38 protein-coding genes and 1 pseudogene (1 of these 39 only partly in view) are annotated in these 41,213 nt (G+C 64.1%); 14 read left to right on the top strand and 25 right to left on the bottom strand.

What is annotated here, in order from left to right:
* The coding region (locus GOX53_RS29575) for a hypothetical protein (RefSeq protein ID WP_217351829.1) at nt 1-305 on the top strand (305 nt) is incomplete at its 5' end.
* A gap of 346 nt (nt 306-651) precedes the next feature.
* Here GOX53_RS29575 and GOX53_RS18130 read toward each other — a convergent pair.
* Nucleotides 652-924: a hypothetical protein gene (locus tag GOX53_RS18130; protein ID WP_171178771.1), complete on the bottom strand. Its 273-nt coding sequence runs from the start codon at nt 922-924 to the stop codon at nt 652-654.
* 210 nt (nt 925-1,134) lie between these two features.
* On the opposite strand from GOX53_RS18130, the gene GOX53_RS18125 reads away from it, so the two are divergent.
* From GOX53_RS18125 to GOX53_RS18115, 3 genes are all read left to right on the top strand, one after another.
* The gene (locus GOX53_RS18125; RefSeq protein WP_171178770.1) at nt 1,135-1,734 is read left to right on the top strand and encodes a 2-hydroxychromene-2-carboxylate isomerase; all 600 of its coding nucleotides are present in this window, start codon (nt 1,135-1,137) and stop codon (nt 1,732-1,734) included.
* 57 nt (nt 1,735-1,791) lie between these two features.
* On the top strand, nt 1,792-2,268 hold the full coding sequence (locus GOX53_RS18120; RefSeq protein WP_171178768.1) for a DUF2244 domain-containing protein: 477 nt from the start codon (nt 1,792-1,794) through the stop codon (nt 2,266-2,268).
* Between the two features lie 181 nt (nt 2,269-2,449).
* Nucleotides 2,450-3,571 carry a hypothetical protein gene (locus GOX53_RS18115; protein WP_171178766.1) on the top strand — a complete coding sequence of 374 codons (1,122 nt, stop codon included), beginning with the start codon at nt 2,450-2,452 and terminating at the stop codon, nt 3,569-3,571.
* 173 nt (nt 3,572-3,744) lie between these two features.
* Here GOX53_RS18115 and GOX53_RS18110 read toward each other — a convergent pair whose 3' ends face one another.
* The 3 genes from GOX53_RS18110 to GOX53_RS18100 all read right to left on the bottom strand — a co-directional run bounded on the left by GOX53_RS18110 (nt 3,745) and on the right by GOX53_RS18100 (nt 6,512).
* The gene (locus GOX53_RS18110) at nt 3,745-4,194 is read right to left on the bottom strand and encodes a hypothetical protein (protein WP_171178765.1); all 450 of its coding nucleotides are present in this window, start codon (nt 4,192-4,194) and stop codon (nt 3,745-3,747) included.
* A gap of 906 nt (nt 4,195-5,100) precedes the next feature.
* Entirely contained in the window at nt 5,101-5,742 is a 642-nt protein-coding gene (locus GOX53_RS18105) for a hypothetical protein (protein ID WP_171178764.1), read from the bottom strand.
* 284 nt (nt 5,743-6,026) lie between these two features.
* Nucleotides 6,027-6,512 (bottom strand): GatB/YqeY domain-containing protein, encoded by a 486-nt coding sequence (locus GOX53_RS18100; RefSeq protein WP_171178763.1) that lies wholly within the window; start codon nt 6,510-6,512, stop codon nt 6,027-6,029.
* A 184-nt stretch (nt 6,513-6,696) separates the two neighbouring features.
* Here GOX53_RS18100 and carA point away from each other — a divergent pair, with 184 nt between their 5' ends.
* Both carA and GOX53_RS18090 read left to right on the top strand, forming a co-directional pair.
* Nucleotides 6,697-7,863 (top strand): glutamine-hydrolyzing carbamoyl-phosphate synthase small subunit, encoded by a 1,167-nt coding sequence (gene carA, locus GOX53_RS18095; protein ID WP_171178762.1) that lies wholly within the window; start codon nt 6,697-6,699, stop codon nt 7,861-7,863.
* Nucleotides 7,864-7,935: 72 nt separating this feature from the next.
* Nucleotides 7,936-9,819: a glycosyltransferase family 2 protein gene (locus GOX53_RS18090; RefSeq protein ID WP_171178761.1), complete on the top strand. Its 1,884-nt coding sequence runs from the start codon at nt 7,936-7,938 to the stop codon at nt 9,817-9,819.
* 3 nt (nt 9,820-9,822) lie between these two features.
* On the opposite strand, the gene GOX53_RS18085 is transcribed toward GOX53_RS18090, so the two are convergent.
* Entirely contained in the window at nt 9,823-10,473 is a 651-nt protein-coding gene (locus tag GOX53_RS18085) for a GntR family transcriptional regulator (protein WP_171178760.1), read from the bottom strand.
* Nucleotides 10,474-10,573: 100 nt separating this feature from the next.
* On the opposite strand from GOX53_RS18085, the gene GOX53_RS18080 reads away from it, so the two are divergent.
* The 3 genes and pseudogenes from GOX53_RS18080 to GOX53_RS18070 all read left to right on the top strand — a co-directional run bounded on the left by GOX53_RS18080 (nt 10,574) and on the right by GOX53_RS18070 (nt 12,863).
* The gene (locus GOX53_RS18080; protein ID WP_171178788.1) at nt 10,574-11,218 is read left to right on the top strand and encodes a pyrimidine 5'-nucleotidase; all 645 of its coding nucleotides are present in this window, start codon (nt 10,574-10,576) and stop codon (nt 11,216-11,218) included.
* Between the two features lie 125 nt (nt 11,219-11,343).
* Nucleotides 11,344-11,592, top strand: a pseudogene (locus tag GOX53_RS18075) (hypothetical protein).
* Between the two features lie 74 nt (nt 11,593-11,666).
* Nucleotides 11,667-12,863 carry a UbiH/UbiF family hydroxylase gene (locus GOX53_RS18070; RefSeq protein WP_171178759.1) on the top strand — a complete coding sequence of 399 codons (1,197 nt, stop codon included), beginning with the start codon at nt 11,667-11,669 and terminating at the stop codon, nt 12,861-12,863.
* 129 nt (nt 12,864-12,992) lie between these two features.
* Here the strand turns inward: GOX53_RS18070 and GOX53_RS18065 are convergent, their stop codons facing one another.
* Nucleotides 12,993-14,120, bottom strand: coding sequence for an aminotransferase class V-fold PLP-dependent enzyme (locus tag GOX53_RS18065; RefSeq protein WP_171178757.1), 1,128 nt, complete (start codon nt 14,118-14,120; stop codon nt 12,993-12,995).
* Nucleotides 14,121-14,420: 300 nt separating this feature from the next.
* On the opposite strand from GOX53_RS18065, the gene GOX53_RS18060 reads away from it, so the two are divergent.
* The gene (locus GOX53_RS18060; protein ID WP_171178756.1) at nt 14,421-15,122 is read left to right on the top strand and encodes a GntR family transcriptional regulator; all 702 of its coding nucleotides are present in this window, start codon (nt 14,421-14,423) and stop codon (nt 15,120-15,122) included.
* A gap of 3 nt (nt 15,123-15,125) precedes the next feature.
* Here GOX53_RS18060 and GOX53_RS18055 read toward each other — a convergent pair whose 3' ends face one another.
* Entirely contained in the window at nt 15,126-15,584 is a 459-nt protein-coding gene (locus tag GOX53_RS18055) for an Lrp/AsnC family transcriptional regulator (protein ID WP_171178755.1), read from the bottom strand.
* Entirely contained in the window at nt 15,581-16,036 is a 456-nt protein-coding gene (locus tag GOX53_RS18050) for an Lrp/AsnC family transcriptional regulator (protein WP_171178754.1), read from the bottom strand. The genes GOX53_RS18055 and GOX53_RS18050 overlap by 4 nt, the downstream gene beginning before the upstream one ends.
* Before the next feature lie 131 nt (nt 16,037-16,167).
* Here GOX53_RS18050 and ilvC point away from each other — a divergent pair, with 131 nt between their 5' ends.
* The gene (ilvC, locus tag GOX53_RS18045) at nt 16,168-17,190 is read left to right on the top strand and encodes a ketol-acid reductoisomerase (RefSeq protein WP_171178753.1); all 1,023 of its coding nucleotides are present in this window, start codon (nt 16,168-16,170) and stop codon (nt 17,188-17,190) included.
* A gap of 54 nt (nt 17,191-17,244) precedes the next feature.
* Here ilvC and GOX53_RS18040 read toward each other — a convergent pair whose 3' ends face one another.
* Nucleotides 17,245-17,697, bottom strand: a complete 453-nt coding sequence (locus GOX53_RS18040; RefSeq protein WP_171178752.1) for an SRPBCC domain-containing protein — start codon at nt 17,695-17,697, stop codon at nt 17,245-17,247.
* The gene (locus GOX53_RS18035; RefSeq protein ID WP_171178751.1) at nt 17,690-18,007 is read right to left on the bottom strand and encodes a helix-turn-helix transcriptional regulator; all 318 of its coding nucleotides are present in this window, start codon (nt 18,005-18,007) and stop codon (nt 17,690-17,692) included. The genes GOX53_RS18040 and GOX53_RS18035 overlap by 8 nt, the downstream gene beginning before the upstream one ends.
* 140 nt (nt 18,008-18,147) lie before the next feature.
* Here GOX53_RS18035 and GOX53_RS18030 point away from each other — a divergent pair, with 140 nt between their 5' ends.
* Nucleotides 18,148-19,068, top strand: a complete 921-nt coding sequence (locus tag GOX53_RS18030) for a DMT family transporter (protein ID WP_371810349.1) — start codon at nt 18,148-18,150, stop codon at nt 19,066-19,068.
* Nucleotides 19,069-19,070: 2 nt separating this feature from the next.
* Here GOX53_RS18030 and glmM read toward each other — a convergent pair whose 3' ends face one another.
* From glmM to GOX53_RS17990, 9 genes are all read right to left on the bottom strand, one after another.
* Nucleotides 19,071-20,417, bottom strand: a complete 1,347-nt coding sequence (glmM, locus tag GOX53_RS18025; RefSeq protein WP_171178750.1) for a phosphoglucosamine mutase — start codon at nt 20,415-20,417, stop codon at nt 19,071-19,073.
* 36 nt (nt 20,418-20,453) lie between these two features.
* Nucleotides 20,454-21,452: a dihydropteroate synthase gene (folP, locus tag GOX53_RS18020; protein WP_371810348.1), complete on the bottom strand. Its 999-nt coding sequence runs from the start codon at nt 21,450-21,452 to the stop codon at nt 20,454-20,456.
* The gene (locus GOX53_RS29570) at nt 21,449-22,369 is read right to left on the bottom strand and encodes a dihydroneopterin aldolase (protein WP_217351832.1); all 921 of its coding nucleotides are present in this window, start codon (nt 22,367-22,369) and stop codon (nt 21,449-21,451) included. The genes folP and GOX53_RS29570 overlap by 4 nt, the downstream gene beginning before the upstream one ends.
* 167 nt (nt 22,370-22,536) lie before the next feature.
* A complete protein-coding gene (locus GOX53_RS18015) occupies nt 22,537-23,178 on the bottom strand; it encodes a cell wall hydrolase (RefSeq protein WP_171178747.1) in 642 nt (213 codons plus the stop codon).
* Between the two features lie 186 nt (nt 23,179-23,364).
* Complete coding sequence (locus tag GOX53_RS18010) at nt 23,365-25,905, bottom strand: pyruvate, phosphate dikinase (RefSeq protein WP_171178746.1); 2,541 nt, start codon at nt 25,903-25,905, stop codon at nt 23,365-23,367.
* Nucleotides 25,906-26,142: 237 nt separating this feature from the next.
* The gene (glyS, locus tag GOX53_RS18005; protein WP_171178745.1) at nt 26,143-28,362 is read right to left on the bottom strand and encodes a glycine--tRNA ligase subunit beta; all 2,220 of its coding nucleotides are present in this window, start codon (nt 28,360-28,362) and stop codon (nt 26,143-26,145) included.
* A 9-nt stretch (nt 28,363-28,371) separates the two neighbouring features.
* The gene (gene gltS / locus GOX53_RS18000) at nt 28,372-29,583 is read right to left on the bottom strand and encodes a sodium/glutamate symporter (protein ID WP_171178744.1); all 1,212 of its coding nucleotides are present in this window, start codon (nt 29,581-29,583) and stop codon (nt 28,372-28,374) included.
* Nucleotides 29,584-29,593: 10 nt separating this feature from the next.
* Entirely contained in the window at nt 29,594-30,118 is a 525-nt protein-coding gene (locus GOX53_RS17995) for a DUF6446 family protein (protein ID WP_171178743.1), read from the bottom strand.
* Nucleotides 30,115-31,053, bottom strand: a complete 939-nt coding sequence (locus tag GOX53_RS17990; protein ID WP_171178742.1) for a glycine--tRNA ligase subunit alpha — start codon at nt 31,051-31,053, stop codon at nt 30,115-30,117. Before GOX53_RS17990 ends, GOX53_RS17995 begins: the two co-directional genes overlap by 4 nt.
* Before the next feature lie 207 nt (nt 31,054-31,260).
* Between GOX53_RS17990 and GOX53_RS17985 the strand changes: the two genes are divergently transcribed.
* Nucleotides 31,261-33,000 (top strand): serine protease, encoded by a 1,740-nt coding sequence (locus tag GOX53_RS17985; protein ID WP_171178741.1) that lies wholly within the window; start codon nt 31,261-31,263, stop codon nt 32,998-33,000.
* 481 nt (nt 33,001-33,481) lie between these two features.
* On the opposite strand, the gene GOX53_RS17980 is transcribed toward GOX53_RS17985, so the two are convergent.
* The 6 genes from GOX53_RS17980 to GOX53_RS17955 all read right to left on the bottom strand — a co-directional run bounded on the left by GOX53_RS17980 (nt 33,482) and on the right by GOX53_RS17955 (nt 40,584).
* Nucleotides 33,482-34,222, bottom strand: coding sequence for a sulfite exporter TauE/SafE family protein (locus GOX53_RS17980; protein ID WP_254446606.1), 741 nt, complete (start codon nt 34,220-34,222; stop codon nt 33,482-33,484).
* 73 nt (nt 34,223-34,295) lie between these two features.
* Nucleotides 34,296-35,870 (bottom strand): thiamine pyrophosphate-binding protein, encoded by a 1,575-nt coding sequence (locus GOX53_RS17975; protein WP_171178739.1) that lies wholly within the window; start codon nt 35,868-35,870, stop codon nt 34,296-34,298.
* Nucleotides 35,870-37,318 (bottom strand): TrkH family potassium uptake protein, encoded by a 1,449-nt coding sequence (locus GOX53_RS17970; protein WP_171178738.1) that lies wholly within the window; start codon nt 37,316-37,318, stop codon nt 35,870-35,872. Before GOX53_RS17970 ends, GOX53_RS17975 begins: the two co-directional genes overlap by 1 nt.
* A gap of 52 nt (nt 37,319-37,370) precedes the next feature.
* Nucleotides 37,371-38,141, bottom strand: a complete 771-nt coding sequence (locus tag GOX53_RS29565; RefSeq protein WP_217351828.1) for a hypothetical protein — start codon at nt 38,139-38,141, stop codon at nt 37,371-37,373.
* A 320-nt stretch (nt 38,142-38,461) separates the two neighbouring features.
* On the bottom strand, nt 38,462-39,565 hold the full coding sequence (gene folE2 / locus GOX53_RS17960; RefSeq protein ID WP_171178736.1) for a GTP cyclohydrolase FolE2: 1,104 nt from the start codon (nt 39,563-39,565) through the stop codon (nt 38,462-38,464).
* Nucleotides 39,566-39,711: 146 nt separating this feature from the next.
* The gene (locus GOX53_RS17955; protein ID WP_171178734.1) at nt 39,712-40,584 is read right to left on the bottom strand and encodes a LysR substrate-binding domain-containing protein; all 873 of its coding nucleotides are present in this window, start codon (nt 40,582-40,584) and stop codon (nt 39,712-39,714) included.
* Nucleotides 40,585-40,683: 99 nt separating this feature from the next.
* Here GOX53_RS17955 and GOX53_RS17950 point away from each other — a divergent pair, with 99 nt between their 5' ends.
* A protein-coding gene (locus GOX53_RS17950) for a 2OG-Fe(II) oxygenase (protein ID WP_171178732.1) crosses the window boundary here: on the top strand, nt 40,684-41,213 show its 5' portion. 256 nt of this gene lie beyond the right edge of the window; only the first 530 of its 786 coding nucleotides appear in the window; it begins with the start codon at nt 40,684-40,686; its stop codon lies beyond the right edge, outside the window.

Raw genomic sequence — 41,213 nt, 5'->3', positions numbered from 1 at the left:
ATTCAAAGGTGGAAAATTCCAGTTCGCAATGGCCCGAAAATCGGGGGGAAGGTCAAATTCCCATCAAAGCAATCATACCAAGTGTCCAAGTATCAAATGCGAGCATCGGCCATCTATTGAATGCGCTAATCGTCAGCGGATTCAACAGCCATGGTAAGGGCCCAAGTGTTCGTACTCGCACGGATTTTGAATTCGCAATCCACACCAAACAGACACAACGCCGAAGAGGAAAAATAAGGGCGAGAACACTGTGGACGCTAGCATTATTACAATCAGTGCAAAGACAAACGGTAAAACGGGTTTGATCTGATCTTCTATCGGCCCCCGATATTTCTCGTACAGTGGCGGAAACCCCTGGCTGACCTGTAAGGCAACAATCAGATAGATGAACCCTGCAAAAGAGAAAGCTAGAATGATGGCCATGAGTGGAAATATGCTTCATCCACTTAACAGATTTCAAGTGGATGTATCGTTGTAATAGCAGCTCGGAATTGCCAAACATGGCGGCCATTGGCGCAGCTGCAACAACGTCAGCTTAGTCCCGCTCCGCCGACCTCGGGTGCGCGCCAGCGTAGGGAAGGTCTGAGCGAAATCGTCAGATGACCGCTCTGAGCCCAAACTGTCCAAACTCACTCTGTCCATGTGTCGGCACTATTGCCTACTCAGCTTTTCATGAATTTGCCGAAGGCACTGATCGCCCTGAAGACTGGACGAGACCAGGCATGGGTCTTGCCACTCATTTTGAAACACGAAAGTGGCGCCACCAAACTTCACTTCTCTCGCCATAACAAATTGCTTTTGTTCGGCTTTGCCGAACTCAGTTCTAATTGCCTCCACAACGTCTGAAACATCCTCTTCTTCGAATTCCAAAGAAAAGTGACCGCTGCTGAGTTTGAGTAGACCAATTGCCATGGCGCCAAACATGGCATCGAAGGCTCAATGTGGTCAACTTCCAAGCAAGTAGATGATCGGCAGCAATGGACCGCATTGCCGACATTTCCTGTGCGGCGCAGGGAAGAAGTGGGACAGCCCCACCGCCCCACCTCAAATACAACCGAGCGCGCACACATCGCCAGACTCACTAAAATCCGCTACTATGGGTAAGTCACATATTGATTTTTCGGAGTCCTCCAGATGCCCGAGATTGATTTTTGGTATTCCATCGGCAGCACCTACAGCTTTCTCACCATCCTGCGCCTGCCGGACTGGTGCAAGGAACATGATGCAACCGTGTGCTGGCACCCTTTCAACGTCCGCACGGTGATGAACGCGCAGCAGAACATCCCCTTTGCGGGCAAACCGGAAAAAAGCGCCTATATGTGGCGCGACATCGAGCGGCGCGCGGCCAAGTACGGGCTGCATGCCAGCCTGCCCGCGCCTTATCCGATCTCGGATCTGGCACTGGCCAATCAGGTCGCGCTCATGGGGATGGGCGAAGGCTGGGGCCAGCGCTTTACCGAGGCGCTCTACCGCATCTGGTTCGAAGACGGGGTCGAGGCCGGCAGCGAGGCAGCCCTGACCGAGGCGCTGCACCGCTGCGAACAGGACCCGCTGCCGATCCTGGCCCGCGCGCGCGAGCCCGAGGCGGTGGAGGCGCTGGCGACCGAAACCGAAAAGGCGGTATCGCACGGCATCTTCGGCACGCCCAGCTTTGTCGTGCGCGGCGAGGTGTTCTGGGGGGACGACCGGCTTGAGGACGCGTTTTCCTGGGTCCGGGTCGGTCACGTCGTGTAACCGGATTTGAGGCGGCGGCTCCCTCGACCCGCAGGCCGGACATGATAGATTAACGATATGCCCTATGACTGGAAACGCACGTCCAAGGCGGAACGGGAACTGCATCTCTGGCCGCACAACTCGCTGCCCCCGCGCGGTGCGGCGGCGGTGGTGCTGACGGTCTTTCTGTTCGCCTCCATCCCGCTGCTGGCGCTGCTGGGATCCGTGCTGCTCTGGGGGCTTCTGCCCTTTGTCCTGACGGCGGTAGCGGGGATCTGGCTGGCGCTCGATCTGAACTATCGCCAGCGCCGCGTGCTCGAAGTGCTGACCCTGTCCGACGATCATGCCCATCTGGTGCGCCACAACCCGCGCGGGCCGGACCAGGAATGGGACTGCAATCGCTACTGGGCGCATCCGAAGATGCATGAACAGGGCGGGCCGGTGCCCCATTACGTCACGCTGACCGGTGCCGGACGCGAGGTCGAGATCGGCGCCTTTCTGTCCGAGGACGAGCGCATCGCGCTATATGACGAGCTGACTCAAGCCTTTCGCTAAAGCGTTTCGAGAAATCTCTGAGACGCGTGTATCGCCAATGTCTCGAAAGCACCGCGGGTGCGGCAGGGCATTGACGATTCGACTTTTTCTCGAAACGCTAAAACCTTGTTTTTCTTTGCCTGAAACCGCCTCCCCTGGTTACAGTTCCCCTTGAAGACCCATATGAACGGACCCGCTGCCGATGCGATCTCTGATCCTGTCCTGCGCCATTTTGCTGGCCGCGCTTGCCGCCAAGGCCGAAGAGCAGGTTGCCTGCACCATCGCCGGCTGCGAGACCGTCAATATCGAGCTGCCGCGCTTTGCCGACGCCGACAGCTTTTCGGTGCAGGAGGTCTGGTCGGTGGTGAACGAGATCCTCGCCGTCTCGGGACTGGCGCCGAATTTTCAGGTGATCGAGACCACCGAGGTCGGCAATGCCGCCGCCGTTGTGATCGAAAAGGAGCGCTATCTGGCCTTCAACCCGGTCTGGATCGAACGCTACAAGGACGATCCGCAGGCGACCTGGCAGCTCTATGGCATCATCGCCCATGAGGTCGGTCACCACCTGCAGGGGCACACGCTGACCGGCCGTGGCTCGCGCCCGCCGACCGAGCTGGAGGCGGATGAATATGCCGGTTTCACCCTCGCCGCGCTGGGGGCCAGCCTGCAGCAGGCGCAGTCGCTCTGGTCCACGCTCAGCGTCGAAGGATCAGTCACGCATCCGCCGCGCCATCAGCGGCTGGCGGCGGTCGAGCGCGGCTGGGAGCGCTACACGCGCCGCAACCCGGGTGCGGCGAACCCCTCGCCCCGGACCGCACCACAGACCGCCCCTCAGACCGCCCCTCAGGCCAGCCTCACCCGCCCGGTCCGCGCCGGAGAGATCTGTAGCCAGCTGCAACTGGCGCTCGGTCCTGCCTCGGTCTGCGCGTCCACCACGCTGGCGCCGCAGGGGGCGTCCAGCTATGGCACCGCGCATCTGTTCGACCGCAACGGCAACACCGCCTGGGTCGAGGGCGGTCCCGGCAATGGCGAGGGCGAATATGTCGCCATCACCTTCGACACCCCGGCCCAACCCGCGCGCCTGCTGCTGCGCAACGGCTATACCAAATCCGACAAGGCCTATCTGGACAATGCCCGCATCCGCGGCCTGAGCCTGATCGCCTCGGATGGCAGTTCGCGGCAGGTGACGCTGGCGGATACGCCGGACTGGCAGGAGATCGCGCTGGACGGCGGCCCGCTGCACTGGGTGATGCTGCGTATCGACAGCACCTACCCCGGGCGCCGCTGGACCGATACTGCCCTGTCGGAACTGGTCTTCGAATGAAAAACACACCGAGGGAGCCAGCCCTTTGCAGCAAATGGCGTAAGAAAGGGCCAGGATGACTAAGATAAAAGGTAGTGGGTCTTGGGCGACGGACAGATCCCAAAGAAATGCTCATGAGTGAGGAACCCGAAATGGCAACGGTGCGGACAAAGCGGACTTAGAAGGGCTTCAACTCAACGGCTGACACGATATCCTGTATAAGCCCAAATGCACAGAAGTGCGACTGCGGCGAATACTGGATCGATGAACCCCAAGCTCATCTCTCCCGGCATCTTTTCCTCCAACCAATTTGATACAAAGTTGTCGCCGCGCAGAACGATCCCAATGATAGCCAATCCACCTAAAAACAGTGTTGCGGCACCTGCCTCACCAATTGCTTTGTGTTGGTCCTGAGTTAGCGATTTAGGCAGTAAGCTACTAAAGGCGTTCAGTATTTTTTCAACTACCCAAATAAATAGCCAAATAGAAACGAAAAACAAAAGGAAACCAAACCCAACATACAGGTTCTTGAACGCTATCAGGCCGGAAATCACTAACGGGATGACAAACCACAGCTTGTACTTCTCGGCGAATCCATCAATCCTTTCATTCAATTGATCAGATTTCCTGTCCGACAATGCCATTTCCCCTCGAATTGAACTGACTGGAACTTGAGACATAGAAATCGATTAGTCAAACCGCCACCTTGGGCTCACACTGGTCATCTGACGGATTTGGTCGGGCTTCATGGCGGGTCATGCGGCGTCAACGACGGCAGTGCGGACAAAAGCGACCGTTCGCGGTAACAAGGCAAGTGACCGCTTTTAATCGCATAGTGAAAAACAGTCGTTGCTGCTCCAGTCAGAAATATCAGGCGCAAAGACCATCTGTTCAGGGCTACGCTGAAAAGAGGCAGGTCGATTCACCTTCCGCATCTAGAAACGGCCTTTGCGTGACATATTGTGCCCTCCAAAAACCTGAAAAACGAAATCGCAAAACGCTCAGCCGAGGCCAGCCCTGTAGCCCTCAAATCGGCTATACTTACTGCCTCAAACTACTCGAGAACCAAAGGTGCTGGAGTCCCCCGCATAAATGCGTCACAAGTTTCCTTATGTATCACCAGATATTCCCTTGTAACCGAGGTGATCCTAAACGCACCTCCACGATTCAACAAATCCCGAAACTCATATATTCGCCTCCCATCTCGTCCAAATACTGATCCATCTCGAAACTCAAAATCATCAAGAAAATAGTACGAAACACCAACATCTCGAATTTCTAAGTCAAGTATGTGAGCGGCCTTTGGCAAGTTTCTACCGCGGTATCGCCTTTCGACTTGAGGGCAAAACGTTTCAAACGGAAAGTATCCAAAGCCACCTATATCGCCTCTCACATCATTTATTTCGCACCTGCCGTTTACAGATATCTCCTCCACCTGAGATATTTGTATTTCTCGAGTGATTCCGCTGCAATCGAAATCGAAAATTATACTGTCCACTTTGAATTCGACAACTTTTCCAAAGTAGTAAGTGTTACCCAATATCAAAGTATCAGCGCGGACAGTGCCTATCATTGGGATCATCATAGCCAGTGACAAAAATACTTGATTTCGAAGTCCTAACATAGTCTTCACGATCTATCCTCATGTAGAGTAGTTCAACGCCAGGCGTGCCAAGTTCGACCGGTGGAGCCAAAAATGCTACAATTCTATCTTGATTCATCCTTAAAATTAGCAATGGACGATTTCTGGAAGTTGCATCTAGAAGGGTTGTCTTCAGTGCTTTGTTTTCTCCTTCCGTGCAGAGTAACGCGTCTAGCGTTGTAGTTGATTGGAATACATCACGTACATACAAGTTTCTGCCGATTTCCGACACACGACCGTTCATGAGTGCGAGTGAACCAAATGTTGTGACAAGAAAAACGGGGGTCAGTGGGAACGTTTTCCCCGCGAATTTAATCATAACTCTAGATTCATAACCCAAAACGCATAGCACAATTACCAGACCAAACAGTGCAACCTCTAGGTCTAGGAGTAGATGATCAATACCGCGTAGAAGCAAATGTGTTTCTGTGAAACTAACAAAAGAGGAAGGTAACCCGAAGAGCGCAAAATACTCCAAGTTGAGTCTGTAACTAAAGAACACCAAAACCGGTGCCGAAAGCGCTCCGTATGTTGCCAGCTTCTGAAGCAATATGGTGTCTCGTATTATCGCTCTGGTTCACTCTAGGTCCTTTTTGTCATGAGTGAGCACAAGTGCCAAGTACTCGCAGTTCTGCACTCAGCTGATGGAAGCTATATCCCTACCGGGCCTCAAGACCGATTTTGGACACCGGACGTTCGTGCACTGCGCAACATCTGTCGCTATGGGCTCGGAGCCGCCGTTGCACCTGCGCCCAGAGATCGTTCAACTGCACCATTTAGTGCAAAGGGCTGTCCCCGGGGCGCCTGTTCCGACATCCGACGGGAAACTGGCCCTTAGCAGTCGCCGCCCGAGGCCGCGCAGAGCTGGTCCTTGACCATCGGGCCCACCTTCCCGAAATCCATCTGCCCGGTGTAGCGCGACTTCAGTTCACCCATCACCTTGCCCATATCGCGGATCGAGCCCGCGCCGGTGGCGGTGATGGCGGTGTTGATGGCCTCGGTCACCTCGTCGTCATCCAGCTGCTTGGGCAGGAACTCCTCGATCACCGCGATTTCCTGCAGCTCTCTCTCGGCCAGATCCAGCCGCCCGCCCTCCTCATAAGCGCGCGCGCTTTCCTTGCGCTGCTTGGTCATTTTGCCAAGGATTTCCAGCACTTCGGCATCACCGCAGCCCTTGGCCTCTTCGCTGCTCGAGCCGCGTGTGGCGATATCCTTGTCCTTGATCGCGGCGTTGATCAGCCGCAGTGTCGACAAACGCGCAGGCGCCTTGTCTTTCATTGCTTGCTTAAGGGCCGTGTTGACCCTCGATCGCATATCCATCTGCTCTGTCCATCCCCATGGAACCGGAAACCTGACCATACCGAAACAAAAAGGCCGACACAACAGGGGGGGCATGCGGTTAACCCATTGAAATCAAACGATAGCCAAAAAAATTGAACAGGGTTGACCAAGGGGCCTAACCCCCTTACGAATGCGCCGATTTACCCAGCAGGAGAGTCGCGCCATGGCCCCGCACGCCCCGTCCAAGCCCACCGCATGTCTGGCACTGGCCGATGGGACGCTGTTTTACGGGCACGGCTTCGGCGCCACCGGCCAGACGGTCGCCGAGCTGTGCTTCAACACCGCCATGACCGGCTATCAGGAGATCATGACCGACCCGTCCTACGCGAGCCAGATCGTGACCTTTACCTTTCCCCATATCGGCAATGTCGGCGTGAACCCCGACGATGACGAAACCGGCGATCCGGTGGCCGAGGGGATGGTGGTCAAATGGGACCCGACCGAGGCGTCGAACTGGCGCGCGGGCGAAGAGCTGAAGGACTGGCTGGCCAAGCGTGGCCGCATCGCCATCGGCGGCGTCGACACCCGCCGCCTGACCCGCGCGATCCGCCAGCAGGGCGCGCCGCATGTGGCGCTGGCCCATGATCCGGACGGCAATTTCGACATCGCGGCGCTGATCGCCGCCGCGCGTGGCTTTGCCGGGCTCGAAGGCATGGATCTGGCCAAGGAGGTCACCTGCGCACAGAGCTACCGCTGGGACGAGATGCGTTGGGCCTGGCCCGACGGCTATGCCCGGCAGGAGGCCCCGCAGCACAAGGTGGTGGCGATCGACTATGGCGCCAAGCGCAACATCCTGCGCTGCCTCGCCTCGGCTGGCTGCGACGTGACGGTCCTGCCCGCCACCGCCACGGCGGCGGAGGTGCTGGCGCATGATCCCGACGGCGTGTTCCTGTCGAACGGCCCCGGCGATCCGGCGGCGACCGGCGAATATGCCGTGCCGATGATCAAGGAAATCCTCGACGACACCGACCTGCCGGTTTTCGGCATCTGCCTCGGCCACCAGATGCTGGCGCTGGCCCTTGGCGGTCAGACGGTCAAGATGAACCACGGCCATCACGGCGCCAACCATCCGGTCAAGGATCTGGAAACCGGCAAGGTCGAGATCACCTCGATGAACCACGGTTTCGCGGTCGATGCCCAGACTCTGCCCGCAGGGGTGATGGAGACCCACCGCTCGCTGTTTGACGGGTCGAACTGCGGCATCCGCATGACCGACCGCCCCGTCTATTCGGTGCAGTACCACCCCGAGGCCTCGCCCGGCCCGCAGGACAGCTTCTACCTGTTCGAACGTTTCGCCTCGGCCATGTCGGCGCGGAAAAACGCGGCCTGATCGCGCCCGTTAACTGCACGTTAACTCCGATTGCACCACCCTGACGCGGTTTCACGTGTCGGGGTCCGGTGAATGAGTGACCAAAATCTCCAACTGCTTGCACCGGCCTGGCCGATCCCGTCGGTGCGACCGCAACTGCCGCTCGGGCGGCATCTGGTGGCCAACGGGATCATCACACAGGCACAGCTGATCCAAGCGCTGCAGATGCAGCTGCGCCTGAACGCCCCCATCGGCGAGATCCTGGTGGCCGAGGGCTGGGCCGAGCCGGGCGACGTGCTGGCGGCGCTGGCGATGCAGAACGGCATTCAGGTCGCCGATCTGGCGGAGCACCCGCCCGGCGGCGATCTCTGCGATCTGATGCCGGTGGAATTCTGGCTTGGCCATGGGGTCATCCCATGGATGCGTCTGGGCCCGCTCGTGCTGATCGCCACAGCCCGGCCTGACCGGTTCGAAGAGGTGCGCGCGGCGATGTCTGAGACCGGGCTGACGCTGATGCCGGCGCTGGCCAGCGCCGATCAGATCGACCGCGCCATCGCCCGCCACTTTGCGGACCCGCTGGCCCGCGCCGCCGAAACCCGCGTGGAGGCGTCCCAGAGCTGCCGTGACTGGCACATCGCCTCGCGCCTGCCGGGCATCGTGGCGGTCCTGCTGATGGCGACCATCGCCGCACTGGTGCCGGTCTGGGGCCTGACCGCCCTGTTCACGGCGGCGGTGGCGACGCTGTTCCTGTTCGTCGCCCTGCGCGCCGCCGGAGCGGTTGCGCATCTGCTCAGCCATTCCTCTCTGACCGCGCCGCGCGGGCAGCCCGCGCTTGAGGCCTCCCCCCGCCTGCCCAAGGTTTCGGTCCTCGTCCCGCTTTACAAGGAGCGTGAGATTGCCAGCGCCCTGATCGGACGGCTGAGCCGCCTGACCTACCCCAAGGCGCTACTCGATGTGATTCTAGTGCTTGAGGAACAGGACGAGGTGACACGCGAGGCGCTGGCCCGCGCCGATCTGCCCCACTGGATGCGGGTGATCGAGGTGCCCGACCATAACGGGCTGACCACCAAGCCGCGCGCGATGAACTATGCGCTGGATTTCTGCCGGGGCGAGATCATCGGGGTCTGGGATGCCGAGGATGCGCCGATGGCCGACCAGGTCGAACAGGTGGCCGCGCGGTTTGCGCACGCCCCGGAGGACGTGGTCTGCCTACAGGGCATCCTCGATTATTACAACCCGCGCAGCAGCTGGCGGGCGCGGTGTTTCACCATCGAATATTGCAGCTGGTTCCGCATCATCCTGCCCGGCATCGCCCGGCTGGGTCTGGTGGTTCCGCTGGGCGGCACAACCCTGTTCTTTCGCCGCGAGGCGCTGGAGGAACTGGGCGGCTGGGACGCCCATAACGTGACCGAGGATGCCGATCTGGGCGTCCGCCTCTGTCGCGCGGGTTACCGCACCGAGATGATCGACACCGTGACATACGAAGAGGCCAATTTCCGCGCCTGGCCCTGGGTCAAGCAGCGCTCGCGCTGGCTCAAGGGGTTCATGGTGACCTATCTGGTGCATATGCGCGCGCCGCTGCGGCTGTTGCACGATCTGGGGCTCAGGCGGTTTCTGGGCGTGCAGGCGTTCTTTCTGGGCACGCTGGGCCAGTTCCTGCTGGCGCCGGTGCTGTGGTCCTTCTGGCTGATCGTCCTGGGCCTGCCGCATCCGGTGGCCGAGGTTCTGCCACCGCAGGTCCTGACCGCCTGCGTCGGCCTGTTCGTGGCTGCCGAGGCGCTGAACATCACGGTCGGGCTGGCCGCCGTCTCGTCCCGCCAGCGGCGCTTTCTGATGCCTTGGGTGCCGACGATGATGCTGTACTTCCCGCTGGGCGTGCTGGCTGCCTACAAGGCGCTGTGGGAGCTGGCCGTGAAGCCCTATTTCTGGGACAAGACCCAGCACGGGCAGGCCGGAGAGGAGCAGGCCCCGGCGTAAGCGTCAGGACCGCTCGCGCTTGTTCGCGTCCTGCTGAAGCCGGGTCATGAAGGCGATCGAGATATGTTCCCGCAGCGCCTTTTGCGCCCGATCCTCGTCGCGTGCCTCGATGGCGTCGACAATGCCCTTGTGCTCGCTCTGCGCGATCTCGCCCCGGCCACGCGCCGCCAGCGACGTGGTGGCCATCAGCGCCATCGTCCGGTGCACCAGATCGAGCTGCTGCACCAGATAGCGGTTGTGCGAGGCCAGGTGGATCTGCTCGTGAAACCGCCGGTTGGCCCGCGACAGCGCCGAAGGGTCGTCGACCAGCGCGTCATCGGCGGTGACCATCTCGCGCAGCACCTTGATCTCCTCCTCGGTGGCATGCTGGGCCGCCAGCCGCGCTGCCAGCCCCTCGAGCTCGCGCCGCACCACGTACAGCTCGGCCATCTGGTTGTGATCCAGCGAGGCCACGATCAGCGACCGCCCGTCGCGTTCCAGCAGCGACTGCGTCTCGAGCCGCTGCAACGCCTCGCGGATCGGGGTACGCGACACGCCGAAGCGCTCGGCCAGTTCGCTTTCCACCAGCCGGTCACCGGGCTTGTAGACGCCAATGTCGATGGCTTCGAGGATCAGACTGTAGGCGTCTGTGTGGGGTTGGCGGCTCTGGCTCATGTTGAATGCGTTCTCCCTGTTCCGGCTTGTCTATCCGCCGGGCGGGGCAGCAATCAAGCCGGGCATTGAAAACTGCGACGCTGGGCCCTACACCCGGGGCATGGTACGACCCGCCTTTTCCCACGTCACCCAATGGGTGTTCGACCTCGACAACACGCTCTACCCGCCGCATATGCGCCTGTTCGATCAGATCGAGGTGCTGATGACGCAATATGTCATGCAGGCGCTGGGTGTGGAGCGGGCCGAGGCCGACCGGCTGCGGTCGCAATACTGGCGCGACTACGGCACCACGCTGGCGGGTCTCATGGCCGAACACGATCTGGACCCCGACCCCTATCTGGTCGCGGTGCATGAGGTCGACATGAGCCACATGGAACCGGATGCACAGCTTGCCGCCTATATCCGCACCCTGCCCGGCCGCCGCATCGTCTATACCAATGGCAGCGCGCCCTATGCCGAGCGGGTGCTGGCCGCCCGCGGGCTCAGTGGGTTGTTCGATGCGGTTTACGGCGTCGAGCATGCGGGCTATCGCCCCAAGCCCGAGCGCGCGGCCTTCGAGGCGATCTTTGCCCGCGACGGAATCGACACCGCCCAGGCCGCCATGTTCGAGGACGACCCCCGCAATCTGGCCGCCCCGCATCAGATGGGCATGCGCACCGTGCACGTCGCGCCCGAGCCGCATGACGCCGATCACATCCACCACCACACCGACGATCTGACTGCGTTCCTGTCCCGGCTGGCCTGAGCAGAACGGCCGGCCTGCGACCTGCTGCCTCGGCCCCCGTTCTGCGGCAAAATGCACCTGCCGGATGCATCTTTTGGTTCCTATATGCCGGGCAACACACCCGAGACATTTCTGAGGAGCCCCCAATGGCCGCGATCGACTTTCCCGCCCCCCGCCCGTTCTGGCAGCGCCTGATCTTTGCCGTGCCGCTGTTCGGCTGGATGGCCCGCGAGATGGCCGAGGGCGATGCCGACACCTGATATTACGCAGCCGGCGCGCTGTTTTCCATGTGGGGCTGCTCGATCCTGCTGTTCGGGGTGCCCGGGCTTTACATCCCCGCGCTGGCCGCCTTGCCGGTGATGTTCCTGCTGCTGATCCTGATCTCGCGCGGCTGAGACACGGGACAGGATGTCACTTGGCGCCTGCCTGCGAACCGGCCTAGGGTCCACCGCAAACGGAGGTGCGGGCCATGAGCCAGAGCTGTGACATCCTGATTTCCGGCGGCGGCATCGCCGGGCTGACCGCAGCGGCCGCGTTCGGAGCCGCCGGGTTCGACGTGATCTGCGTCGATCCCGCCCCGCCGGTGACCGAGCGCGACGCCGAAGGCTCGGACCTGCGCACCACCGCCTTTCTGCAACCCGCGCGCGGGCTGCTGGAACAGTGCGGGCTGTGGGCGCGGCTGGCCGAACACGCGGCCCCCCTTCAGATCATGCGCATCGTGGATGCGGGCGGCGACGTGCCCGAGCCGCGTGTGGTGCGCGATTTCAACGCCGCCGATATTTCGGACCAGCCCTTTGGCTGGAACCTGCCCAACTGGCTGCTCAGGCGCGAGATGGTGGCGCGGCTGGCCGATCTGCCCAACGTCGATTTCCGCCCCGGCACTGGCACCACCAGCCTGTTCACCCGCACCGCCGAGGCGCGGGTGGGGTTGAGCGACGGGTCTCGCGTCAGGGCCCGGCTGGTCGTGGCCGCTGATGGCCGCAACTCGCCCATGCGCGAGGCGGCGGGGATCGGTGTGCACACCACCCGCTACGGGCAAAAGGCGCTGGCCTTTGCCGTCACCCATCCGATTGCGCATGACAATGTCTCGACCGAGATCCACCGCTCGGGCGGTCCGTTCACGCTGGTGCCGCTGCCCGACTGGCAGGGTCAGCCTTCGTCAGCCATCGTCTGGATGGAACGCGGGCCAAAGGCGCTCGAGTTTCTGAACATGGAGGCCGAGGCGTTCGAGGCGGCGATGACCGAACGGTCCTGCGGCCTCTTTGGCCCGCTGAAACTGGCCTCGCGCCGGACCATCTGGTCGATCATCAGCCAGTCCGCCGAGCGGCTGTCGGGCGAGCGTATCGCACTGATGGCCGAGGCGGCCCATGTGGTGCCGCCCATCGGTGCGCAGGGGCTGAACATGTCGCTGGGCGATCTGCGCACGCTGCTGGATCTGGCGCAGGCCCGGCCCGGGGATCTGGGCGATGCCGGGATGCTGGCGGCCTATCACAAGGCCCGCCATACCGAGATCGAGCTGCGGGTGAAGGGCATCGACCTGTTGAACCGCGCCTCGATGGTCGAAACGCGCGCCCTGAGGGACGCGCGTGCGATGGGGCTGAGCGCGCTCTATTCGCTGGCCCCGGTGCGCAAGACGCTGATGCAGATGGGCCTCGGCGTCCGCTAAAGCAGAAATCGAACTTCATTACCCCTCAATCAGCATGTCGCTGATTTCGAACGCGAATATTGATGCGTTATGGTGCAGATCGATCCCATTTGGTTCTAACCGTAGGGCGGGCTTCAGCCCGCCACCCGGTCAAAGCACCTGATCCAGAACCCGCTTGAGCCGCGCAATCGTGGCGTCCACGTCATAGAGCTTGTCCAGACCAAACAGGCCCAGCCGGAACGTGCTGAACCCCTCGGGCTCATCACATTGCAGCGGCACCCCGGCGGCGATCTGCATCCCGAGTGCGGCAAATTTCTTGCCGTTCTGAACCTCGGGGTCGCTGGTATAGCTGACCACCACCCCCGGCGCGCCGAACCCTTCGGCGGCGACCGAGGTGATGCCCTTGTCCCGCAGCATCGCCCGCACGCCATTGCCCAGCGCCCATTGCGCGTCGCGCAGCTTGTCGAACCCATACTCACGAGTCTCGGCCATGGTATCGCGGAAGGCCCGCAGCGCATCGGTGGGCATGGTGGCGTGATAGGCATGCCCGCCGCCCTCATAGGCCTTCATGATGTCGCGCCATTTCTTCAGGTCGATGGCAAAACTGTCCGAAGCGGTCTCGGCCAACCGCGCCTCGCCCTTATCGGACAGCATCACCAGACCGGCACAGGGCGACGCGCTCCACCCTTTCTGCGGGGCCGAGATCAGCACGTCCACGCCGGTGGCTTCCATGTCCACCCAGACGCAGCCGCTGGCGATGCAATCGAGCACCATCAGCGCGCCCACCTCATGCGCCGCCGCCGCCATGGCGGTCACGTAGTCGTCGGGCAGGATTACGCCCGCTGCCGTCTCAACATGCGGGGCAAAGACGATATCGGGCTTCTGCTCGCGGATCGTCGCCACCACCTCGTCAATCGGCGCGGGCGCGAAGGGCGACGGGCTGTCATTGCCGGTTTGACGCGCCTTCATCACGGTGGTGCTGACGGTCAGCCCGCCGGTCTCGAAAATCTGGCTCCAGCGGTAGGAAAACCAGCCATTGCGCACCACCAGCACGTTTGCGCCACGCGCGAACTGGCGCGCCACCGCCTCCATCCCGTAGGTGCCACCGCCGGGGATCACCGCGACGCCCTGTGCCTTGTAGACCCCTTTCAGCATCTCCGAGATGTCGCGCATCACCTGCTGAAAGGCGGCGGACATGTGGTTGAGCGAGCGGTCGGTGAAGACGACCGAGAATTCCTCGAGCCCGTTGGGATCGACGGTATCAAGCAGTGCGGGCATGATCTGTCCTTTCTGACTGGTCCCGTCATTTCTGGCCGCCGCCGCCGGACAGGTAAAGCGGCAAACCGACGTTTTGCGGGGGGATAATCGACATATCGCTTGAAAATTTCTGCCCTCACAGCCGGCCGCCGGATTGGGTGATTTGGGAGCGCAACCGTGCCCTTTGCGGTGCGTGCAATTTTCTTGTTCGAAAATAAGTGGTTAATACATGTGACGCTAAATAGTGTCACGACATCTTTACACGCAGAAGTGTTTCTGAACAGATATGCTCAGCCAGGACAAGAAAGGGCGGACTTACCCGTGAAATCGCAAAAGCGGACCAGCTTTCAGGTCGTTCGTGACGAGGTGAAACGAAGGATTGAAAGCCGCGTCTGGCCGCAGGGGTCCGTGTTACCGACCGAAACCGAACTGGCCGCCGAGTTCGATTGCGCAAGGGCGACGGTCAACCGCGCCCTGCGTGAACTGGCGGATCAGGGTTTTGTCGAGCGCAAACGCAAGAGCGGCACGCGGGTCAAGAAGGCGCCGGCCCGGCAGGCCCGTCTGGAAATCGCGCTGGCCAGGCAGATGGTCGAGGCGCAGAACGCCACCTACCGCTATGCGCTGGTCGCGCGTGACGTGGTGCCGGCACCCGCCTGGCTCAGCTCGCAGCTGACCCTGCCGCCCGATGCGCAGATCCTGCATCTGCAATGCATGCATTATGCGGATGACCGGCCCTTTCAGTTCGAAGAACGCTGGATCAACATCGCCTCGGTGCCTGACGTTGAGTACGCGGATCTGAGCGAGACAGGGCCGCATGAGTGGCTGCTGAATGCCGCGCCTTTCACGGACGCCAATCTCGCCTTTTCCGCGGTCGCGGCGGACGCGCGCCTGGCCGAGTTCCTGGGCACGATGCCCGGCATGCCGATGATGCAGACCGAGCGGGTGACCTGGCTGCAAAACACGCCGGTAACGCTCGCACGCATGACCCATCATCCCGGGTTCCGGATCAGCACGCGCTATTGAACCTCAGCCAATCGGGCCCGGCAGGCGTTCCTCGCTGAGCAGCACATTGGCCTCTACCTCGCCCGCGCCCGGCAGGGTCATGATCCGGCGCCGCAGCACACGTTCGAAATCGCCGAGGTCGCGCGCCACCACCCGCAGGCGGTAGTCGTAGAGGCCCAGTACGTGCTCGACCGTCTGCACTTCGGGGATGGCGCTGACGGCGCGCTCGAAATCCTCAAGGCTCACCTGCCCCTTGCGCGCCAGCTTGACCCCCAGAAACACGGTCACCCCAAAACCCAGCGCCTCGGCATTCAGCCGCAGCCGCCGCCCCTTGATCGCGCCTGCCTCCTCCAGCCGCCGAATGCGCCGCCATGTCGCCGGCTGCGACAGCCCGAACCGCCGTCCCAGCGCGCCCGCGCTTTGCGTTGCATCCTGCGCCAGTGCCCGCAGCAGCTTGCGGTCCATATCGTCCAGTTCGATCATACCGGCAGCACCTCGTCGCTTTTCACCCGGGCGATATGCATCAGCGCCTCGATATCGGCGATATGCGGCAGGGTCAGGATTCGGTCGCGATAGAGCTGCTGGTAGTGGGACATGTCCCGCGCGATCACCGACAGGCGCACATCGACCCGGCCCAGAAAGGTCTGGATCTCGATCACCTCGGCCACCCGCCGCGCCGCGTCCGTGAACTCGTCAAACGCCCGCGCCTGCGTCTTGTCCAGCGTCACCCGCAGCGAGACCTCGACCGCGTATCCAAGTGCCGCCCAGTCGATCACCGCCTCCTGCCCCTGAATGATCCCCGCCGTCTGCATCTTCTCGATCCGCCGCCAGCAGACGCCCTGGCTGATCCGGCATCGCTCGGCCAGTTCGGCCACGGACAGGCTCGGCTCACCCTGAAAATGGCGCAGAATCCGGCGGTCAATGTCGTCAAGCATGATTTTTTCGCTCATTCATATTTTTGCGAATGATTCTTCTTCTTGCAGATAAATACGCATGTCCGGCGCTCTCGCAAAGTGCAAAACGACCAGATAAAAGCACCGCAATCGAAACAGAAAGGACCGGCAAAATGCGCGTCTATTACGATCGTGATTGCGACATCAACCTGATCAAGGACAAGAAGGTGGCGATTCTGGGCTACGGCAGCCAGGGGCACGCCCACGCGCTGAACCTGCGCGACTCGGGCGCCAAGAACCTGGTCGTCGCCCTGCGCGAAGGCTCGGCATCTGCCAAGAAAGCCGAAGCCGAAGGTCTGCAGGTGATGGGCATCGCCGAGGCCGCAGCCTGGTGCGACGTCATCATGTTCACCATGCCCGACGAGCTGCAGGCCGAGACCTACAAGAAATACGTGCATGACAACATCAAACCCGGTGCCGCCATCGCGTTCGCTCACGGCCTGAACGTGCATTTCGGCCTGATCGAGCCGAAAGAGGGCGTCGACGTCATCATGATGGCCCCCAAGGGCCCCGGCCACACCGTGCGCGGCGAATACACCAAAGGCGGTGGCGTGCCCTGCCTGGTTGCGGTTCACACCGACGCCACCGGCAAGGCGCTGGAAACCGGCCTCAGCTACTGCTCGGCCATCGGCGGCGGCCGCTCGGGCATCATCGAGACCAACTTCCGCGAGGAATGCGAAACCGACCTGTTCGGTGAGCAGGCGGTTCTGTGCGGCGGTCTGGTCGAACTGATCCGCTGCGGGTTCGAGACCCTGGTCGAGGCGGGCTACGCGCCCGAGATGGCCTATTTCGAGTGTCTGCACGAGGTGAAGCTGATCGTCGACCTGATCTACGAAGGCGGCATCGCGAACATGGATTACTCGATCTCGAACACCGCCGAATACGGCCAGTATGTCACCGGCCCGCGCATCCTGAAGTACGACGAAACCAAAGCGCGTATGAAAGAGGTTCTGAACGACATCCAGCAGGGCAAGTTCGTGCGCGACTTCATGCTGGAGAACGCGGTCGGCCAACCGACCATCAAGGCGTCGCGTCGCGCCAATGACGAGCATCAGATCGAACAGGTCGGCGAGAAGCTGCGCGGCATGATGCCGTGGATCTCGGCCGGCAAGATGGTCGACAAGTCGAAGAACTGAGCCATCCCCGATTCTTGTATTGGGCGGTCCATCGGGCCGCCCTTTTTCGTGGCCTCACGCAGCGATGGCGCCCGTATAGCGTTCGCCGAACACGAAATCCCAGCCGCTGTCGTAATTGCCGCGTTTGGCGGCCGCCTCAGCGCCCCAGACCTCCCATCCAGAATGGGTCAGCGTGACCCGGGTCTTGCCGCCTGCATCCGCGAATTCCACCTGGACCCGCGTGGGCGCATCGGCGTTGTTGCCCGGATGCCAGGTCATCGCAAGACTGCGGCCCGGCTCAAACTCCAGCACTTTGCCCCAGTCGGTGCGGCCTCCGTCATGCATGGTCTCATAGACCGCCCCGCCAACGCGAGGCTCGATCGTTACCGACTGCGCAGGCTTCCCGGACGCGGCTGACACGGCATGCCCATCCAGCGGCCACCAGTCGGAAATCCGGGTCACGAACACCTCGAAAGCACGCGCGGCAGAGCAGTTGACCTCCACTGTCTTCACGATCGGGTCAGTCATGGCGGTCTGCCTCCTTGTCGTTGATTTCACTGGCAAAGCTGTCCAGGGCCTTGGTCCAGAACTGGTCGAGCCATTTCCGCAGTTCCGCCAGCCCCTCGGGCCGGACTGCGTAAATCCGACGGGTGCCCTGGGCGCGGCACATCACCAGACCGGCATCGGACAGCACTTTCAGGTGCTGCGACACGGCAGGGCGGCTGACGGGCAGTTTTGCGGCCACGGCGCCCACGGGGCTGGGGGTGGCGGCAATTACCTCGAAAACCTGTCGCCGGGTCGGGTCGGCCAAAGCGGAGAGAGAATTTATGTAAGCCATGACTTACGGTAAGCACACACTTACATACTGTCAACTGCGGCGTCCGGATGGAACACCATGCCAGGTCCTGTCCACAACTCCGGGATTGACGCCGATGCCAGACCCGGTTTCTGTGCCCTTCGGATTTCCGGGGGAACACAGTGAGCCAAAGCCCTGACATTACCGCGCGCAGCTGGATCATGGTTGCCATTCTCGGCTTTGTCTGGGGCGGCACCTTCATGGTGATCGAGCTTGCGCTGGAGGGGCTGACGCCCTTCTGGCTGGCCGCCTTCCGCATCGGGTTTGGCGCGCTCTTGAGTTGCGCGGTCTGGCAGATGCTGGGCGGGCGGCTTTTCAGCGCGCCGCTCACCGGGCCGGACCGGAGCTCGCTGATCCTGATCGCGCTGCTCAGCTCGGCGGTGCCGTTTGCACTGATCTCATGGGGACAGCAATATGTGACCTCGGGCTTTACCGGCGTCTCGATGGCGTCGATCGCGCTGATGGTGCTGCCGCTGGCGCATTTCATGGTACCGGGCGAGCGGATGACCTGGCGCTGGGTGCTGGGGTTCTGCGTGGGCTTTGCCGGAGTGTCACTGTTGATGGGCTCGCAGGCCTTCGAAAGCTCGGGCGACGTGCGTGAGCTGCCGGGGCGTCTGGCCTGCCTGGCGGCGGCGGCCTGTTACGCGGTCACCTCGATCCTGATGCGCCGCCTGCCGCCGGTGGACCCGGTGGGACTGTCAGCCGTGCTGCTGCTGATCGGCGCCTTTGGCGTGATCCCGCTGGCCTGGGCCATCGAGGGGCCGCCGCCCCTGCCCGATCAGAGAACCCTGTGGCTGGTGGCCTTTCTGGGCATGGTGCCCACGGCGGCGGCCAACCTGCTGCGCGTGACCGTGGTGCGCACCGCCGGGCCGGTCTTCATGAGCCTGACCAATTATCAGGTGCCGGTCTGGTCGGTGGTTCTGGGCGCGGCGCTGCTGGGCGAGCCCTTGCCGCCCGCCCTGCTCTGGGCGCTGCTGCTGATCCTCTGCGGTGTGGGCGTCAGCCAGTACGGCGCGCTGCGGCGGCTGTTCGGGCGCGGCTAGGCTCAGGCCGAGACCGCGTCCGCCACTGCATCCACCACAGAATCCACGGTGCGTTCCAGCAGCCCCTCGTCTTCGCATTCGGCCATCACGCGGATCAGTGGTTCGGTGCCGGACTTGCGGATCAGCAGGCGGCCCTTGCCGTTCAGCGCGCCTTCGGCGGCGGCAATCGCGGTCTGCACCTGCGGCAGGTCCAACGGGGTCTGACCGGCTTCGAAGCGGACGTTTTTCAGCAATTGCGGCACGCGCTCGAACTGCCGCGCCAGTTCCGAGGCCGGACGGCCCGAGCGCACCATCTCGGCCAGGAAATGCAGCCCCGCCATCAGCCCGTCGCCGGTGGTGGCATAATCGCTCATCACGATATGGCCCGACTGCTCACCGCCCAGGTTGAAGCCACCCTCGCGCATCCGCTCGACCACATAGCGGTCGCCGACGGCGGTGCGTTCCAGCCGCAGCCCCTGCCCGTCCAGATGGCGTTCCAGTCCGAGGTTCGACATCACCGTCGCCACCAGCGCCCCGCCGCTCAGCTGCCCGTCAGCGGCCCAGCGTGAGGCCAAGAGCGCCATGAGTTGATCGCCATCGGCGACCGTGCCGGTCTCGTCGATCAGGATCACCCGGTCGGCGTCGCCGTCCAGACAGATGCCCACATGGGCGCCATGGGCGACGACGGTTTCGGACGCGGCTTGCGGTTGGGTCGACCCGCAGCCGAGATTGATGTTCTTGCCGTCGGGTGCGACGCCCAGCGGGATTACGTCGGCGCCCAGTTCCCACAGGATCTCGGGCGCGGCGCGGTGCGCGGCCCCGTTGGCGCAGTCGATCACCACCTTGAGCCCTTCGAGCCGCAGATCGCGCGGCAGCGAGGATTTGACCCGCTCGCCATAGCGGAACCGCGCATCGTCCACGCGGCGCGCCCGGCCGATATTCTGCGCCTGCGCCGGTTTCACGCCCGCGTCGATCAGCGCCTCGATCTCAAGCTCGGCCTGATCGGACAGCTTGTAGCCGTCGGGGCCGAAGAACTTGATGCCATTATCCTCGGCCGGGTTGTGGCTGGCCGAGATCATCACGCCCAGATCGGCCCGCATCGAGCGGGTCATCAGCCCCACCGCAGGGGTCGGCACCGGCCCCAGCAAGAGCACGTTCATGCCGGTGGAGGTCAGCCCCGCCGTAAGCGCGTTCTCGAACATGTAGCCCGACAGCCGCGTATCCTTGCCGATCACCACCCGGTGGACACCGCTGGCATCGCGGCGGAAGTAACGCCCCACCGCCGCGCCCATGCGCAGCGCCATCTCGGCGGTCATCGGATGGGTGTTGGCGGTGCCCCGCACCCCATCGGTTCCGAACAGCTTGCGCATGGCTTTCACTCTTTCTCAACTATTGGCGAGACAGGCTTAGCGGACGGCAGACCACAGACGCAAGGCCTGTGCGGTCTGCGCGACATCGTGCACCCGGACGATCTGGACGCCCTGCGCCAGCCCGGCCAGGGCGACGGCGATCGAGCCCGGTGCGCGAGCATCGGCGCGCGGCGCCTGCCCGATGCGTCCGATGAAGCCCTTACGCGACACGCCCAGCAGGATCGGGCAGCCCAGCCCGTGAAACAGGCTGAGATTGCGCAGCAGGGTCAGGTTGTGGTCTTCGGTCTTGCCGAAGCCGATGCCGGGATCGACCACGATCTGACCGCGATCCAGCCCAAGTGCCTCCAGCCGGGCGATCTGGCCCGCGAGGAAGTCGTAGACGTCCAGCAGCACGTTTTCATATTCCGGGTTGTCCTGCATCGTGGCGGGATCGCCCTGCATATGCATGACGCAGACCGGCACCTGTGCCTCGGCGCATAGCGGCGCCAGCGCCGGATCGAAGGTAAAGCCCGAGACATCGTTGACCAGACCGGCCCCGGCAGCCAGCGCGCCACGGGCCACGGCGGCCTTGCGGGTATCGATGGAGATCAGCGTATCGGTCTCGGCGCGGATCGCCTCGATCACCGGGACGGTGCGGGCGATCTCCTGCGCTTCGGGAATGAAATCGGCACCGGGCCGGGTGGATTCGCCGCCGATATCGAGGATCGCGGCGCCGTGTGCCGTCATGTCGGCGGCGGCGGCCCGAGCGGTTTCGACCGTATCGTGCCGCCCGCCATCCGAGAAACTGTCGGGCGTTATATTGAGGATGCCCATGATCTGCGGCTGCGCCATGTCCAGACCGGCAACGGGCGCGCGCGGGGCGGTCAGACGGTCCCGCACATCACCGGGAATGGCATCGGCGCTGACCATACGCGGTGCGGCATCGCGGGACAAAAGCTCGGCATGGGTGAACCAAAGATCGCCGCCGGCCAACGGCAAGGCGCCATCGGGACGGGCCGGGCCGTGTTGGACCAGCGGGCGGTAATAGTCGCTCACAGTTCGGCCTGCTCCACCGGCACCGCGCGCAGCGGCACGCTGGGATCGGCGGGCAGATCGCCGCCGATCACCAGCATCTCGCTGGCCTCGAAAGTGGCCGCGAACCAGGCGGCGAGCGCCACCGCGTCCGACGGCTTGGCCGAGGGCCCGTCCACCGCGTCCAGCACAATCTTGGACGGCGCCCAGACGCAAATCTGGCCGTTCTTCATCGCCCAGTCCAGCTCGGTCCGGGTCGAGACCACCACGCAGCGGAAATCGCGCGCGGCCAGAGCCCATGCGTTCTGTTCGATGGCCAAGAGGTCGATCCGGCGTTGGGTCATCGCGTGGCCGGTCTGCGGCGCGGGCAGATCGGCGGCGCCGACGCACAGGATCAGCGGGCGCCGGCGGTGTTCCAACTGGTCGATCCAGGACGACAGGTTGGGCGAGGCAATCGCTTCGTTCGACAGATAGACCAGCCGGGGATGCGGGCGCTCTTCCTCTTCCACATCGTGATGCACGGCATCCTTGCCGCGCACGATCTCGACCCCCAGAGCGCCGGGGCCGCGATCCAGCTTTTCGATGCGGACAAAGGCGCGCACCGCCTGCGGTTCCAGCAGGATACGCTCGGCCACACGCTCGGCCAGGGTTTCCAGCAGGTTCAGACGCTCGGCGGCCAACTCATGGGCGATGGCTTCGGTCACCCGGTCATAGGACAGGATGCGGTCCACATCGTCGTCGATGGGGCCGGTCAGCGGCTTGACCTCGACCACGATGTTGAAACAGATCCGCTGGGTGGTGCCCCGTTCGGCCTGAAAGGCGCCAATCTCGACCTCGACGATATGGTCGCGCAGCGAGATGCGGTCGAGCGGCCCCAGCGGCGCGGTGGCCTCGGACCGTTCGGACGGATGGGCAAAGGCGAGGCGGATTTCAGAGCTCATGAGCGTGGCCTTTTCGGGCTCGGACAGATCAGGTTCGACCAGCATAAGGGTCGCGCGCGGCTATAACAGCCCCACAAACGCCACACCAGCAACGGATTGCGGCGTCCGCGAGAAAACGCGAAACGCCGCTCTGCCCACCGGTATCCGGCCTCTTGTTCCGTCCAGCCTCAGTTGCTGGCCGTGCGGTAGTTGTGTCGATAGAAGATATGCACACCAATCCGCGCGGTTTCTTCATAGACCCGCGACCAGGACGGGCGCACCGCCTTGGTGTGGTAATGGGTGGCGCCCTCGGTCAGGCCGCCGCCGACGCCGTCAATCGCAGCGCGGGCCACCTTGGCCACCCGCTCGAACGCCTTTTTCTCGGCGATGACTTCTTTGCGCCCGTCACAGGTGTAGGTGAACTGACACTGAAACTTGCGCCCGGTTCCCTGCTTGATCACGCCGCACAGCGTGTTGGGAAAGCGCGTGCTTTCGACCCGGTTCAGGATCACCTCGGCAACGGCGAACTGGCCCTTGACCGTCTCGCCGCGCGCCTCGAAGTACAGCGCCTCGGCCAGGCATTGCCAGTGCTCGTCGCCAGCGGCCTTGGGCCGCTGGTCCAGCCAGTTGCGGGTATAGCTCACCTCGACCGGCTTCGCCTGCTTTCGCGGCTTGAACACGTTCAGGTATTGACGGAACCTCTGCCCCGGCAGCTCACTGCGGGACACCTGGTCTTGTCCGGTTACATAGTCTTTTTCTCGTTCGGCAAAGGATGGGTTCGGCAACGCAAACACCATCACCATGGCAGCCGCCACAACGATACGTATCATCAGAAAACCTCGCACAGGCACAATACGCGCCATACCCTCCCCCGGCGGGCGCGAGGTGGCTCTTAGACCAGTCGGCGCAGAACGTCCAGTTTTGCGGAAAAGACAAGTGGAATCTTGCCGATAGCGGGCGGGCTCACCCTGCGATCGGCGGCTTTCTGCCACTAAATTTATGGTGGACGGGCCGTGTCAACCACCAAGTTTGGACGAAATCGCCAGTTGAGCGGCAGCCAGCCGAGCGACCGGCACCCGGAAGGGGGAACAGGACACATAGTCGAACCCGGCATCCCGGCAAAAGGCGATTGATTCGGGGTTGCCGCCGTGTTCCCCGCAGACCGACAACGTAACTTCGGGCTGTGCCCGGCGCCCGCGTTCCGCCCCCAGTTGCAAAAGCTCGCCCACACCGTCCACATCCAGCACGTGGAACGGGTCTTCGATGAACACGCCCTGCCGGACATAAGCCGACATGAAGCGGCCCGCATCGTCGCGCGACAGGCCATAGGCCATCTGGGTCAGGTCGTTGGTGCCGAAGCTCAGGAACGCGGTATGCGGCGCGATCTCATCGGCGCGCAGGCATGCGCGCGGCGTTTCCACCATGACGCCCAGACGATAGTCGAACTCCTGCCCGCCCTCCGAGGCGACCGAGGCCGCGACCGAGTCGATCCGGGCCTTGACCAGTTCCACCTCGCGCTTGGCCGAGACCAGCGGGATCATGATCTCAGGCACCACCGGCGCGCCTTCCTTGCTGGCCTCGAGCGTCGCCTCGAAAATGGCGCGGGCCTGCATGTCGTAGATCTCGGGCACGGTCACGCCGAGGCGCACGCCGCGCAGGCCCAGCATGGGGTTGTATTCGCTCATCGCGTCCACCCGGCGCTCGACATCCGAGACCGGCAGGTCCAGTGCCTCGGCCAATTCCCGCTGGCCGGTGCGCGTGGTGGGCAGAAACTCGTGCAGGGGCGGGTCGAACAGGCGGATGCAGACCGGCTGGCCCTTCATGATGCGGAAAAGCTGCACGAAATCCTCACGCTGCATCGGCAGCAGCCGTTCCAGCACCGCCGCCCGGCCTTTCGAGGTCTGGGCAAAGATCATCTCGCGCATCACGATCAGCCGGCCCGGATCAAAGAACATGTGCTCGGTCCGGCAGAGCCCGATCCCCTGCGCGTCGAAATTGCGCGCGGTCTGCGCGTCGGCGGGGGTGTCGGCATTGGCGCGGATGCCGATATCGCGCTCGGCATCGGCCCAGCCCATCAGGGTCTGGAAACAATCGTCCAGCGCCGCCTCCAGCATCTCGGGCTCGCCGGCCAGAACCTGACCCGAGCTGCCGTCGATGGTCAGGATATCGCCGGTCTTGAAGATGCGGCCATCCGGGGCGGTCAGCAGTTTCTTCTTGGTCTGAAACCGCATCTCGGACGCGCCGACGATACAGGGCAGGCCCAGACCCCGGCCGATCACGGCGGCATGGCTGGTCATGCCGCCTTTTTCGGTCAGCACCGCGACGGCGGCGTGCATGCCCCGCACGTCCTCGGGCGAGGTTTCGCGGCGCACCAGGATACAGGGCTCGCCGCGCGCCGCACTGGCCTGCGCCTCGGCGGCGGTAAAGACGATCCGGCCCGAGGCCGCGCCGGGACTGGCGGCGATGCCGGTGGTCAGCACGTCGCGCTCGGTCTTCGGGTGGACTTGCCGGTGCAGCAACTCGTTCAGCGAATGTGGATCGACCCGCATCACCGCCTCTTGCGGCGGGATGATGCCGTCCTCGGCCAGACGCACGGCGATCCGCACGCCCGCACGGGCGCTGCGCGGCACCCGCACCCCGTCGAGAATATGCACGCGGCCATTCTCGATGACGAACTCCACCTGCATCTCTTCGCGTAGCTTCTCGCGCATCAGCGCAGCGTGATCCTTGATGGCCACGAAGGCCTCGGGCGCCACATCCTCAAGCGACGGGCCGCGCGTGTCCTTTTCCAGATAAAGTGCTGCCACATCCTCGCCCAGCGCATCGCGGCCCTGGCTCTGGCTCAGGTAGCGGCCGGTGATCTGCGGACGCCCGGTGGCCGGATCGACCAGCTGCAATACGCCCGAGCCGCATTCGCCCTGCCCCAGTCCCGGGATCATCTCCTGCACCACCAGCCCCAGCCCGGCATCGGCGGGCGCGCCCTTGGCCTGCCGCAGCAGGCGGGCCGAGGTGCCTTCCCACGCGCGGGCCATCGAGCGCAGAACGGCGCTCAGCTGCTCGCCCGGGTCCTGCGGAAAGCTCTCGTCCGTTTCGTCCTCATAGGCGCGCAGCGACTGTTTCAGCCCCTCGCGGCCATCCGCCTCGACATCGTCGAACACGTCCGGGTCCAGCCGGGCCACGTGAATCGCATAGCTCTGGACAAAGCGCAGATAGAGCGCCGCCGCCGCCTCGACCCCCATCGCGTCCGACAGGTCCACATAGCGCGCGTCGTTCATGCCGATATTGAGCACCGCCCCCGGCCCACCCCAGTCTGGGTCCTCGGAACTGGGCCGCACACACAACAGCGAGGTCGGATCGAACTGCCCCAGAATGGCCGCCAGATCGGGCATCCGGCCCTCGACAATCTCATGCACCGCGTCAAAGGACAGCGCCACGGTGCGCGGCACCGGAAGGTCGAGCCGGACCAGACGCTGCAGGCATTTCGCCCGCCCGCCATGGGTGTTCGCGGCCACCGGCGCGTCGGCGGTGATGAGGGTCGTATCCGGATTATTCTGCACTGCGGCACCTTTTGGTTTCGCCGCAGCATAAGGGCCTGTGCGGGTGGTGCAAGAGGCAGAACTGCGTGCTGAGGGCAGCGCCCGACCCTGGGTGGGTGCTGAAAGCGCCCTCCCGTGGGGAGGGGTGAGGAGCGAACCGGGCAGCCTTCCAGTGGAAGGATGCCAGCGACGAACGGGCGGAGCCCCGGCGGGCGCTGCCCGGCGTTGCCGCCGGGCGAAAGGGTGCAACCTCTCCGTCTATCCTTCGATGCGAGTCAAATCCGCAACGCTGGAACACACCGTGCGGATCTGGCTCAGCAGGTTCAGGCGGTTGCGGCGGACGATGTCGTTGTCGGTGTTGACCTGCACCTCTTCGAAAAAGGCATCGATCGGCGCGCGCAGGCCCGCCATTGCGGACATGGCGGCGGGGAAATCCTCGGCCTCGAGCGCGGGCGCGATCCTGTCCTGCGCCGCATCCAGCGCGGCAAAGAGGGTCTTCTCGCTCTCGGTCTCGGCGAATTTCGCATCCGCCCCGAACGAGTATTCCACTCCGTCCTTTTCCTCGGCCTGCGTGAGGATGTTGTTGGCGCGCTTGAAGCCCTGCACGAGGTTTTCGCCATCCCCGGTCGCAATAACCGCGTTCAGCGCCCGGGCGCGTTTGACCAACAGGTTGAGGTCGTCATTGCCCTCCATCGCGATACAGGCGTCGATGATGTCGTGACGGATGCCCTCGTCGCGGAGGAAGACCTTGAGGCGGTCGTGGAAGAAGGAGAGGAGGTCGTCCGAAACGTCCGGCACCCGTTCCTCCAGCGACAGGAATTCGGCGGCTTGCAGATCGCCGGTCTTTTCCCTGACGGCCCGGAAGGCCGCACCGAACACGCCGTGCCTGGCGATCTCCTGCAGAAGATCCTCAACGTTTTCGCTGGGCAGCGCGTCATGGATCGCGCTTTCCGCGCGCACCAACTGGCTGTCAAAGAACCGGTCCAGCCGCAGGCGCAGGCCGTTCTCCAACACCAACCGGATCACCCCCAGCGCCGCCCGGCGCAGGGCAAACGGGTCTTTCGAGCCCGTGGGCTTTTCATCGATCGCCCAGAACCCGGTCAGCGTGTCCAGCTTGTCGGCCAGCGCCACGGCGACCGAGAGCGACGCTGTGGGCACCTCGTCGGACGGACCCAGCGGCGAGTAATGCTCTTGCGCAACGGCGGCCACTGCAACGTCCTCGCCCGCGGCTTCGATGTAATATCGACCCATGAGCCCCTGAAGTTCGGGGAATTCATAGACCATTTCCGAGTTCAGATCGGCCTTGGCCAGTTTCGCCGCCTTCTCGGCCTGATCGGCATCCGCACCGGTCACCGGGGCCAGCTCGCGCGCCAGCGCAGCGATGCGTCGGATGCGGTCGCCCTGGCTGCCGAGCTTGTTGTGGAAGGTCACGTTTTCCAGCGCGTCTGTCCATTGGCTCATGTCCGATGTGGCAACGCGCAGGTCGTTCTCCCAAAAGAACTTGGCATCGGCCAGCCGCGCCGACAGCACTTTCTGATTGCCCGCCAGAATGGTCGCGCCATTATCCGCCGTCTCGCGGTTGGCCACGGTGATGAAGCGTTCGATCCGGCCTGTCTTGGGATTGCGGACCGAGAAGAATTTCTGATGCTCTTTCATCGAGGTCTGCAGCACTTCCGGAGGAAGATCGAGGAATTCCGCGTCGATCTCGCCCATCAGCACCACGGGCCATTCCACCAGCCCCGCCACTTCGGCCAGCAGCCCCTTGTCCTCGACCACGTCCAGCCCGGCGGCAAAGGCGAGGTTCTGGGCGTCGTTCCAGATATGCTCGGCCCGCTCGGCAGGCGACAGGACCACGAAGGCGCGCTTGAGCTTTGCCGCGTAATCCTCAAAGGACGCAACGGAAAACCGGCCCGGCGCCATGAAGCGATGACCCTCGGTGCTATCGCCTGAGGCGATACCCTCGACCTCAAGCGGCACCACCTGCGTGCCGGTCTCATCGCTCAGAATGCAGAGGATCGAATGCAGCGGGCGCACCCAGCGCAAGGCCCCGCCGCCCCAGCGCATCGACTTGGGCCAGGGGAAATTGCGGATCGTCGCCTCAAGCACCTCGGCCACGATTTCCGCAGCCGGGCGGCCCGGCTTTTCGATGGTGGCGAAATAGACCGCGCCCTTGGGGGTATCGCGTTCCTCAAGCTGGTCGCGGGTGATGCCGGCGCCGCGCAGAAACCCCTCGACCGCCTTGTCGGGCGCACCCACCTTGGGCCCCTTGCGTTCCTCGCGGATGGTGGGGCTTTCGGCCAGCAGCCCCTCGACCGCCAGCGTCAGGCGGCGCGGCGTGGTGAGCGCGGCAGCACCCGCATAGGTCAGACCCCCCTCGACCAGGCCGTCGGTGATCCGCTTTTTCAGATCCTCGCCTGCACGGGTCTGCATGCGCGCGGGGATTTCCTCGGAAAACAGTTCGATCAGCAGGTCGGGCATGGTCGGTCCTTAGAAAGTGACGATCGTCTGGATGACGATGGCATTGGCGATGTCCACGAAGAAGGCGGATACAAGGGGGAGCACGATAAAGGCAATAGGCGACGGGCCATATCGCTTGGTCACGGCGGTCATATTGGCGATGGCGGTGGGGGTGGCGCCCAGGGCAAAGCCGCCGAAACCGGCGGCCAGCACGGCAGCGCGGTAATTGCCGCCCATGACCGGGAACAGCACCCAGATCACGAATGCCACCGCAAACAGCGTCTGCGCCGCCATGATTGCGGCAATGACGATCCCCAGTTCAGCAATGGTCCAGAGCTGCAGGCTCATCAGCGACATGGCCAGAAACGCGCCCAGCGCAAATTCCGAGATCAGCGCCAGCGACGGCGTGCGTGCGACCGGAGGGGCCGAGGGCGCAATTGCGGCGCGCAGGTTCGAGATCACGATGCCCATGATCAGGCACGGCACGAAAAGCGGCAGTTTCAGCCCGGCGGCGGTGATCGCCTCGCTCAGCACGTAGCCCGAGATGATCGCGAGGTTGAGATAGAGCAGCACCCGCATCACCGTCAGATGGTCGATCCGGGTGGTCGCGGCCTTGACGTCGCCGGGCACGCCGACCGTGTGTTCCTCATCCGGTCGGCTGGGGCTCAGGTCGCGGCCTTCGACCAGCAGGCGGGCAATCGGGCCGCCGACGAGGGCGGCCAGCACGAGGCCCAGGGTGGCCACGGCCACTCCCAGCTCGGTCGCGCCCTCAAGCCCGGTGGCCTCGGCCACTTCGGGCGCCCAGGCGATTGCGGTGCCGTGCCCGCCGATCAGCGCCGCCGAGCCAAACAGCACCCCGGCCTGCGCCGGATAGCCGAACAGAACCGCCCCTGCCGCGCCGATCACGTTCTGCATCACGATGGTCGCCAGTGTCAGAACCAGCAACAGCAGCAGCGGTTTGCCGCCCGCGATCAGGTCTGACAGCCGCGCGTTCAGGCCGATACCGGCAAAGAACAGGACCAGCAGGAAATCGCGCGAGGTCAGTTCGAAGGACAGTTCCACCCCGAAGAACAGGTAGAGCGCCAGCACCACCAGCGAGGCCAGCAAACCGCCGGTGACAGGCTCGGGGATGTTGAAGCGGCGCAGGGCCGCGACCCGCGTATTGATCTCGGCCCCCAGCAGATAGACGGCAAAGCCCAGCGTGGCGGTCAGGAAATCGGGGATCAGATAGGTCTGGCCCATGCGCAGCCGGTCAGTTCTGCGGTCTGGGCGGGCATTCCTCGCCCACCACGGTGCCGTCATAGGCCTTGTGCCCGCAATTGTTCAGCACGTGCCAGACATAGCCCCGCCCGTCCTCGGTCACGGCCACGATGCGGTCCACGCCATAGTGGATGTTCTTGGTGCCCAGATAGGCGCGGGCGGTCCCGGCCTTCAATGCCTCGCCCAGGGCCACGCCATCGTAGCAGTCGAACCAGCCCGGCGCGATCAGCGGCTCGGGATCGTCGGCGGCCATGTATGTGGCGGAGAGCGCATCGAGGCTCAGCCCGGTCTCGAAACAGGCCCGGTAGCGGATCGGAGAGCTGTCGGCGTCGATCGCCTGAAACGCAGAGTATTCAATCGGTTCCGGCGCATCGGCGTCTTTGGGCAGCAATTGCACATCGCGCCCGGGCTGCGCCGTCACCTCGTAGTAGAACCCGTAGATCTGCAGGTAATACATGGCGACGCCCGCAGCCGTGGCGCAGGCGAGCAGGACGATGACGAGGAGCCTGCCGGTCATTGCGCGGCGGCCTGATAGCCCCCGGCCCCGGTCTGCACGAAGGCATCGGCGCATTGCTTGGCCAGCGCCCGGACCCGGCCGATATAGGCCTGCCGCTCGGTCACCGAAATCACGCCGCGCGCATCCAGCAGGTTGAAGATATGGCTGGCCTTGATGCACTGGTCATAGGCGGGATGCGCCATGACGATGCGCTTGCCGGTCTTGGGGTCGTCATGCTCCTGCGCGAGGATCGCGGCGCACTCGGCCTCGGCCTCTTCGAAATGGCGCAGCAGGACCTCGGTGTTGGCCACGTCGAAGTTCCAGCGGGCATATTCCTCTTCGGTCTGCTTGAAGATGTCGCCATAGGTCAGCGGGCTGGGGGATTGAGGATCGTTGAACGGCATGTCCATCACGTGGTCGATGCCCAGCACATACATGGCCAGCCGCTCCAGTCCATAGGTCAGCTCACCCGAGACCGGCGCGCAGTCATGGCCGCCGACCTGCTGGAAATAGGTGAACTGGCTGACTTCCATACCGTCGCACCAGACCTCCCAGCCCAAACCCCAGGCGCCCAGGGTGGGGCTCTCCCAGTCATCCTCGACAAAGCGGATGTCGTGCAGGTCCATGTCGATGCCGATGGCCTCGAGCGAGCCCAGATACAGCTCCTGCAGGTCCGGCGGGCTGGGTTTGATCAGCACCTGATACTGGTAGTAATGCTGCAACCGGTTGGGGTTCTCGCCATAGCGCCCGTCAGTGGGGCGGCGCGAGGGCTGCACATAGGCCGCCGCCCAGGGTTTCGAGCCCAGCGCGCGCAGGGTGGTGGCCGGGTGGAACGTCCCTGCCCCCACTTCCATGTCATAGGGTTGCAGAACGGCGCAGCCCTTGGAGGCCCAATAGGTCTGCAGCCGCAGGATGATCTCCTGAAATGAGCGCGGCGCGCTGGTCTGATCGGTCATCACGTTCCCTCTGGGCGCTCATCGCGCGGTTCCGATGGTTTGCGCCTTTCCTATGCAAGGGGCCGGGGGGCGTCAACGGGCCAATACCGCCCCGCCTGTCGCGATACGGCCACACCCGTTTTTCCCCTCGCCGCGGGCATGGCATTTGGCGCAAAATGCTGCTTATGGTGCAGCCAGGATACGGCTTTCCGGAACACGGGACTTCTGATGACACGGGTTTTCTCAACCATTGCTTTTTTTCTTTTCTTCGGCCTGCGCGCCGCCTTTGCACAGCAGGGCGAGGCGATGTGGGTGCAGATCGAGGCGCACCCCTCGCTGCGCGAGGCGCAGGCACGGGCGCAGATCTATTCCAACGCGCTGGCGGATGTGAACGGGTTCCGGCTGGGCCAGGGCTGGTACGCCATCGTGCTTGGGCCTTACGCGCGCCCGGATGCAGAGCAGGTGCTGCGTGTCTACCGGGCCGAGCGGCAGATCCCGCAGGACAGTTTCCTTGCCCGTTCGAACTCGCTGGGTCAGCAATTCTGGCCCATCGGCGCGAACATCCTGAACCGCGGCGTGGTCGCGCCGCCGGTGCAGCCCGCGCCCGAGCAGCCACAGGCCACCGTGCAGACGCCGGCCCAGCCATCGGATGAAACCCCGGCCGAGGCCCGTCAGAGCGAGCGCCTTCTGACCGCGGATGAGCGCAAGGGGTTGCAGACCGCCCTGCAGGCCGCAGGGTTCTACAATTCGGCGATCGACGGAGCCTTTGGCCGGGGCACCCGCCGGTCGATGGCCGACTGGCAGCAGTTCAACGGGTTCGAGGCCACCGGCATTCTGACCACCCAACAGCGCAAGGTGCTGATGGACGAGTACAACGCGCCGCTGATCAGCGCGGGCATGCAACGCCGTAGCGACACCGAGACCGGGATCGAGATCGACCTGCCGCTGGCCGTGACCCGGTTCGACCGCTACGAGGCGCCGTTTGCCCATTTCGAGAGCAGCTCGGATATCGGCGCGCAGGTGCTTCTGATCTCGCAGGAGGGCTCGGCGGCGACCCTGCGCGGGCTCTACGACGTGATGCAGACGCTGGAGATCGTGCCGCTTGACGGCCCGCGCAACCGGGCCAAGAACAGCTTTACGCTGGAGGGGCGCGGCAACGGCATCGTCTCGTACACCGAAGCGGCGCTGAAAGACGGTGAAATCAAGGGCTTTACCCTGGTCTGGCCCAAGGGCGACGAGGCGCGCCGCACCCGGGTTCTGGCGGCGATGAAGGCCAGCTTCTCGCGCATCGAGGGCGTGCTGGACGCGGGCGCCGGCGCCAATGCCGAACAGCGGGTCGATCTGGTCTCGGGCCTTGCCATCCGCAAGCCGCGCCTGTCGCGCTCGGGCTTTTATGTCGATGGTGAGGGCGCGGTTGCCACCGTGGCCGAGGCGGTCGAGGGCTGCACCCGGATCACGTTGGACCGCGAGCATGAGGCGCAGGTGATCAGCACGGATGCGGATCTGGGCGTGGCACTGCTGCGGCCCACGGACGCCCTGTCGCCGATGGCGGTGGCGCAGCTGACCACCACCGAGCCCCGGCTGCAATCCGAGGTCACGCTGTCGGGCTATTCCTACGAGGGCGTGCTGGGCGCCCCGACGCTGACCTATGGCACGCTGGCGGATGTGCGCGGGCTGGGCGGCGAGGCCGAACTGGCGCGTCTGGCGCTGGCCGCACAGGAGGGCGATGCGGGCGGTCCGGTCTTTGACGCGGGCGGCTCGGTTCTGGGCATGCTGCTGGCCACGCCGAAAACCGGGCAAGACCTGCCGGGCGATGTGAGCTTTGCCGCGGATGCGGCGGCGCTGACCGATCTGCTGAGCTCGGCGGGGCTGAGCGCGCAGGAAAGCCCGGGGGGTGAGCCGGTCTCGCCCGACGAGCTGAACCGCAGGGCGCAGGGCATGACGGTTCTGGTCAGCTGCTGGGATTGAGGCCCGCCTCATTGAGATGACAAAGGCGGCGTTGTTTGCGCCGCCTCAGAACGTTGACAAACCCCCGGCTCCTGCAAACCGGTCTCAAAATGCGGGAAACTGTTCCAAAACACCATTTCAAATCCGTTTGGCACGGGTATCAGCCCGGGCCGCGCCCGACCCTCCCCCCGGGAGGGCGCATTTGCGATGTCGCGTAAATCTCTGACAAAGTCTCATGTTTTGAGCGGTCCGCACTACTCTTGCGTTTTGCAAGCGCCCTCCCAGGGTCGGGCGCGGCCCTTGTCACACCCGCTCAACCCGCGCGCGGAACAATTTCCCTACCCCTCCGATTCTCGAGGTTTATCAGCAGTCTGAGGCGCCGCCTTTCCCGTTGACACAAGGCGCTCCCGCCCGTCGTCAAGGCCGCTTTCGCGGCCTCTCCTCCCGTTGGGCCGGGCGCCGCACGGGCCTTGCCCGCACGGACGCGGTAGCCGGGGACCGGTCAGGCGGCCACGACCTCGTAGAGCAGCTTGAAGGACACCACCGCCAGCGCGACCTCGACCAGCAGGAAGAACACCCGTTCGGGCAGGATGCGCGAGATCGCCGCCCCGCTCCATGCCCCTGCCAGCGCCAATGGCGCCAGCCACGCCGCCTGCGCGGCGCTGTCCCAGGTGATCTGCCCGGCCAGGATGAAAGGCGGCACTTTCAGCAGGTTGACGGTGGTGAAGAAGATGGTCGTGGTGCCGAGATAGACCATCTTCTCCAACCGCTGCGGCAGAACATAGGCCTGAAAGGGCGGCCCGCCGGCGTGGGAGATGTAGCTGGTCAGCCCGGCCAGCGTGCCCCAGAACAGCCCGCGCGGAACATCGGCGGGCTTTGCGGGCACCTCGCCCCTGGCAAACCGGTTGCGCAGCGCGGTCACGAGGTAGGAGAGGCCGATCCCCGCAACCAGCAGCTTGACCGCGTCGCCGGGCACATAAGCCACCGCGACGAACCCGATCAGGATGCCGCCGACCGCGCCGGGCAGCAGGATCTTCAGGTTCCGGGCCGAGAACGCCTTGCGAAACAGATAGACGGCGTAGCAGTCGGCGACGATGTAGATCGGCAGCAACAGACCCGCCGCCATGGCCGGGTCCATGAACAGCGACATGAGCGGCACCGAGAGCAGCGCAATCATCGGCACACCGCCCTTGGACAAGCCCATCAGATAGGCCGCCAACCCTGCTACGATCCAGAATTCCAAGCGTTGTCCTCAGCTCTTTGCGATGCCGTCTGGCTCAGGGCGACGTCCAAACGCCCCCGCCCTACGCTGCTGGCTACAAAATCTCCGGCGTCACATGGATCAGCGTCGGCCCGGACGCGTCAAAAGCGCCGCGCACCGTGTGCTGAAGCTCCTCCAGCGTGGACGGAACCGCCGCGGCCGCGCCGAACGCCTCGGCCAGCTTGCAGAAATCCGGGTTGCGCGCGATCACCGCGTTGGGCGCGATCTGCGCGCGCACCATGCTGTCCTCGATCTCCTTGAGCTTGCCGTTGTCCCACAGGATGATCGGCAGCGGCAGGCCCAGTTCGACCGCCACGCCCAGCTCCTGCATCGTGTAGTGGAACCCGTAATCCCCCGCGATCACCGCCGTCGGCTTGCCGCGCCGGGCCACCGCACCGCCGATCCCGGCGGGCAGTGCGTATCCCAGCGTGCCGAAGCCGGTGGGGTGGTGCCAGTGATAGGGAGACGACATCTCCCACACCTCCTTGGCCACATAGGCGAACTGGGTCATGTCGGAATAGATCATGGTTTCGGGCGGTATTGCGGCGCGCAGGGCGTCCAGGATGGGCAGGATGCCGGGACGTAGGGCATCGACCTCTGCGCGCCAGCGGGTGCGGGCCTCGGCGACCTCCTCATGGCTCCAGCCGGTGGCGGGGTCGGCCCCTTCGGTCGCCGCCCACAACGTGCGGGCAAAGCTCTCGCCATCGGCCTGCAGCTTGACCAGCGCGCGATGCGCATCGCCCAGCACTTCGGCGTCCAGATCGACCCGCACCAGGGGCGCATTATGCCCCAGATCGGCGCGCCACATGTCCACCTCGGCCAGTTCGGTGCCCACGGCCACCACCAGATCGGCCGAGGCGACGATCTCGGCACTGCCGGGGCGGGCGAGAGTGGCGCCGAAATCCAGCGCATAGCCGGTCCCGACCAGACCGCGCCCGGCATAGGTGGTGAAACAGGCGCCGCCCACCTGCGACAGGATCTGCCGCCAGAGGTTGGACCGCGCCCCGCCGCCGAGGATGAACAAGGGCCGCTTGGCCGTATTCAGCAGCGACAGCACCGGCGCGATATCGGGATCGAGCGCCTTGGTCCGCAGCGCCGGCTGGTTAGGCGGCGGGGCCGGATCGGCCTCGGCCTCAAGCTGCGCGATCGGCACCTGAATGTGCTTGGGGCGCGGACGGTTAAGCTCGAACTCGTCAAAGGCACGCTCGATCAGCCCATAGGCCGCCTGCGCCGAACCGGCGGTGTGGGACCAGTCGCACACGGCGGCAGCCGCCGCTTCCTGATCCTTCATCTGATGCAACTGCCCCCGGGCCGCCGCCACCTCGTCCAGGCAGGAGGAGATCACCAGCATCGGCACCGAATCGGAATAGCCCTGCCCCATCGGCGTCATGATGTTGCACAGGCCCGGCCCGGTGATCACATAGGCCACGCCGGGCTGACCGGTGGCGCGCGCATAGCCGTCGGCCATGAACCCCGCCCCCTGCTCGTGCCGGGCCAGCACATGGGTGATCCCGGCCTCTTCGATGCCGCGATACATTTCCTGATTGTGCACGCCCGGAATGCCGAAGATGACCTCGACCCCCCGATCCCTGAGCATATGCGAGATTTGCGCGCCGAGCGGTCGTTTCATCAGGCTCTCCAGAACTGAATGGTGAAGATTGCGTAGACGGCCAGCAGTTCCAGCCGCCCGATCAGCATCGCCGCGCTCAGCATCCATTTGGCCGAGTCGTTGAGGCCCGCGAAATTGCCCGCTGGGCCGATCTGATCGCCCAGACCGGGGCCGATATTGGCCAGCGCCGCCGCCGCGCCCGAGACCGAGGTGATGAAATCCAGCCCGGTCAGCGCCAGCCCCCAGGACACGAGCCCCATGGTCACGATGAAGAAGACGAAAAAGCTCATCACCGAGCTCAGCACGTCCGACCCCACCGGGCGGCCCGCATAGCGCGGGGTAAAGATGCCGTTGGGCGAGCGGATGCGCTGCAACTGCGCCCGGATCGAGGCAAAGAGCAACTGATAGCGGAAGATCTTGATCGAACACGCGGTCGAGCCCGCGCAGCCGCCGATCAGCCCGACGATGAACAGCATGGTGATCGGAAAGCTGCCCCATTGCATGTAGTCCTGACTGGCGTAACCGGTGCCGGTCAGCAGCGAGACGGTGTTGAACAGCGTCTTGCGAAAGGCGGGCTCGCCCACTTCCGGCGACTGGCTCCAGTTCCATAAGGTCAGAACGGTGACCAGCGCCAGCGCGGTGGCCAGAAAGGCGCGGATCTGGGTGTCCTCCATCAGCGGCCGCGCGGTGCCCGCGGTCAGTTGCACGAAACGCACGAAAGGAAGGGCGGCCAGCAGCATGAACAGAACCGCCACATATTCCGCAGCCCCCGAAAAGGCACCGAACGAGGCGTCGTAGTTGGCGAACCCGCCGGTGGCCACCGTGGTCATGGCATGGACCGAGGCGTCAAAGGCGCTCATGCCCGAGGCTGCGTAGCACAGCGCACAGATCATGGTCAGGGTGATGTAGACCCCGGAAATCCGCGACGAGATTTCGGTGGCGCGGGGCAGGATTTTACCAAAGGTATCAAACCCTTCCGAGCGGAAGATCTGCATCCCGCCTACCCGCAGCTCGGGCAGGAATACCATGGCGACGACGATGATGCCGATGCCGCCCAGCCATTGCAGCAGCCCGCGCCACAGCAGCAGCCCGCGCGGCAGTTCGTCGAGCCCGCCGATCACGGTCGAGCCGGTGGTGGTCAGGCCCGACATCGCCTCGAAAAACGCATCGACGAAGCGCAGCTCGGTCTCGCCGAACACGAAGGGCAGCGCCCCGAAGAAGGGCAGCGCCAGCCACACGCCGCTGGTCAGCAGAAAGGTCTGCTGGATGGTCAGGCCTGCGCGCACGCCATTTGCACAGCTCAGCGCCAGGATGCCGCCCGTCAGGATGGTGATGACCGCGCTTTCCAGAAACACATGCCATTCGCCCCGGCCCTCGGCCAGGTCCGCAAGCATCGGCAGAAACATGGCCGCGCCAAGAATGGCGACCAGCAGACCGATCACATATCCGACGGGGCGCAGGTCCAACATGAGGCGCAGGGTTGGCGCGCTGGACCTGCACTGTCAAGCCGAAGGCGACGTCTCAGGCGTCGGTTTCGGGCTTCCGTTCCGGCATCGGCGGCGGCGCCGAGGGCACACGGGCGCGGCGGCGGGTGGCATTCTGGGCCTCGGTCGCGGTTGATGCTGCCGCTTTCGGGGCGGGCTGCGGCGGCGTCGTGGGCGCGGCAGGTTTGACCGGTTCCGCCTTGGCCTGAGGCGCTGCTTTCACCGGCTTGGCGGCGGCAGGTTTGACAGGCGCGCTGGCTGCGGGTTTGGCGGTCTTGGCGGCTGCCGGTTTCGGCGCCGGGCGGGTCACCGGTTTGCGAGCCGGAGCAGGTTTTGCAGCCGGTTTGGCCGCTGCGGCGGGCTTGGCAGGTGCCGCCGCCTTGGGCGTCGGTTTGGGTGCCACCGCTTTCGGTGCGGCAACAGGTTTGGGCGCGGCTTTGGCAGGTGCTGCAGGCTTGGCCTTGGCAGCAGGCTTGGCCTTTGCGGCGGGCTTGGCTTTTGGCGCAGGCGAGGCCTTTACAGCAGGCTTGCTCGCTTTCGGTTTTGCAGCAGGCTTGGCAACCTTCGGCTTGGCCGGTTTGGCCGCCGCAGGAGCGGCTTTCGGCGCTGCCGTGCGCTCGGATTTGAAGGATGTCACCGTCTTGGACGGCACCGAGGCCGCCGCATGCAGCGCCTGCACCTGAATCATCGGCGCGTTCAGCGCGGACTGGGTCATGATCTGCATGATCCGGATCTGATTGGTCAGCGCATACCCGGCCATCCGCATCGCGGTAGCCTGCAGTTCAAGCGGGTGGGTTATGGGGGTCATCCGTGTTTCACTCCTATGGAAAGCCCAAGTGCCGAAGCGAACCGAAAAGGCGGAAGCGGCCCAAAACGACCGGTCCTTCTGTCCGTGCAATAACGCAGCCTGCGCATCGCGATCCCTCAAGGTCTGGCGCCGGTTTCATCTGCGTTGCCGGCACCGCTTCGACATTCAGTCTCAATATAGGACTATTCCCCACGCAGCCGCAGAAAATTATGCCGCAGTGCGGCAATTCGCTCATGCATCGGCGGATTCCTTCCAAGATGCAGGCACAAACGCAAACGGCTGCTCATCATTCGAGCAGCCGTAAAACATGTCCCCTGGTCTCAGCCGACGTGAAACAGCGTGTTGAACAGTTTGGGATCGAGGCTTTGCGCCTCAAAGGTCGGCCCCTCGGTCAGGATCGAGACCGCGTCATGGCTGTGCAGGCTCTCCTGATGGCTCGCGATCACGCGGAAATCACCGATATGGTGATCGGCCTGCAACTCGGCACAGAACAGCCGCGCCGCATCCTCGACAAAGATCGGGTTGGCGGCATTCAGTTCGGCAAAGGCCTGTTCATCCTCGCGCTTGACCATCACCTGTGTCTCGGTCGGCACCGCCCGGCGGCAGAGCGCGATCAGATCCTCGAACCACAGACAATCGGCATCCGGGTCCACCACCGCCGAAATCCGCGCCACCGAGCGCTGCGAATGCGGCGTGGCCAGTTGCCCGCGCGTCGAGCGCGCATGCTCGCTCAGCTCCAGCGAGCAGGGGCAGGTCGAGGAATAGACATAGTCCAGATGGATGATCTTTTTCCGCACGCCACCCTGTTCGACCAGTTCCAGCGCGATATCGTAATACTGATAGCCCGACAGGCCCGACCGCAGGCTCTCGACCCGGTCGGGATAGGAAAACCGCATCTGGATACGGGCGTCGATACTGTCCAGATCGGCCATGTAATCGCTCAGCGCCGCCTCGATCACCTCAAAGCTGAAGGTGCGCTCGGCGTGCTTGTAAAACGACCGCATGATCCGGGACATGTTGATGCCCTTCTTGCCGGCCTCCAGGCTCACGGTGCCGGTCACCGAGGTCTCCAGCGTCAGATCCTCGCCCCGCTTGCGGTGAAACCGGATCGGCAACCGGAAATTCGAAATCCCCACATGTTGGATCTGCTGCTTTGCCCCCCGGATCAGGCTGGACGGGCCGTTCTGCAGATCGGGCAGCGAGGCGCGATACGCCTCGTCGGACACGAAATCCTCGGAATATTCGCGCGACAGCGACGGATAGTTCACCGGCACCAGCCCGGGCACCAGCCGCGCAACGGCCGGGTCAAGCTGGCTGATCTCAGCCTCGGTGGCGGTCTTGGCCCATGCCCGCAGCACGTCCAGCGCGGCGGCCGCTTCGTCGCGGTCCGGGATCTCGTTCACATCACGAGGGTGAAAATTCATCGGCGCATTTCCTCGGTTGGTCGACCGTATATAGGCCGCAGCAGGACAAATTCCATTCTAGTCCCACTACGCAGCAAATATCAGCCCGGATCGCAAAATGGTGTGAAAAAACGTCTTTTCCAGGCCGAATGCGCCGAAACAGCCGGTTACGTTGCGGCGGAGGCGTCTGTAGCGGCAGTCAGAACCCCGGCCAGATCGCGCAACCGGCGCGAGCGCGCCTTGTAGTGGGCGGTGATCATCACATAGGGCCGCGGCATCGGCAGGGACAGATCGGAACAGGCCGCAACCCGCCCCGAGGCAAGCGCGCCCGAGAGGACCCGCGCGGGCAGCAGCGCCACGCCCAGCCCGGCAGCGGCCAGAGACAGCGCCGCCGGAACCGAGGGCGCGGTGACCTCGGGCCCGGTCTCGGGCGGGGGCACGCCTTGCGCGGCGAACCACTGCGCCCAGCCCGGCACCGATGAGATATTCTGCCCCCAGTTCACCGCGATCCGGCGGGCCCGCATCGGATCGCTGCCCCGCCGGCCCACTGGCAGCAGGTGATCGGTAAACAGCGCGGTGGTCCGGTATTCCGGCAATTCGCCCCCATAGCTCAGCCGCGCGTCAATGCCGTGCTGTTCCAGATCCGGGTCCTCGGCCTGGAACCGCAGTTCCAGCGGCACGTCGGGGCGCAGTTCCGCAAAGCGTGCCAACCGGTCCGGCAGCCACAGCTCTCCCAGAGCGGGCGTGGCGCTGATCACCAGCGGGCGGCGCGGGTCGCTCTCGGTCAGTGCCTGAGTAAAGCTGGCGATATCCGTCAGGGCCGACGCCGCATTCATGTAATAATCCCGCCCCGCATCGGTCAGCCAGATCCGGTTGGCACGGCGGGTGAAAAGCTGCCGACCCAGCCAGTCCTCGAGGTTTCGCACCTGCAGGCTGACCGCCGCCGAGGTGACGCCCAACTCACCCCCGGCGGCGGCAAAACTGCCGGTGCGGGCGGCACATTCAAAGGCGCGCAGGGCGTTGAGCGGGGGGAGTTTCACGTTGGCCTCAAGATTTCCTTATGCTGACCAAGATATTTTATGGTGTCTAAGATGGCAAGACCGGGGCAGATTGATCCTGTCCCAGGAAAGGCCCTGCCCATGCACGACATCCTCGATCTCGACCGGTTTCCCCTGCACCGCCCGCACAGTCCCGACTGGCAGGCGCTGGTCGACCGCTGCCGCGCCGATCTGGCGGCCGAGGGGATGTTCAACCTCGACGGGCTGATGCGGCCCGGGATCGCGGCACAGGCGGTGGCCGAGATGGCACCCCGTTTCGGCGCGGACGCCTTCCTGCACGAGCGGATGCACAATATCTATTTCAAACCGGTCGAGGGCCTGCCCCCGGATCACCCGGCCCTGCGGCAGTTCCAGACCTCGAACCGGACGCTCTGCGCCGATCAGATCGCGGGGTCTGCGCTGCTGCGGCTCTATGAATGGCCCCAGTTCGCCACCTTCCTCGCCGCCACCATGGACAAGCCCGAACTGCACGTGATGGAGGACCCGCTGGCCTGTGTGAACGTGATGTCCTACCGCGAGGGGCAGGCGTTGAACTGGCATTTCGACCGCTCGGAATTTACCACCACCTTGCTGCTGCAGGCCCCCGATCAGGGCGGCGGCTTCGAATACCG

The organism is Ruegeria sp. HKCCD8929 (assembly GCF_013031405.1).
Classification (GTDB): Bacteria; Pseudomonadota; Alphaproteobacteria; order Rhodobacterales; family Rhodobacteraceae; genus Ruegeria.
This window is presented reverse-complemented; position numbering and strand designations above follow the sequence as displayed.

Excerpts from the sequence above, each read along its gene's own strand:
- GOX53_RS18055 (WP_171178755.1), bottom strand. The coding sequence starts at position 15,584 with ATGATCGAACTGGACGATATGGACCGCAAGCTGCTGCGGGCACTGGCG.
- GOX53_RS18040 (WP_171178752.1), bottom strand. The coding sequence starts at position 17,697 with ATGACTGACCCGATCGTGAAGACAGTGGAGGTCAACTGCTCTGCCGCG.
- carA (WP_171178762.1), top strand. The coding sequence starts at position 6,697 with ATGGCCCCGCACGCCCCGTCCAAGCCCACCGCATGTCTGGCACTGGCC.
- GOX53_RS18115 (WP_171178766.1), top strand. The coding sequence starts at position 2,450 with ATGCGATCTCTGATCCTGTCCTGCGCCATTTTGCTGGCCGCGCTTGCC.
- GOX53_RS18080 (WP_171178788.1), top strand. The coding sequence starts at position 10,574 with ATGGTACGACCCGCCTTTTCCCACGTCACCCAATGGGTGTTCGACCTC.
- GOX53_RS17975 (WP_171178739.1), bottom strand. The coding sequence starts at position 35,870 with ATGAAACGACCGCTCGGCGCGCAAATCTCGCATATGCTCAGGGATCGG.
- GOX53_RS18035 (WP_171178751.1), bottom strand. The coding sequence starts at position 18,007 with ATGGCTTACATAAATTCTCTCTCCGCTTTGGCCGACCCGACCCGGCGA.
- GOX53_RS18120 (WP_171178768.1), top strand. The coding sequence starts at position 1,792 with ATGCCCTATGACTGGAAACGCACGTCCAAGGCGGAACGGGAACTGCAT.
- GOX53_RS18070 (WP_171178759.1), top strand. The coding sequence starts at position 11,667 with ATGAGCCAGAGCTGTGACATCCTGATTTCCGGCGGCGGCATCGCCGGG.
- GOX53_RS18130 (WP_171178771.1), bottom strand. The coding sequence starts at position 924 with ATGTTTGGCGCCATGGCAATTGGTCTACTCAAACTCAGCAGCGGTCAC.
- gltS (WP_171178744.1), bottom strand. The coding sequence starts at position 29,583 with ATGGGCCAGACCTATCTGATCCCCGATTTCCTGACCGCCACGCTGGGC.
- GOX53_RS17990 (WP_171178742.1), bottom strand. The coding sequence starts at position 31,053 with ATGACCGATCAGACCAGCGCGCCGCGCTCATTTCAGGAGATCATCCTG.
- glyS (WP_171178745.1), bottom strand. The coding sequence starts at position 28,362 with ATGCCCGACCTGCTGATCGAACTGTTTTCCGAGGAAATCCCCGCGCGC.
- GOX53_RS18065 (WP_171178757.1), bottom strand. The coding sequence starts at position 14,120 with ATGCCCGCACTGCTTGATACCGTCGATCCCAACGGGCTCGAGGAATTC.
- folE2 (WP_171178736.1), bottom strand. The coding sequence starts at position 39,565 with ATGAATTTTCACCCTCGTGATGTGAACGAGATCCCGGACCGCGACGAA.
- GOX53_RS29570 (WP_217351832.1), bottom strand. The coding sequence starts at position 22,369 with ATGAGCTCTGAAATCCGCCTCGCCTTTGCCCATCCGTCCGAACGGTCC.
- GOX53_RS18090 (WP_171178761.1), top strand. The coding sequence starts at position 7,936 with ATGAGTGACCAAAATCTCCAACTGCTTGCACCGGCCTGGCCGATCCCG.
- GOX53_RS29565 (WP_217351828.1), bottom strand. The coding sequence starts at position 38,141 with ATGACCCCCATAACCCACCCGCTTGAACTGCAGGCTACCGCGATGCGG.
- GOX53_RS18100 (WP_171178763.1), bottom strand. The coding sequence starts at position 6,512 with ATGGATATGCGATCGAGGGTCAACACGGCCCTTAAGCAAGCAATGAAA.
- GOX53_RS17970 (WP_171178738.1), bottom strand. The coding sequence starts at position 37,318 with ATGTTGGACCTGCGCCCCGTCGGATATGTGATCGGTCTGCTGGTCGCC.
- GOX53_RS18110 (WP_171178765.1), bottom strand. The coding sequence starts at position 4,194 with ATGGCATTGTCGGACAGGAAATCTGATCAATTGAATGAAAGGATTGAT.
- GOX53_RS17995 (WP_171178743.1), bottom strand. The coding sequence starts at position 30,118 with ATGACCGGCAGGCTCCTCGTCATCGTCCTGCTCGCCTGCGCCACGGCT.
- GOX53_RS18125 (WP_171178770.1), top strand. The coding sequence starts at position 1,135 with ATGCCCGAGATTGATTTTTGGTATTCCATCGGCAGCACCTACAGCTTT.
- GOX53_RS18085 (WP_171178760.1), bottom strand. The coding sequence starts at position 10,473 with ATGAGCCAGAGCCGCCAACCCCACACAGACGCCTACAGTCTGATCCTC.
- GOX53_RS18050 (WP_171178754.1), bottom strand. The coding sequence starts at position 16,036 with ATGCTTGACGACATTGACCGCCGGATTCTGCGCCATTTTCAGGGTGAG.
- GOX53_RS17985 (WP_171178741.1), top strand. The coding sequence starts at position 31,261 with ATGACACGGGTTTTCTCAACCATTGCTTTTTTTCTTTTCTTCGGCCTG.
- glmM (WP_171178750.1), bottom strand. The coding sequence starts at position 20,417 with ATGCGCAAGCTGTTCGGAACCGATGGGGTGCGGGGCACCGCCAACACC.
- GOX53_RS18015 (WP_171178747.1), bottom strand. The coding sequence starts at position 23,178 with ATGATACGTATCGTTGTGGCGGCTGCCATGGTGATGGTGTTTGCGTTG.
- ilvC (WP_171178753.1), top strand. The coding sequence starts at position 16,168 with ATGCGCGTCTATTACGATCGTGATTGCGACATCAACCTGATCAAGGAC.